This window comes from Streptomyces sp. NPDC059874, assembly GCF_042731135.1.
Lineage (GTDB): Bacteria > Actinomycetota > Actinomycetes > Streptomycetales > Streptomycetaceae > Streptomyces.
In genome coordinates this window covers 1-56029 of the sequence record NZ_JBHWJY010000045.1, presented here as the reverse complement: position 1 = coordinate 56029, position 56029 = coordinate 1, and the positions used below count along the sequence as shown (strand labels likewise).

54 protein-coding genes and 2 tRNA genes (1 of these 56 cut by a window edge) are annotated in these 56029 nt (G+C 71.4%); 45 read left to right on the top strand and 11 right to left on the bottom strand.

The genetic code is table 11. The features are described from left to right. Nucleotides 1-223: the 3' end of a TIGR02611 family protein gene (locus tag ACFV9H_RS24630; protein WP_385401865.1), read on the top strand. It extends 224 nt beyond the left edge of the window; 223 of the gene's 447 nt are visible here — the last part of the coding sequence; its start codon lies beyond the left edge, outside the window; its stop codon occupies nt 221-223. A gap of 46 nt (nt 224-269) precedes the next feature. Next, nucleotides 270-341 (top strand) — tRNA-Val (locus tag ACFV9H_RS24625). Nucleotides 342-389: 48 nt separating this feature from the next. On the opposite strand, the gene ACFV9H_RS24620 is transcribed toward ACFV9H_RS24625, so the two are convergent. Continuing rightward, entirely contained in the window at nt 390-2720 is a 2331-nt protein-coding gene (locus ACFV9H_RS24620; RefSeq protein ID WP_385401863.1) for an SCO7613 C-terminal domain-containing membrane protein, read from the bottom strand. A gap of 113 nt (nt 2721-2833) precedes the next feature. On the opposite strand from ACFV9H_RS24620, the gene ACFV9H_RS24615 reads away from it, so the two are divergent. Both ACFV9H_RS24615 and ACFV9H_RS24610 read left to right on the top strand, forming a co-directional pair. Then, the gene (locus tag ACFV9H_RS24615; protein ID WP_385401861.1) at nt 2834-3325 is read left to right on the top strand and encodes an SRPBCC family protein; all 492 of its coding nucleotides are present in this window, start codon (nt 2834-2836) and stop codon (nt 3323-3325) included. A gap of 38 nt (nt 3326-3363) precedes the next feature. After that, a tRNA-Val gene (locus tag ACFV9H_RS24610) sits at nt 3364-3435 on the top strand. A gap of 68 nt (nt 3436-3503) precedes the next feature. On the opposite strand, the gene ACFV9H_RS24605 is transcribed toward ACFV9H_RS24610, so the two are convergent. Further along, entirely contained in the window at nt 3504-4229 is a 726-nt protein-coding gene (locus ACFV9H_RS24605) for a 3'-5' exonuclease (protein ID WP_385401859.1), read from the bottom strand. A 206-nt stretch (nt 4230-4435) separates the two neighbouring features. On the opposite strand from ACFV9H_RS24605, the gene ACFV9H_RS24600 reads away from it, so the two are divergent. Together ACFV9H_RS24600 and ACFV9H_RS24595 are read left to right on the top strand one after the other, a co-directional pair. Then, nucleotides 4436-5038 (top strand): DUF4365 domain-containing protein, encoded by a 603-nt coding sequence (locus ACFV9H_RS24600; RefSeq protein WP_385401856.1) that lies wholly within the window; start codon nt 4436-4438, stop codon nt 5036-5038. Next, complete coding sequence (locus ACFV9H_RS24595) at nt 5038-6249, top strand: hypothetical protein (protein WP_385401853.1); 1212 nt, start codon at nt 5038-5040, stop codon at nt 6247-6249. Before ACFV9H_RS24600 ends, ACFV9H_RS24595 begins: the two co-directional genes overlap by 1 nt. A gap of 42 nt (nt 6250-6291) precedes the next feature. Here the strand turns inward: ACFV9H_RS24595 and ACFV9H_RS24590 are convergent, their stop codons facing one another. Then, entirely contained in the window at nt 6292-6768 is a 477-nt protein-coding gene (locus tag ACFV9H_RS24590; RefSeq protein WP_385401851.1) for a GNAT family N-acetyltransferase, read from the bottom strand. A gap of 188 nt (nt 6769-6956) precedes the next feature. Between ACFV9H_RS24590 and thrS the strand changes: the two genes are divergently transcribed. After that, nucleotides 6957-8933 (top strand): threonine--tRNA ligase, encoded by a 1977-nt coding sequence (gene thrS, locus ACFV9H_RS24585; RefSeq protein WP_385401850.1) that lies wholly within the window; start codon nt 6957-6959, stop codon nt 8931-8933. Between the two features lie 70 nt (nt 8934-9003). Further along, complete coding sequence (locus ACFV9H_RS24580) at nt 9004-9564, top strand: HIT family protein (RefSeq protein ID WP_385401848.1); 561 nt, start codon at nt 9004-9006, stop codon at nt 9562-9564. Here ACFV9H_RS24580 and ACFV9H_RS24575 read toward each other — a convergent pair whose 3' ends face one another. Then, on the bottom strand, nt 9565-9966 hold the full coding sequence (locus tag ACFV9H_RS24575) for a DUF1992 domain-containing protein (RefSeq protein ID WP_385401845.1): 402 nt from the start codon (nt 9964-9966) through the stop codon (nt 9565-9567). It lies immediately after the preceding gene. A gap of 88 nt (nt 9967-10054) precedes the next feature. On the opposite strand from ACFV9H_RS24575, the gene ACFV9H_RS24570 reads away from it, so the two are divergent. Beyond that, entirely contained in the window at nt 10055-10744 is a 690-nt protein-coding gene (locus tag ACFV9H_RS24570; RefSeq protein ID WP_385401842.1) for a DUF6882 domain-containing protein, read from the top strand. Between the two features lie 48 nt (nt 10745-10792). On the opposite strand, the gene ACFV9H_RS24565 is transcribed toward ACFV9H_RS24570, so the two are convergent. Together ACFV9H_RS24565 and ACFV9H_RS24560 are read right to left on the bottom strand one after the other, a co-directional pair. Continuing rightward, the gene (locus ACFV9H_RS24565; RefSeq protein ID WP_385401841.1) at nt 10793-12460 is read right to left on the bottom strand and encodes a hypothetical protein; all 1668 of its coding nucleotides are present in this window, start codon (nt 12458-12460) and stop codon (nt 10793-10795) included. A gap of 140 nt (nt 12461-12600) precedes the next feature. Continuing rightward, nucleotides 12601-14796: an elongation factor G-like protein EF-G2 gene (locus ACFV9H_RS24560; RefSeq protein ID WP_385401838.1), complete on the bottom strand. Its 2196-nt coding sequence runs from the start codon at nt 14794-14796 to the stop codon at nt 12601-12603. Between the two features lie 251 nt (nt 14797-15047). On the opposite strand from ACFV9H_RS24560, the gene pgsA reads away from it, so the two are divergent. Genes pgsA through ACFV9H_RS24545 form a run of 3 tightly spaced genes read left to right on the top strand, consistent with a single transcriptional unit; the run spans nt 15048 to nt 17787 of the window. Continuing rightward, complete coding sequence (pgsA, locus tag ACFV9H_RS24555; RefSeq protein ID WP_385401835.1) at nt 15048-15713, top strand: phosphatidylinositol phosphate synthase; 666 nt, start codon at nt 15048-15050, stop codon at nt 15711-15713. Beyond that, nucleotides 15713-16624, top strand: a complete 912-nt coding sequence (locus ACFV9H_RS24550; RefSeq protein WP_385401833.1) for a phosphatidylinositol mannoside acyltransferase — start codon at nt 15713-15715, stop codon at nt 16622-16624. The genes pgsA and ACFV9H_RS24550 overlap by 1 nt, the downstream gene beginning before the upstream one ends. Beyond that, a complete protein-coding gene (locus ACFV9H_RS24545; RefSeq protein ID WP_385401831.1) occupies nt 16624-17787 on the top strand; it encodes a glycosyltransferase family 4 protein in 1164 nt (387 codons plus the stop codon). Before ACFV9H_RS24550 ends, ACFV9H_RS24545 begins: the two co-directional genes overlap by 1 nt. Before the next feature lie 15 nt (nt 17788-17802). On the opposite strand, the gene ACFV9H_RS24540 is transcribed toward ACFV9H_RS24545, so the two are convergent. Continuing rightward, nucleotides 17803-18144: a hypothetical protein gene (locus tag ACFV9H_RS24540; RefSeq protein ID WP_385401829.1), complete on the bottom strand. Its 342-nt coding sequence runs from the start codon at nt 18142-18144 to the stop codon at nt 17803-17805. A gap of 66 nt (nt 18145-18210) precedes the next feature. Here ACFV9H_RS24540 and ACFV9H_RS24535 point away from each other — a divergent pair, with 66 nt between their 5' ends. From ACFV9H_RS24535 to ACFV9H_RS24480, 12 genes are all read left to right on the top strand, one after another. Beyond that, nucleotides 18211-18753, top strand: a complete 543-nt coding sequence (locus tag ACFV9H_RS24535; RefSeq protein ID WP_385401827.1) for a hypothetical protein — start codon at nt 18211-18213, stop codon at nt 18751-18753. A gap of 158 nt (nt 18754-18911) precedes the next feature. Further along, the gene (gene pdxS, locus ACFV9H_RS24530; RefSeq protein ID WP_365033999.1) at nt 18912-19829 is read left to right on the top strand and encodes a pyridoxal 5'-phosphate synthase lyase subunit PdxS; all 918 of its coding nucleotides are present in this window, start codon (nt 18912-18914) and stop codon (nt 19827-19829) included. A 7-nt stretch (nt 19830-19836) separates the two neighbouring features. After that, nucleotides 19837-20430 carry a pyridoxal 5'-phosphate synthase glutaminase subunit PdxT gene (pdxT, locus tag ACFV9H_RS24525; protein ID WP_385401825.1) on the top strand — a complete coding sequence of 198 codons (594 nt, stop codon included), beginning with the start codon at nt 19837-19839 and terminating at the stop codon, nt 20428-20430. 57 nt (nt 20431-20487) lie between these two features. After that, the gene (locus tag ACFV9H_RS24520; protein WP_069919476.1) at nt 20488-21240 is read left to right on the top strand and encodes a YebC/PmpR family DNA-binding transcriptional regulator; all 753 of its coding nucleotides are present in this window, start codon (nt 20488-20490) and stop codon (nt 21238-21240) included. 118 nt (nt 21241-21358) lie between these two features. Continuing rightward, nucleotides 21359-21895 (top strand): crossover junction endodeoxyribonuclease RuvC, encoded by a 537-nt coding sequence (ruvC, locus tag ACFV9H_RS24515; protein WP_385401822.1) that lies wholly within the window; start codon nt 21359-21361, stop codon nt 21893-21895. Further along, nucleotides 21892-22515, top strand: a complete 624-nt coding sequence (gene ruvA / locus ACFV9H_RS24510) for a Holliday junction branch migration protein RuvA (RefSeq protein WP_385401819.1) — start codon at nt 21892-21894, stop codon at nt 22513-22515. Before ruvC ends, ruvA begins: the two co-directional genes overlap by 4 nt. 282 nt (nt 22516-22797) lie before the next feature. Beyond that, complete coding sequence (gene ruvB / locus ACFV9H_RS24505; RefSeq protein WP_385401817.1) at nt 22798-23874, top strand: Holliday junction branch migration DNA helicase RuvB; 1077 nt, start codon at nt 22798-22800, stop codon at nt 23872-23874. A 165-nt stretch (nt 23875-24039) separates the two neighbouring features. Then, nucleotides 24040-24501 carry a preprotein translocase subunit YajC gene (yajC, locus tag ACFV9H_RS24500; RefSeq protein WP_385401814.1) on the top strand — a complete coding sequence of 154 codons (462 nt, stop codon included), beginning with the start codon at nt 24040-24042 and terminating at the stop codon, nt 24499-24501. Between the two features lie 156 nt (nt 24502-24657). Then, nucleotides 24658-26451, top strand: a complete 1794-nt coding sequence (gene secD, locus ACFV9H_RS24495) for a protein translocase subunit SecD (protein WP_385401811.1) — start codon at nt 24658-24660, stop codon at nt 26449-26451. A gap of 3 nt (nt 26452-26454) precedes the next feature. Further along, on the top strand, nt 26455-27510 hold the full coding sequence (secF, locus tag ACFV9H_RS24490; protein WP_385401809.1) for a protein translocase subunit SecF: 1056 nt from the start codon (nt 26455-26457) through the stop codon (nt 27508-27510). After that, nucleotides 27507-28061, top strand: a complete 555-nt coding sequence (locus ACFV9H_RS24485) for an adenine phosphoribosyltransferase (protein ID WP_385401807.1) — start codon at nt 27507-27509, stop codon at nt 28059-28061. The genes secF and ACFV9H_RS24485 overlap by 4 nt, the downstream gene beginning before the upstream one ends. 309 nt (nt 28062-28370) lie before the next feature. After that, complete coding sequence (locus ACFV9H_RS24480) at nt 28371-30794, top strand: RelA/SpoT family protein (protein ID WP_385401805.1); 2424 nt, start codon at nt 28371-28373, stop codon at nt 30792-30794. Between the two features lie 93 nt (nt 30795-30887). Here ACFV9H_RS24480 and ACFV9H_RS24475 read toward each other — a convergent pair whose 3' ends face one another. Together ACFV9H_RS24475 and ACFV9H_RS24470 are read right to left on the bottom strand one after the other, a co-directional pair. Continuing rightward, nucleotides 30888-32117 (bottom strand): DUF349 domain-containing protein, encoded by a 1230-nt coding sequence (locus tag ACFV9H_RS24475; RefSeq protein WP_385401802.1) that lies wholly within the window; start codon nt 32115-32117, stop codon nt 30888-30890. 182 nt (nt 32118-32299) lie between these two features. Continuing rightward, entirely contained in the window at nt 32300-33082 is a 783-nt protein-coding gene (locus ACFV9H_RS24470; RefSeq protein ID WP_385401800.1) for a peptidylprolyl isomerase, read from the bottom strand. A 153-nt stretch (nt 33083-33235) separates the two neighbouring features. Here ACFV9H_RS24470 and ACFV9H_RS24465 point away from each other — a divergent pair, with 153 nt between their 5' ends. From ACFV9H_RS24465 to ACFV9H_RS24445, 5 genes are all read left to right on the top strand, one after another. After that, nucleotides 33236-33967 (top strand): MBL fold metallo-hydrolase, encoded by a 732-nt coding sequence (locus ACFV9H_RS24465; RefSeq protein WP_385401797.1) that lies wholly within the window; start codon nt 33236-33238, stop codon nt 33965-33967. A 10-nt stretch (nt 33968-33977) separates the two neighbouring features. Beyond that, on the top strand, nt 33978-35237 hold the full coding sequence (hisS, locus tag ACFV9H_RS24460; RefSeq protein ID WP_385401795.1) for a histidine--tRNA ligase: 1260 nt from the start codon (nt 33978-33980) through the stop codon (nt 35235-35237). A 360-nt stretch (nt 35238-35597) separates the two neighbouring features. Continuing rightward, nucleotides 35598-36215 (top strand): vitamin K epoxide reductase family protein, encoded by a 618-nt coding sequence (locus ACFV9H_RS24455; protein ID WP_385401792.1) that lies wholly within the window; start codon nt 35598-35600, stop codon nt 36213-36215. A 32-nt stretch (nt 36216-36247) separates the two neighbouring features. After that, entirely contained in the window at nt 36248-37597 is a 1350-nt protein-coding gene (locus ACFV9H_RS24450) for a replication-associated recombination protein A (RefSeq protein ID WP_385401789.1), read from the top strand. A 219-nt stretch (nt 37598-37816) separates the two neighbouring features. After that, nucleotides 37817-38518, top strand: a complete 702-nt coding sequence (locus tag ACFV9H_RS24445) for an HNH endonuclease family protein (RefSeq protein WP_385401787.1) — start codon at nt 37817-37819, stop codon at nt 38516-38518. On the opposite strand, the gene ACFV9H_RS24440 is transcribed toward ACFV9H_RS24445, so the two are convergent. Next, entirely contained in the window at nt 38512-39204 is a 693-nt protein-coding gene (locus ACFV9H_RS24440; RefSeq protein ID WP_385401784.1) for a DUF2470 domain-containing protein, read from the bottom strand. The genes ACFV9H_RS24445 and ACFV9H_RS24440 overlap by 7 nt on opposite strands. A 286-nt stretch (nt 39205-39490) precedes the next feature. Here ACFV9H_RS24440 and rpsD point away from each other — a divergent pair, with 286 nt between their 5' ends. Further along, nucleotides 39491-40102, top strand: coding sequence for a 30S ribosomal protein S4 (gene rpsD / locus ACFV9H_RS24435; RefSeq protein WP_150520470.1), 612 nt, complete (start codon nt 39491-39493; stop codon nt 40100-40102). On the opposite strand, the gene ACFV9H_RS24430 is transcribed toward rpsD, so the two are convergent. Beyond that, nucleotides 40059-42278, bottom strand: a complete 2220-nt coding sequence (locus tag ACFV9H_RS24430; protein WP_385401782.1) for an ATP-binding protein — start codon at nt 42276-42278, stop codon at nt 40059-40061. The two genes, rpsD and ACFV9H_RS24430, sit on opposite strands and share 44 nt — an antisense overlap. 148 nt (nt 42279-42426) lie before the next feature. On the opposite strand from ACFV9H_RS24430, the gene ACFV9H_RS24425 reads away from it, so the two are divergent. From ACFV9H_RS24425 to nusB, 15 genes are all read left to right on the top strand, one after another. Then, a complete protein-coding gene (locus ACFV9H_RS24425; protein ID WP_385401780.1) occupies nt 42427-42858 on the top strand; it encodes a DUF948 domain-containing protein in 432 nt (143 codons plus the stop codon). A gap of 8 nt (nt 42859-42866) precedes the next feature. Continuing rightward, nucleotides 42867-43220: a DUF6167 family protein gene (locus tag ACFV9H_RS24420; RefSeq protein ID WP_385401777.1), complete on the top strand. Its 354-nt coding sequence runs from the start codon at nt 42867-42869 to the stop codon at nt 43218-43220. Next, entirely contained in the window at nt 43220-45889 is a 2670-nt protein-coding gene (gene alaS / locus ACFV9H_RS24415) for an alanine--tRNA ligase (RefSeq protein ID WP_385401774.1), read from the top strand. The genes ACFV9H_RS24420 and alaS overlap by 1 nt, the downstream gene beginning before the upstream one ends. Nucleotides 45890-45891: 2 nt before the next feature. After that, nucleotides 45892-46362, top strand: a complete 471-nt coding sequence (gene ruvX, locus ACFV9H_RS24410) for a Holliday junction resolvase RuvX (RefSeq protein ID WP_150256582.1) — start codon at nt 45892-45894, stop codon at nt 46360-46362. Nucleotides 46363-46440: 78 nt separating this feature from the next. Beyond that, a complete protein-coding gene (gene mltG, locus ACFV9H_RS24405; RefSeq protein WP_385401772.1) occupies nt 46441-48189 on the top strand; it encodes an endolytic transglycosylase MltG in 1749 nt (582 codons plus the stop codon). Nucleotides 48190-48195: 6 nt separating this feature from the next. Further along, on the top strand, nt 48196-49020 hold the full coding sequence (locus ACFV9H_RS24400) for a shikimate dehydrogenase (protein ID WP_385401769.1): 825 nt from the start codon (nt 48196-48198) through the stop codon (nt 49018-49020). Between the two features lie 32 nt (nt 49021-49052). After that, nucleotides 49053-49244 (top strand): hypothetical protein, encoded by a 192-nt coding sequence (locus ACFV9H_RS24395; protein ID WP_385401767.1) that lies wholly within the window; start codon nt 49053-49055, stop codon nt 49242-49244. A gap of 132 nt (nt 49245-49376) precedes the next feature. Continuing rightward, complete coding sequence (aroC, locus tag ACFV9H_RS24390; RefSeq protein WP_385401764.1) at nt 49377-50561, top strand: chorismate synthase; 1185 nt, start codon at nt 49377-49379, stop codon at nt 50559-50561. A gap of 50 nt (nt 50562-50611) precedes the next feature. Further along, nucleotides 50612-51094 (top strand): shikimate kinase, encoded by a 483-nt coding sequence (locus tag ACFV9H_RS24385; RefSeq protein ID WP_385401898.1) that lies wholly within the window; start codon nt 50612-50614, stop codon nt 51092-51094. Further along, on the top strand, nt 51091-52182 hold the full coding sequence (aroB, locus tag ACFV9H_RS24380; RefSeq protein ID WP_385401761.1) for a 3-dehydroquinate synthase: 1092 nt from the start codon (nt 51091-51093) through the stop codon (nt 52180-52182). Before ACFV9H_RS24385 ends, aroB begins: the two co-directional genes overlap by 4 nt. Further along, nucleotides 52179-52619, top strand: coding sequence for a type II 3-dehydroquinate dehydratase (aroQ, locus tag ACFV9H_RS24375; RefSeq protein ID WP_385401759.1), 441 nt, complete (start codon nt 52179-52181; stop codon nt 52617-52619). Before aroB ends, aroQ begins: the two co-directional genes overlap by 4 nt. Nucleotides 52620-52674: 55 nt before the next feature. Further along, nucleotides 52675-53544 (top strand): AAA family ATPase, encoded by an 870-nt coding sequence (locus tag ACFV9H_RS24370; RefSeq protein ID WP_385401756.1) that lies wholly within the window; start codon nt 52675-52677, stop codon nt 53542-53544. A 198-nt stretch (nt 53545-53742) separates the two neighbouring features. After that, a complete protein-coding gene (locus ACFV9H_RS24365) occupies nt 53743-54849 on the top strand; it encodes an aminopeptidase P family protein (RefSeq protein ID WP_385401754.1) in 1107 nt (368 codons plus the stop codon). A gap of 60 nt (nt 54850-54909) precedes the next feature. Then, nucleotides 54910-55476 carry an elongation factor P gene (gene efp, locus ACFV9H_RS24360; RefSeq protein WP_214940375.1) on the top strand — a complete coding sequence of 189 codons (567 nt, stop codon included), beginning with the start codon at nt 54910-54912 and terminating at the stop codon, nt 55474-55476. 2 nt (nt 55477-55478) lie between these two features. Next, nucleotides 55479-55910, top strand: a complete 432-nt coding sequence (gene nusB / locus ACFV9H_RS24355; protein WP_030157452.1) for a transcription antitermination factor NusB — start codon at nt 55479-55481, stop codon at nt 55908-55910. Nucleotides 55911-56029 lie beyond the last annotated feature (119 nt).

The window sequence follows — 56029 nt, the reverse complement described above, 5'->3', positions numbered from 1 at the left end:
CGCGGGCCTGGCGATCTGGGCCACCGAGTTCGCCTGGGCCCACCTCGTGCTGCGCTGGACCAAGCGCAAGGTCACCGAGGCCGCTCAGAAGGCGCTCGACCCGAAGGTCCGCCGCCGCAACATCATCCTGACCACCGTCGGCCTCGTCATCGCGGGCGCGCTGATCGGCTTCTACCTGTGGAAGTACGGGCTCGTCCTGCCCTGGAACATCAAGGACCAGTGATGGTCAAGGAGCACCGCTGACATGCGGTAATGTTTGCGGTGCGTCCGGGCGATTAGCTCAGTGGGAGAGCACTTCGTTCACACCGAAGGGGTCACTGGTTCGAACCCAGTATCGCCCACCCGGACCAGAGGCCCGGAGACTTTCACAGTCTCCGGGCCTCTGGCGTTCAGCCGAGTCCGGCGATCACGTCCCGCAGGCGGCGGGCGTCGCGCAGCCGCTTCTCGTACGTCGCCCCCACCGCCAGCAGCAGCAGTCCCGCCAGCGCCGGCGGCACCCAGCGCGGCAGCGCCCCCGCCACCTGCACCACGTACGGGGCCAGCTCGTGCAGCGCCACCACCGCCAGCACCGCGCCGCCCAGCAGCAGCGGGGCCTGGAGCCGGCGCCGGGCGCCCGCCAGGGTCACGGCCAGCGCGGCCACGCCCAGCAGGAGCGGGCGCACCCAGTCCGGATCACCCCAGGCCGCCAACAGGCTCGGCACCAGGGTCGCGGACAGCCCGGGGCCGTACGCCGTCCACGAAGAGGCCGAGGGGTCCTTGCGCCGCCGCAGCAGGCCCACCGCCAGGGCGGGCAGCGTCACCGGGAGGGTGTACGCCTCCGGCGCCGTGACCCCGGAATCGGCCAGCCGGACCCACGTCGCCGCCACGAACAGCGCCCCCGCCGCCCAGCCCAGTACGCGCCGCTCCGGCCGTACCGCCGCCCCCGCGCAGACCACCCCGAGCAGTGCCAGGACCAGGGCCAGTGTCCCGGCCCGGCCGGCCGACAGGGTCACCGCCAGGGCGCCGGCCGCGCCCGCCGCGATCTCCGCGGGCAGCCGGGCGCCGCCGAGCCGCGGCCCGAGCGCCGCCACCCCGGCCGGGACCGCGAGCACCGGGAGCGCCCACCACACCACCGCCAGGTCCGTGAGGGCCGCCGCGGCCACCAGCAGCCCCGTCGTGTAACCGACGGCGCACGCCGCCGCCCCGGCGCGGGCCCAGCGCGCGGCGGGCCCGTACGCCGCCGCGACCGCGCCGAGCGCGCCCAGCAGCCCCCACACCGCGAAGGTCGCCAGCCGGCCGTCCAGCGCGCCCAGGGACACGTTCGCGGCCCCGACCAGCGCGCACACGCCGGCCGCGATAGCGGTCCCGCGCGCCGGGGACCGCAGCGCGAGCAGCCCGGCCGCCGCCGTCACCGCCAGCTGCGCGGCGAACACCATCGCCACCGGGAAGCCCAGCAGCACCGGAGCCGTGAACAGCCCCGCCCAGGCGAGGACCGCCGCCACCGCCGCCGGCTCCGGCCGGGACAGCACCCGCGACAGCCACCAGGCGGCCCCCGCCGTCAGCAGCAGGCCCACCGTGACGGCCGCCCCCGCCCCGTACGGATCCGCGGCCGGGGTCGTCGCGGCCCACACCTCGTCCAGCACCCGGACCCGGCCCAGCAGCGCCGGAGCCACCGCCAACCACCCGGCCGCCGCCGTCAGGGCGCCCACCACCGCGCCGGCCCGGCCCAGCCCCCGCCGGACCTGCGCCGGGAGCCCGTGGACCCGTACGGTCGCCAGCAGGGGCAGCGCCACCAGCAGGTGCACCACCACCGACCAGGCGGGATCGAGTTCCGGTCGGGACACGCCGCCCAGGGCCACCACCGCCAGGAGCCCGCCCACCAGCGCCGCGACCCAGGCGCGCGGCTCCCGCCAGGCCACGGCCACCGCGAGGGCCGCGCCCGCCAGCAGCAGCGCCGACGGGGGCCACGCCTCCGACGCCGAGGCCGCCGACCAGGACTCGGACACCCCGATCAGCAGCGCGGCCGCGGCCGAAACGGCGGCGGGGAGCCCGGCCCACCGCAGCCGCAGCGCGAGCGCCGCGTCCAGTGCGGCCGTCGCCAGCAGCGCCCAGGCGAGCTCCAGCGGGTCCGCCTGCGCGGCCAGGGCCGCGAGCGGCAGCGGGAGCTGGGCCGCCAGAACCGCCGCCGGCAGCGGGATGCGCAGTGCGCGCAGGGCCATCCCGTACCCGGCCCAAACGGCGGCCAGCACCGCGGCCGCCCCCGCCGCGTACGCCCGGGGATCGACGTCCGGCCGGCCGACCGCGTACAGCGCGTACGCGTCCAGCACCGTCAGCAGCAGCCCCACCGCCGCGACCGACTCCGCCGTCGAGCGCAGCCCACGGCGCAGCAGCCACGCGGGCGCGGCCAACGCCGCCGCCGTCACCGCGCCGAGCACCACCGCGCGGCCGGCGATCCCGAGCGAGCCCCAGCTCACCAGCGTGAACGCCAGCGCGGCCACCGCCAGCAGGACGGCGCCGAGGGTGAGCAGCACGTTCTGCGCGCTCGGAGCGGAGGCGTCGTTCGCGGGCCCGGCCGGCGAGCCGGCCACCAGGGCGGGGGGCGCCTGCATCGGCCCGGCTGCGTGCAGCAGCCGCAGCAGCCAGTCCCTGCGGGCCAGCAAGTACTGCCGGCGGGTGTCCAGTTGAGTCAACTCGCGGTCGATGAGCGCCAGCTCTTCGGTCGGTGACAGGGGCGTGTTCATATCCGGAGTGTGGCGGCGGTCACGTGGTCAGAACATGGGTGTGCGTACTCAGATGTGCCCTGAGTACGTACGAAGCGGGCCCACGCGAACCCGACGCGCGCCACACTGGATCCATGGACCGCAGCCACCGGGACCGCTGGAACCGCTACCGATTCCGCAGTGTGTGGGACCTCGACGCCCCGCCCGCGCGGGTCTTCGCCGTACTGGAACTCCCCGGCGAGTACCCGCGGTGGTGGCCCCAGATCCGCCACGTCGAGGAGCTCGACGAGCGCAGCGGCACCGCCACCATCCGCTCGGCCCTGCCGTACTCCCTCCACGTCACCGCCACCCGGCTCCTGCACGACCCGCGGCGGGGACTCCTGGAGGTGGCCCTGCGCGGCGATCTCGACGGTTGGGCGCGGTGGACCGTACGGCCGCGCGGTCGGGCGACCGGCGCCCCGCGCACCCGGGCACTGTACGAGCAGGAGGTCGAGGTGCGGCTGCCGCTGATGCGGCTGCTCGCGCTGCCGGGGAGGCCGGTGTTCCGGCTCAACCACGCCCTGATGATGCGGGCCGGGCGACGCGGTCTTGCGGCCCGGCTGGCCCGCTCACCGGAAGCGGTTTGAACCAGCCCCAAGGCTTCTGTATTGTTCAGTGCGTTCCCGGGCGATTAGCTCAGCGGGAGAGCACTTCGTTCACACCGAAGGGGTCACTGGTTCGATCCCAGTATCGCCCACCGGGACAGGCCGGTCCGTCTTACGACGGACCGGCCTTCCGCATTTCACGGACGTGACCGCCACAGCACTAGGCCGCCGTCGACAGGTCCGGCCGCAACGGCCAGTGCGGGTCCACCGGCTCCGGCGTGCCCTGGCGCGCGAACCACGCCTGCAGGCCGCGCGCCTGTGCCGCGTGCCACACCGCCTGCAGCGTGTGCAGTTCGGCCGGGGTCAGCCGCTCCAGGCGCGCCGCGAACCGGCGGCCCACCGCCCGTACGAGCTCCAGCGAGGCCTGCGCGTCGGCCGCCGCGTCGTGGGCGCCCTCCAGCTCTATCCCGTAGTGCGCGCACAGGTCCGTCAGCGTCCGGCGGCCCTTGCGGTACCGGTCCAGATGCTTGTCCAGCACCCGGGGATCCAGCACCGTCAGCGGCCGGTTGTCCAGGTACCGGGCCAGCGAGGACGCCCGGTGCCGGCGCAACTCCCGGTCCAGCAACGTCAGATCGAACGGCGCGTTCATCACCACCACCGGGCGGCCCGCCACCTGCTGCTCCCCGAGCGCCCGGGCTATCTCCTCCACCACCGGGGCCGGCCAGCGGCCGTGGAGTTGCAGGTGCTCGTCGGTGAGGCCGTGCACTTCCGTGGCGCCCGGGGGCACCGGAATCCCGGGATTGACCAGCCAGCGCGTGGTGCGGACCCGGCCGCCCGCACACTCCTGGACGATGAGCGCGGCGGACACGATCCGGTCCTGCTCGACGTCCACCCCGGTCGTCTCGGTGTCAAATGCGGCCAGCGGGCCCTCGTACCAGCGTGTCATGGCGAACTCCTCGTCCACGGTCGGCAGATGGCGGCGCCCGGATCACGCCGTCCTTGCCCGAATCGGTGATACCCGGGCTGTTTGCCGCGTACGCCGTTTGCGGGAACCCGGGTGCGGAGACAACACCCCTGGGGGGCCGTACACATGACCGGTCATCACCCCACCCACCAGACACGGCAGAGCCCGGAAGGCATGGGGAGCCGGCCATGGCGCTCGCGCAGCCCGAACCGAGCGGGGTGCCGGCGTTGCAGATCGATCCGCGCACCGGAGAGCCGGGCGCAGCGCGGAACGGACCGCTGCGCGGCACGCTCGCCACCACCGCCTGCATGGAGACCCTTCAGGTGGGATACCTGCACGCCGTCGCCGCGGCGGCCGGTTGCTCGCTCTCGCAGCCCTTTCCCGACAACGGCATCGACTGGCACGTCAGCCACGGCGCCCCCGAACACGTCGTAGACGACGAGGTCACCATCAAGGTGCAGTTGAAGGCGACGTACCAGATACCGCCGAGGCCGGCCGGGCCCACGTTCGCCTTCACGCTCGACAACGAACACCTGGTGAAACTGGCCCGCACCCCGGTCGCCGTCCACAAGATCCTCGTCGTGATGCTCGTCCCGCGCGAGCGCGACCAGTGGCTCGCCGCCGGCCACGACCGGCTCGACCTGCGGCACTGCTGCTACTGGACCAACCTCGCGGGACACCCCGTGACCGGCCGGCGCCGGACCACCGTACGGATCCCGACCACGCGGATCTTCGACGACCGCGCGCTGTGCGAGATCATGACCCGGGTCGGGTCGGGAGGGACACCCTGATGCACTGGAACCCGCCGCACCTCGAACCGCTGCCGCCCCCGGAGTTCGCGGACCCGGCCGTGCCCGACCCCGGGGAGGTCGACCCCGCGGTGCTGGGCGCGCTCCTGCACCGGCACGGCTGGTTGCGGCGCGGCGGGGCCGCCGGACGCTACGGGCGTTGGACGCCGCCGGCCGCCGCCCACCGCGCGGGCGGCTCCGGTACGAGCCTGCTCGTACCGGAGAACAGCGCCTTCCCCGACTGCGCGGACCTGCTGGAAGAGGCGCTCACGGCGCTCTCGCGCAGCGGGCTGCCCTCGGCGCGGGAGGTGCTGTACGGGCTGAGCGTGCCCAGCGACGAGATCCGCTGGGAGCGGGAGATCCCCCAGGGACCGCAGCGCCTCCAGGGCGAGGCCGACTGGACGGCGCAGGAGCAACTGCGCTCGGCGGCCCGGCGGGTGCTGATGGCAGGCGCCCTGGCGGACAGGGCACGGGCCGGCTACTACGGGGCCCGCCACCGCGGACAGGCCGAACGGGCGCTGGACGGGGTGCTGGTGGGGCCCTCGCCGGGCGGCCGCCGACTCACCGCGTACGTCCCCGTGGACGGGGGTCGGGGCACGGTGAAGCGGTTGCACCACGCCCTGCACGCGGCCCGCGAGGCCGTGGACTACCGGCGGGCCACCGGCGGCATGGAGGCCTTCGACGCGGCGGTGGAGGCGGGGGTCAGCCGGGAGCTCGCGGACGGGCTCATCGCGCTGGTCCGGGGCTCGGAGGGAGCACGGATCACGCTCGCGTGGGCGCCCGCCGCGGGGGTCCCGGCGGGGTGCGCGGCGCGGCCCGAGCCGGTGGAGTTCTCCCCGGGCGACCTCCTGGTACTGCGGGAGGCCGCGGCCCGCTACACCCGGGACGAGCCCGCGGTCACGGTGCGGGTGGTGGGCACGGTCGTACGCATGCGGCGCTCCGCGCCGGGCGGCGGCGGGACGGTACGGCTGCGGGTCCTCGCCGGGGCGGAGGTCTCGTCGATCCGGGCGGAGCTGGACGAGGAGGCGTACCGGGTGGCGGGCCACGCGCACCTGGTGGGCCTGCCGATCAAGCTGACCGGGCGACTCCACCGCCGGGGCGGCTTCCGCCGCCTGACACACGCGGCCGGTGTGACCCCTGTCCCGCTGGACGAGGTCGAGCGCGACCGGCTGATGAAGTCCCTGGACACGACGTTCGACCCGACGGACGACTAGGGCCTGTCGTCCTTGACGGCCACGGGACGGGGGACTGCCCGCTCACTTCCGTCGTACGGATGACCCGGTGCGGGAGAAGGAGGCCATCCGCAGGCCCGGGGCGGGGGAGAAGTCCGCGCCGCGGGTGAATCCCAGGCGCTCGTAGAGGGCGACCGCGGGGGTGTTGTCCGCCCCCGTCGTCACCGTGGCGGTGCGGTCGGCCGGTACGTGGCCCAGCAGCAGCGACGCGATGCCCCGGCGGAACCAGGCCGGGTCCACGCAGAGCCGGTCGACGCACACGCTGCCGTCGGCCTCTTCCGCCCAGGCGAGGAAGCCGGCGATCTCCCCGCCCTCGCAGACGGCACCGACCCAGTTCAGCTCCTGCGCCCGCATTTCCGCGAGGCTCTCGCGCAGCGCCGGGATCCCGTCGAAGCCGATGAGCTCCGCCTCCACCGCGTACGCGGCGCGCCCGATCCGGTGCACGGCGGCCGCGGTGACATCGTCGGCGAGGTCCAGCGGGCGTATCTGCGGGCTCGGCATACGGACCACGCTACCGTCGCCGCGGCCACAGCCGGCGCGGGCCCGGGCCGGGGCTTGGGGTGGGGCGGGGCCCCTCCGGGGCGGGGAGATCCGCCCAGCCGGTAACCGTTTAGCGGCGCGGCCACTCCGCTCGGTACGATTCAGGCGCGCAGCGTTCGCTCGCGCACCCCCTGAGTCAGGAGAGACCGGTGTCAGACGTCCGTGTGATCATCCAACGCGATTCCGAGCGGGACGAGCGCGTGGTGGCCACGGGCACTACGGCGGCGGAGCTCTTCGTCGGCGAGCGCACCATCGTCGCCGCGCGTGTCGCCGGCGAGCTCAAGGACCTCAGCTACGAGGTGAAGGACGGCGAGACCGTCGAGCCGGTGGAGATCTCCTCCGAGGACGGCCTGAACATCCTTCGCCACTCGACCGCGCACGTCATGGCGCAGGCCGTGCAGGAGCTGTTCCCCGAGGCCAAGCTGGGCATCGGCCCGCCGGTTCGTGACGGCTTCTACTACGACTTCGACGTGGCCCGGCCCTTCACCCCGGAGGATCTGAAGGCCGTCGAGAAGAAGATGCAGGAGATCCAGAAGCGCGGGCAGCGGTTCGCGCGGCGCGTGGTCACCGACGAGGCGGCCCGCGAGGAGCTCGCGGACGAGCCGTACAAGCTGGAGCTCATCGGCATCAAGGGTTCGGCCTCGACCGACGACGGCGCGAACGTCGAGGTGGGCGGCGGCGAGCTGACCATCTACGACAACCTTGACGCGAAGACCGGCGAGCTGTGCTGGAAGGACCTGTGTCGCGGTCCGCACCTGCCGACCACCCGGAACATCCCGGCGTTCAAGCTGATGCGCAACGCGGCGGCCTACTGGCGCGGCAGCGAGAAGAACCCGATGCTCCAGCGCATCTACGGCACCGCGTGGCCGTCGAAGGAGGAGCTGAAGGCCCACCTCGACTTCCTCGCCGAGGCCGAGAAGCGCGACCACCGCAAGCTCGGCAACGAGCTGGACCTCTTCTCCATCCCGGACGAGATCGGCTCCGGCCTCGCCGTCTTCCACCCGCGCGGCGGCATCATCCGCCGGACCATGGAGGACTACTCGCGCCGCCGGCACGAGGAAGAGGGCTACGAGTTCGTCTACTCCCCGCACGCCACCAAGGGCGCCCTCTTCGAGAAGAGCGGTCACCTGGACTGGTACGCGGAGGGCATGTACCCCCCCATGCAGCTCGACGGTGGTACCGACTACTACCTCAAGCCCATGAACTGCCCGATGCACAACCTGATCTTCGACGCGCGCGGCCGCTCCTACCGCGAACTGCCGCTGCGCCTGTTCGAGTTCGGCACCGTGTACCGGTACGAGAAGTCGGGCGTCGTGCACGGCCTGACCCGCGCCCGGGGCTTCACCCAGGACGACGCGCACATCTACTGCACCCGTGAGCAGATGGCGGAGGAGCTCGACCGCACGCTCACCTTCGTGCTGAACCTGCTGCGCGACTACGGTCTGACCGACTTCTACCTGGAGCTGTCCACCAAGGACCCGGAGAAGTTCGTCGGTTCGGACGAGGTGTGGGAGGAGGCCACCGCCGTCCTCCAGCAGGTCGCCGAGAAGCAGGGCCTGCCCCTGACCCCCGACCCGGGCGGCGCGGCCTTCTACGGCCCGAAGATCTCCGTGCAGGCGCGCGACGCCATCGGCCGTACCTGGCAGATGTCCACCGTCCAGCTCGACTTCAACCTGCCCGAGCGCTTCAACCTCGAGTACACCGCCCCGGACGGCTCGCGCCAGCGCCCGGTCATGATCCACCGCGCGCTCTTCGGCTCGATCGAGCGGTTCTTCGCCGTGCTGCTGGAGCACTACGCGGGCGCCATGCCGCCGTGGCTGGCCCCGGTCCAGGCGGTCGGCATCCCGATCGGCGACGGGCACGTCGAGTACCTGCAGGAGTTCGCCGCGGCGGCGAAGAAGCAGGGTCTGCGGGTCGAGGTGGACGCCTCCTCCGACCGCATGCAGAAGAAGATCCGCAACCACCAGAAGCTCAAGGTCCCCTTCATGATCATCGTCGGTGACGAGGACATGGCCGCGGGCACCGTGTCCTTCCGCTACCGCGACGGTTCGCAGGAGAACGGCATCCCGAAGGACGAGGCGCTGGCCAAGCTGGCCAAGGTCGTCGCGGACCGCGTCCAGGTCTGATCCTCAGGGTGGGGCCCCCGGGAAGTGATCACTTTCCGGGGGCCTTCTCCGTCCGTACCGGCAAGGTCATATGCTTGCCGCCATGACGAGTGAGCCGGAGCAGCAGAACGGCGTTGGCACGCATGACGGGTTCCAGCGCCTGTGGACCCCGCATCGGATGGCCTACATCCAGGGCGAGAACAAGCCCACCGGCCCCGAGGCCGGCGACGGGTGTCCCTTCTGCGGGATTCCGGAGATGTCCGACGAGGACGGGCTGGTCGTCGCCCGCGGCAAGCACGTCTACGCGGTGCTCAACCTCTACCCGTACAACGGCGGCCACCTCATGGTCGTCCCGTACCGGCACGTCGCCGACTACACCGATCTGGACTCCCTGGAGACCGCCGAGCTGGCGGACCTCACCAAGCGGGCCATGGTCGCGCTGCGCAAGGCGTCCGGGGCACACGGATTCAACATCGGCATGAACCAGGGCAGCGCCGCCGGTGCCGGCATCGCCGCGCACCTGCACCAGCACATCGTGCCCCGCTGGGGCGGGGACACGAACTTCATGCCGATCGTCGGTCACACCCGCGTCCTGCCGCAGCTCCTCGCGGACACCCGGCAGATGCTCGCGGACGCCTGGCCCACGGGCTGATCAGGCGGCGCGGGCCGCGCGCCACTCCTCCAGTACACCCTCGACGTCGAACTCGGTCAGGTTCAGCGGCGGCCCCGGCGCCGGCATGCGCAGGGCCGCGGCGATCTTCTCGTTGACCTCGGTGAGGATCGCCCGGACCTGGCGCTCGGACCGGGCAGCACGGGCCGCCTCCAGCGCGTCCTCGGCCTCCTTGCGCAGCGCGAGGGCCGGCGGCAGGGCGGCGAAGCCCTCGCGGTGCATCTTGCCCTTGATCCACCACAGCTCGTCGTACGGCGCGTCGAGCGAGGCCAGCGGCTTGCCGAAGCCCGGCAGCTCCTCGAACTCGCCGCGATCGGCGGCCTCCCTGATCTGCCGGTCCACCCACGACTCGATGTCGACGCCAGGCGGTTTGCGCTCGGTCACGGTGCCCCCTCGGGGATGCGACGGCCTCGGTGGCTCCAGCCTACCCAGGCCACCCCGCCCGGCACGGGCCCGCGTAGGGTCGGTGACCATGATCACGCGATTCGGCGACGAGTTCCTGTCCGAGGCGGAGCTCCACGCGGCCTGGGGCGCCGCGCAGCTGCAGGCCCTGACCGACTTCCTGACCGAGGGGCCCTGGACGGCGGACCTGGAAGCCTGCCTGTACCGCCAGGGCGGCCTCGCGCTGCGGGTCTCGGTCCTGGGCACCTATGACTCGGACGAGCAGTCGTGGATGTGGGGCTGGGCCAACCCGGGTCTGCGCGGCACCGAAGCCGTCGCCCTGGCGGCCGCGGTGGAGCGTTACGGACGGGCCCGTGGCATAGCCGAGTTCACCGAGGAGACCCTGGACCTGTCGGGCTTCCCCGACCCGCGGATCGCGGCGGAGACCCTGGCCTTCGCCGGCATGGGCGTGGCCGAGGCCCCCGGCTACATCGGCGTCGAGGCGGGACCCGGCACGCGGGTGTACTTCCTGCCGGACGACCCGCAGGTCCCCCGGGCCCCACTGGATCCGGTCTCCCTGCCGCGGACCCTCGTCACCGGGGCCTCGCTGATCGGCCATGCCCCCCGCCGCGTCGTCACCGGGTACTTCGACCATCACGGTGTTCCGGTGCACGAGACCGGGGACCGGGTCACGGCCGAGCTGCCCGGCGGGGGCGCGGCGCGGATCGACTTCGACGCGCTCGGCCGCATCGCGGAAGTGAGCCTCACCGCGCGGCCCTGACCCGCCGGGCCGCCGGCCGTCGGCCCCGTCGCCGCCGGCCTGCTCCCGCTACGCGTCGTAGACGTCCGCCTTGCGCGGGGCCGGCTCCTGGATGAGGCCGCTCATGATCGAGGATCGGTTGGTGAAGCGGTCGGTGTCGACGCCGTTCTCTTCGAGGACCCGGAAGGTCGCGGCGTGGACCGCGCGCAGCACCGGGGCCACCGTGCGCAGGGCGTCGTCGGCCATGAAGCGGTGGCGCCACATCGAGCCGGCCCACACGTGCCGGATGCCGAAGGGCTCGGGCAGGACCAGTTTGCCGCCGAAGTAGTCCAGGAGCGGCGGGAACCAGGTCAGGGGGGCGCGGACGGCGAGGCGTACGACCTCGCCGGCGTCCACCAGCGGCTGCGGGCGCTCGACCGTCTCCCAGAAGCGGATGCTCTTGGGGACCTCTATCACGGGCGCCTTCGACTTGGTCGTGAACAGGCCGTGTACGGGCCCCAGCGCGTGCGCGGTGACGTCCACGCGCAGCGTCTTGTAGAGCACGGTGACGGTGACCAGCATGTTGATGACGAGCTGGCCGTCCCAGAGCGGGTACTGGATGCCCAGGTAGTGCCGGTTGCCGGAGCTGAACTGCTGCTCGTTGCAGATCCGGGTGATCTCGTGCGGCTTGATCAGGAAGTTGTCGATGTTCTCACCGGCGGGGCGGGCCACTTCGGCGGCGCCCTCGCCGATCGGCGTGACGATCCAGTGCTGGATCGCGGCCGTGGGGAAGCCCCCGGTGTGCAGCGGGCCGCGCTCCAGCTTGCGGAGCTCGGTGTCGATCGCCCGTATGACGTCCCAGCTGCGGAAGGGGTGGATCTCGGCGCCCTCCGTCATGGGCGTGAGCTCCTCGGCCATCTGCCAGCTGCCCCAGCGGGTGCCCATGCCGAGGATGCCCTTGGGGCCCGCGTAGAAGACCTGGTTGCTGCGGTCCTCCGCGGTCAGTTTGGCCAGCTGGTGGCGCAGGTCCTCGCGGGCCTTCTCGTCGGGGTTGCCGGGCACCGCCTCCGGGATCTTCGCGCCGACCCCGTCACCCGCCAGCAGCCCGTCCCAGCGGGCGCGCAGGTCGGCGGCGGTGGACTCGCACAGCCGGCGGGCGAGCAGCCAGCCCAGGGCCGGGGCGATCACCATGCCCCGCAGGTAGAGGCCGAGGAAGCCGGTGAGGGGCAGTCGGAACATCAGTACCGCCACCACGACGGCGATGCCGACCAGCACCGCCGTGCCCATCCAGGAGGCGCGCTTGCCCTCGCCGGCGGCCAGGGTCTTGCGGAGCTGGAAGAGCCCCAGCCACAGCAGCAGGCCCGGCAGGAACAGCACACCACAGACCAGCATGATCAGCCGGAGCTTGCGGTCGCGCTCCTTGCGGATGCGGGTGGCGGCCAGGCAGTGCTCGACGACCGTCTGCGGGTCGGCCCCGAAGGACTGGATGAGCGGCTTGCGCGTGGAGGCGAGCGTGCGGGCCTCGACGGCGCGGCAGAAGGCCTCGCCGAGGTTGGGCTCGAAGAGGGATATCTTGCCCGGTTTGACCGTGGCGGGGTGGTTCTCGCTGTTGGCGGTGAGTATCGCTGCGAGTTTGGTGTCCCCGCCGCCGTCGCGGTAGGCGGCCGAGGCCAGGGCGTTGGTCGCCGCCGTCTGCCCGCCACCGCCTTGGAGAGGAATCTGCGCTCCGGGCCTGAAGTCGAATCCGTCGTCCGCCACCGCTGCCCCCATCGCTGTGCGTTCGTGCTCTTTGGTGCGCCGACGAGCCTATCGGCGGATCTCGCCCCATGGTCATGGGACAGGGAAATGCCGCCCACCGCAAGCTGGTTGGCGGGCGGCCACTCCCGACGCTATGTCAGTCAGCTTCCCTTCTCGGCCTGTTCGCGCACCTTGTCCGCGATCTGGGGCGGCATCGGCTCGTGCCGGGCGTAGGCCCGGGCGAAGCGGCCCGTGCCGTGCGAGACGGAGCGCAGCTCCACGGCGTACCGGCCGATCTCGATCTCCGGGATCTCGGCGCGGACCCGGGTGCGCCCGGGACCCGCCTGGTCGCTGCCGACGACACGGCCGCGACGGCCCGCGAGGTCGCTCATGACCGGGCCCACGTACTCGTCCGGGACCAGGACGGCGAGCTCGGCGACCGGTTCGAGCAGGTCGATGCGGGCCTCCGCGGCGGCCTCGCGCAGGGCCAGCGCCCCGGCCGTCTGGAAGGCCGCGTCGGAGGAGTCCACCGAGTGCGCCTTGCCGTCGAGGAGGGTGATGCGCACGTCGACCAGCGGATAGCCCGCGGCGACCCCGCGCGCGGCCTGCGCGCGTACGCCCTTCTCCACGGACGGGATGAACTGGCGCGGCACCGCGCCGCCGACCACCTTGTCCACGAATTCGATGCCGCTGCCCGGCGGGAGCGGCTCGACCTCGATCTCGCAGATCGCGAACTGGCCGTGGCCGCCGGACTGTTTGACGTGCCGGCCGCGCCCGGCGGCCTTGCCGCCGAAGGTCTCGCGGAGGCTGACCTTGTGCGGTACGGCGTCGACCTGGACGCCGTACCGGGTGCGCAGCCGCTCCAGGGCGAGGTCCTGGTGGGCCTCGCCCAGGCACCACAGCACGACCTGGTGGGTGTGCGGGTTCTGCTCCAGCCGCATCGTCGGGTCCTCGGCGACCAGCCGGGCCAGGCCCTGGGAGAGCTTGTCCTCGTCGGCCTTGCTGTGCGCCTCGATGGCGAGGGGCAGCAGCGGGTCGGGCATGGCCCAGGGCTCCATCAGGAGCGGGTCGTCCTTGGCGGAGAGGGTGTCGCCGGTCTCCGCGCGGGTGAGTTTGGCCACGCAGGCCAGATCGCCGGCGATGCAGTGGTTCAGGGTGCGCTGCTGTTTGCCGAAGGGGGAGCTGAGCGCGCCGATCTTCTCGTCGACATCGTGGTCCTCGTGGCCCCGGTCGGCCAGACCGTGACCGCTGACGTGGACGGTCTCCTCGGGGCGCAGGGTGCCGGAGAAGACGCGGACGAGGGAGACGCGGCCGACGTACGGGTCGGAGGAGGTCTTGACCACCTCGGCGACCAGCGGGCCGTCCGGGTCGCAGGTGACGGCGGGGCGGGGGGAGCCGTCGGGGGTGGTGACGTTCACGGCGGGGCGTTCCGGGGGAGTGGGGAAGCCGCCGGTGATCAGTTCCAGGAGTTCCACGGTGCCCAGGCCCTGCTTGGCTCCGTCCGCGGCGGGAGCCGCCATCAGGACGGGGTGGAAGGTGCCGCGGGCGACGGCGCGCTCCAGGTCGTCCACGAGGGTCTTGAGGTCGATGTCCTCACCGCCGAGGTAGCGGTCCATGAGGCTCTCGTCCTCGCTCTCGGCGATGATCCCCTCGATGAGGCGGGACCGGGCGGCGCCGATGACGGCGAGCTCGGCCGGGTCCGGGTCGCGCTCCACGCGCGCGCCGGAGGAGTACTCGTACACGCGCTGGGAGAGCAGGCCGAGCAGGCCGGTCACGGGGGCGTGGCCATCGGCGCCCGCGGGGCCGTGCAGGGGGAGGTAGAGGGGGATGACGGCGTCGGGATCGTCGGCGCCGAAGATCTCGCCGCAGACGGTCGTCATCTGGTCGTAGTCGGAGCGGGCGGCCTCCAGGTGGGTGACGACGATGGCGCGCGGCATGCCCACGGCCTCGCACTCGTCCCAGACCATGCGGGTGGCCCCGTCCACGCCGTCGGAGGCGGAGACGACGAAAAGGGCCGCGTCCGCGGCGCGCAGACCGGCCCTGAGCTCACCGACGAAGTCGGCGTATCCGGGGGTGTCCAGGATGTTGATCTTGATTCCGCCCCATTCGACGGGGACGAGGGAGAGCTGGACGGAGCGTTGTCGGCGGTGCTCGATCTCGTCGTAGTCGGAGACGGTCCCGCCGTCTTCGACCCGGCCCGCCCGGTTGACCGCTCCGGAGGTCAGGGCGAGGGCTTCGACCAGCGTGGTCTTGCCGGATCCGCTGTGGCCGACCAGCACGACGTTCCGTACGGACGACGGCCGGTCGGCCGTCAGTGCCCTGCCGGCGGCTCCGGCTTGGTGTGATGTGGCTCCCATGATTCTCGTGCCTCCCGGTGGTGACGGTGAGGAGGTGGGTGTCCTTTGAGCTTTGCACCGCTGTCACACCGCGTCCATACGTCGTACCGCGGACGGCCCGGCAGGCGGCCCGGCAGGCGCCCGTGGCGGGAAGGAAGTCCGAAGCGGACCGAACCGGTGGGTGCGCGGCGTCCGCGGGGCGGCGTGCCGGCTACGATGGGCCAGCCGGTGGCCGTGGTGGCCGTGCGGCCCAGCGACCCTCCGGGAAGGCCATGCTGAACAAGTACGCGCGTGCATTCTTCACGCGTGTTCTCACGCCATTCGCCGCTTTTCTGCTCCGGCGGGGGGTGAGCCCGGACGCGGTGACCCTGATCGGCACCGCCGGAGTGGTGGCCGGAGCGCTGGTCTTCTTCCCCCGAGGAGAGTTCTTCTGGGGCACCATCACCATCACCCTCTTCGTCTTCTCCGACCTGGTGGACGGCAACATGGCCCGCCAGGCCGGCGTCTCCAGCCGCTGGGGCGCCTTCCTCGACTCCACCCTCGACCGGGTGGCGGACGCGGCGATCTTCGGCGGGCTCGCGCTCTGGTACGCGGGCACCGGGAACGACAACGCCCTGTGCGCGGTGGCGATCTTCTGCCTGGCCAGCGGCCAGGTGGTCTCGTACACGAAGGCCCGCGGCGAGTCGATCGGGCTGCCGGTGGCCGTCAACGGGCTCATCGAACGGGCCGAGCGCCTCGTGATCTCGCTGGTCGCGGCCGGCCTGTCCGGGCTGCAGACCTTCGGCGCGCCCTCCTGGATCGGCGTGCTGCTGCCGATCGCGCTGTGGATCGTCGCGGTGGGCTCGCTGGTCACGCTGATCCAGCGGGTGGTCACCGTACGGCGCGAGTCGGCCGAGGCGGACGCGGCGGCCACGGCTCCCGAGGGCGGTGCCGCCTGATGGGCAAGGCACAGGACAAGCTGGTCGACGGTCTCTACGGGCTCGGCTGGGCCGGGGTGAAGAAGCTCCCCGAACCGGCCGCCGTGGCCCTCGGCCGCCGCATCGCCGACTACGCGTGGAAGCGCCGCGGCAAGAGCGTGCTGCGCCTGGAGTCGAACCTGGCCCGGGTGGTGCCGGACGCCACGCCCGAGCGGCTGCGCGAACTCTCGCAGGCCGGAATGCGCTCGTACATGCGGTACTGGATGGAGTCCTTCCGACTGCCGACGATGGACCCGAAGCGGTTCGGCGAGGACGTCCAGCTCAAGGACGACCACATCCTGCGCGAGGCCATCGCCTCCGGGCGGGGAGTCATCGCCGCCCTCCCGCACCTGGCCAACTGGGACCTCGCCGGGGCCTGGGTCACCGGGCACGTCGGCGTCCCCTTCACCACGGTCGCCGAACGCCTCAAGCCCGAGAGCCTCTACGACCGCTTCGTGGCCTACCGCGAGAGCCTGGGCATGGAGGTGCTGCCGCACAACGGCGGCGCCGCCTTCGGCACCCTCGCCCGCCGGCTCCGCTCCGGCGGCCTGATCTGTCTGGTCGCCGACCGGGACCTGTCGGCCTCCGGGGTCGAGGTGGACTTCTTCGGTTCGACCGCGCGCATGCCGGCCGGGCCGGCGCTGCTCGCGCAGCAGACGGGGGCCGTACTGCTCCCGGTGACCCTGTACTACGGGGACTCGCCGAAGATGTACGGCCGCATCCACCCCGAGGTGGAAGTGCCGAAAACGGGTACCCGGGTCGAGAAGACCGCCGCCATGACCCAGGCGCTGGCGGACGCCTTCGCGTGGGGGATCGGCGAGCACCCGGAGGACTGGCACATGCTGCAGCGGCTTTGGCTGGACGATCTGACCGACCAGGGGGAGCGCCCGTAGTGAAGATCGGCATCGTGTGCCCGTACTCGTGGGACGTGCCGGGCGGCGTCCAGTTCCACATCCGGGACCTGGCGGAGCACCTGATCCGCCTCGGCCACGAGGTGTCGGTCCTGGCCCCGGCCGACGACGAGACGCCCCTGCCGCCGTACGTGATCTCGGCCGGCCGGGCCGTCCCCGTCCCGTACAACGGCTCCGTCGCCCGCCTCAACTTCGGGTTCCTCTCCGCCGCGCGGGTACGCCGCTGGCTGCACGACGGCACCTTCGACGTGATCCACATCCACGAGCCGGCCTCGCCCTCGCTGGGACTGCTGTCCTGCTGGGCGGCGCAGGGGCCGATCGTGGCCACCTTCCACACCTCGAACCCGCGCTCGCGGGCCATGATCGCGGCGTACCCGATCCTCCAGCCGGCGCTGGAGAAGATCAGCGCGCGGATCGCGGTGAGCGAGTACGCGCGGCGCACCTTGGTCGAGCACCTGGGCGGGGACGCGGTGGTCATCCCCAACGGCGTCGACGTGGACTTCTTCGCGAAGGCGGACCCCAACCCCGCCTGGTCCGGCCAGACCCTGGGCTTCATCGGCCGCATCGACGAACCCCGCAAGGGCCTGCCCGTCCTGATGGCGGCCTTCCCGAAGATCGTGGAGGCCTGCCCGGACGTACGCCTCCTCGTCGCGGGCCGCGGAGACGAGGAGGAAGCGGTGGCCTCCCTCCCCGCCGACCTCCGCTCCCGCGTCGAATTCCTCGGCATGGTCTCGGACGAGGACAAGGCGCGGCTGCTGCGCAGCGTCGACGTGTACGTCGCCCCGAACACCGGCGGCGAGAGCTTCGGCATCATCCTGGTCGAGGCCCTCTCGGCGGGCGCGGCGGTCCTGGCCTCCGACCTGGACGCCTTCGCGCAGGTCCTGGACCAGGGCGGCGCGGGCGACCTCTTCACCAACGAGAACGCGGACGCCCTCGCGGCGGGCGCCATCGCCCTCCTCCGCGACCCGGCCCGTCGCGCGGAACTCAGCGCCCGGGGCTCGGCCCACGTCCGCCGCTTCGACTGGTCCACGGTCGGAGCGGACATCCTGGCGGTCTACGAAACGGTCACGGACGGCGCGGCGGCGGTGGCCACCGACGAACGCGTCCCGCTGCGCACCCGGCTGGGCCTGTCGCGGGACGCCTAGCCCGGCCCGGGTGGCTCACCAGCCGGCGGAGACGACCCGGTCGGGCCGGCCGCCGGGGGCGACGGTCACTTCGAAGACCTCGCCACCCGTGGTGGTCATGCGGCTCCGGTCCGGGGCCGTCCACACGGCCTCGCGCAGCTCGTCGTCGTTGTCCGTGGCGTCGCCGTTGAAGCAGCCGACGGCCCAGCGGCGCTCCAGGGGCCAGTCCCGCTGGTGGACGTACACGTTCCAGAGGGGGTCGCTCATGGCCGCGCCCTCCTCGACCACCAGCCGCCGGTCGTCCCGGCCGGGGGCCGCCACGCGTCGCGTCGCCTCCTGCCCGCCGCCCAGGTTGGCCAGAACGGTGGCGAAGAACATGACGGGGACACCGAGGACGAGGGCCGATGGGCGCCGGAGGACTACGGAGCGGTAGTGTCGCCGCCCGTGATCGAAACCCTTGTCTGGATTGCCCTCGCTCTCGGAGTCGTCGGGGTTTACCTCAGTTGGACCGCCGGGCGGCTCGACCGGTTGCACTCGCGGATGGACGCCGCTCGGGCCGCGCTCGACGCGCAGCTCGTGCGGCGGGCGTCCGTCGTGTTGGAGGTGGCCACCTCCGGAGTGCTCGACCCCGCGTCCTCCCTGGTGCTGTACGAGGCCGCGCACGCGGCGCGGCAGGCCGAGGAGGAACACCGGGAGGTCGCCGAGAGCGAGCTCAGCCAGGCCCTGCGGGCGGTGTTCGGCGACGCCGCGCAGGTCGAGGTGCTCAAGGCGGCCCCGGGCGGGGCGGAGGCCACCGAGGAGCTGGCGGCGGCCGTGCGGCGGGTGCCGATGGCGCGCCGGTTCCACAACGACGCCGTACGGGCCGCACGGGCCCTGCGCAGGCACCGCAAGGTGCGCTGGTTCCGGCTGGCCGGGCACGCTCCGTTCCCGCTCGCTTTCGAAATGGACGACGAGCCGCCGGTCGATCTCGCCGACCGGCCGGCGTAGCGGCAGCGCGGTGGCGGCGACAGGCCGCAATGGACCGCAATGGACCAGTCGAGGAGCCACCTGCTCCATATTGGCCCTTGCAGTGGACTGGTCCGCCGGGGTTTCCTCTGCCAGTAGTACCCGTCCCTTTTCGAGTTCCCTTCGAGTGAGGTCATTCCGTGAGCACGCTTCCCACCACCCCCCAGTCCGCTGAGTCGGCCATCGGCACCTCGCGCGTCAAGCGCGGCATGGCCGAGCAGCTCAAGGGCGGCGTGATCATGGACGTGGTCAACGCCGAGCAGGCGAAGATCGCCGAGGACGCCGGCGCCGTGGCCGTCATGGCCCTGGAGCGGGTCCCCGCCGACATCCGCAAGGACGGCGGCGTCGCGCGCATGTCGGACCCGAACATGATCGAAGAGATCATCGAGGCCGTCTCGATCCCCGTCATGGCCAAGTCCCGCATCGGCCACTTCGTCGAGGCCCAGGTCCTGCAGTCCCTCGGCGTCGACTACATCGACGAGTCCGAGGTCCTGACCCCGGCCGACGAGGTCAACCACTCCGACAAGTGGGCGTTCACCACCCCCTTCGTCTGTGGCGCCACCAACCTGGGCGAGGCCCTGCGCCGCATCGCCGAGGGCGCGGCCATGATCCGCTCCAAGGGCGAGGCCGGCACCGGCAACGTCGTCGAGGCCGTCCGTCACCTGCGCCAGATCAAGAACGAGATCGCCAAGCTGCGCGGCTTCGACAACAACGAGCTGTACGCCGCCGCCAAGGAGCTGCGCGCCCCGTACGAGCTCGTCAAGGAAGTCGCCGAGCTCGGCAAGCTCCCGGTCGTGCTGTTCTCCGCCGGTGGCGTCGCCACCCCGGCCGACGCCGCCCTGATGCGCCAGCTCGGCGCCGAGGGTGTCTTCGTCGGCTCCGGCATCTTCAAGTCGGGCGACCCGGCCAAGCGCGCCGCCGCCATCGTGAAGGCCACCACCTTCTACGACGACCCGAAGATCATCGCGGACGCCTCCCGCAACCTGGGCGAGGCCATGGTCGGCATCAACTGCGACACGCTGCCCGAGGCCGAGCGCTACGCCAACCGCGGCTGGTAATCACCTCATGACGAACGTACCCGTGATCGGTGTCCTGGCCCTCCAGGGCGACGTACGGGAGCACCTGATCGCCCTGGCCGCGGCTGACGCCGTGGCCAGGCCGGTCCGGCGCCCCGAGGAGCTCGCCGAGGTCGACGCCCTGGTGATCCCCGGTGGCGAGTCCACGACCATGTCGAAGCTCGCCGTGCTGTTCGGCATGCTGGAGCCGCTGCGCGAGCGCGTGGCAGCCGGCATGCCCGTGTACGGCACCTGCGCCGGCATGATCATGCTCGCGGACAAGCTCCTGGACGGCCGTGAGGACCAGGAGACCCTGGGCGGCATCGACATGATCGTCCGCCGTAACGCCTTCGGACGTCAGAACGAGTCCTTCGAGGCGAAGATCGACTTCGCGGGCATAGCGGGCGGCCCCGTCGAGGGCGTCTTCATCCGCGCCCCCTGGGTCGAGTCCGTCGGCGCCTCCGTCGAGGTGCTCGCCACCTACGACGGCCACACGGTCGCCGTGCGCCAGGGCAACGTCCTGGCGACCTCGTTCCACCCCGAGCTGACCGGCGACGACCGTGTTCACGCGTACTTCGTCGACATGGTGCGCGCGGGGCTGTGACGAGCTCCCGGTAGGATCGGAGACGAACACTGTTGGTTACGCGAAGGAGACAGGCGGATGTCCGGCCACTCTAAATGGGCTACGACGAAGCACAAGAAGGCCGTGATCGATGCCAAGCGCGGCAAGCTCTTCGCGAAGCTGATCAAGAACATCGAGGTCGCGGCCCGTATGGGCGGTGCCGACATCGACGGCAACCCGACGCTCTTCGACGCCATTCAGAAGGCCAAGAAGAGCTCGGTCCCGAACAAGAACATCGACTCCGCGGTCAAGCGCGGCGGTGGTCTCGAGGCCGGCGGCGCCGACTACGAGACGATCATGTACGAAGGCTACGGTCCGAACGGTGTCGCGGTGCTCATCGAGTGCCTCACCGACAACCGCAACCGCGCCGCCTCCGACGTGCGCGTGGCCATGACCCGCAACGGCGGCTCCATGGCCGACCCGGGCTCGGTCTCGTACCTGTTCAACCGCAAGGGCGTCGTCGTGCTGCCCAAGGGTGAGCTGTCCGAGGACGACGTCCTGGAGTCGGTGCTCGAGGCCGGAGCCGAAGAGGTCAACGACATCGGTGAGTCCTTCGAGGTCATCAGCGAGGCCACCGACCTGGTCGCGGTCCGCACCGCGCTCCAGGACGCCGGCATCGACTACGACTCGGCCGAGGCCAGCTTCGTCCCGTCGATGCAGGTCGAGCTGGACGAAGAGGGCGCGCGCAAGATCTTCAAGCTGATCGACGCGCTGGAGGACAGCGACGACGTCCAGAACGTCTTCGCCAACTTCGACGTCTCGGACGAGGTCATGGAGAAGGTCGACGCCTAAAGCTTCACGCGTCTTCGCGGCGGGCCGACAGGACACACCCTGTCGGCCCGCCGCTTTGTCAGTGGTGCCCGATAGCCTGCACCGGACGGACAGGTGATCGAAGAGCAGGGGTGGGCGAGTGCGCGTACTCGGTGTTGACCCGGGGCTGACGCGGTGCGGTGTCGGCGTCGTCGAGGGTGTCGCCGGTCGTCCCCTGACCATGCTCGGGGTGGGGGTCGTACGGACGCCCGCGGACGCCGAGTTGGGCCACCGGCTCGTCGCCATCGAGCAGGGCATCGAGGAATGGCTCGATACACACCGCCCCGAAGTCGTCGCCGTGGAGCGGGTGTTCAGCCAGCACAACGTCTCCACCGTGATGGGCACCGCCCAGGCCAGCGCCGTTGCCATGCTCTGCGCTGCCCGCCGCGGCATACCGGTCGCCCTGCACACCCCCAGCGAGGTCAAGGCCGCCGTCACCGGCAGCGGCCGCGCCGACAAGGCCCAGGTCGGCGCGATGGTCACCCGGCTGCTGAGACTGGCCGCGCCGCCCAAGCCCGCCGACGCCGCCGACGCGCTCGCCCTCGCGATCTGTCACATCTGGCGGGCCCCCGCCCAGAACCGCCTCCAGCAGGCGGTCGCCCTGCACGCCTCTGGCTCGAAAGGCCGTACCCGATGATCGCCTTCGTCAGCGGCCCCGTCGCCGCGCTCGCCCCCACCCTGGCCGTGATCGAGGTCGGGGGAGTGGGCATGGCCGTGCAGTGCACGCCGAACACCATCGCCGGCCTGCGGATGGGGGAGCAGGCGAAGCTCGCGACCTCCCTGGTCGTACGGGAGGACTCGCTCACCCTGTACGGCTTCGCCGACGACGACGAGCGGCAGGTCTTCGAGCTCCTGCAGACCGCGAGCGGAGTCGGGCCGCGGCTGGCGCAGGCGATGCTGGGCGTGCACAGCCCGGACGCGCTGCGGCTGGCCGTCTCGACGGGGGACGAGAAGGCGTTGGTGGCGGTGCCGGGGATCGGGAAGAAGGGCGCGCAGAAGCTGCTGCTGGAGCTGAAGGGCAAGCTGGGCACGGCCTCCGGGGTCGTCGGTGCCCAGCGGGTGCCCGCGGCCGGGCCGGCGCCCTGGACGGAACAGCTGGCCGCGGCCCTGATCGGCCTCGGCTATGCCTCCCGCGAGGCGGACGAGGCCGTCTCCGCGGTGACCCCGCAGGCCGAAGCCGCCATCGCCGCAGGCGGCTCAGCCCCCGTTCCGCAGCTCCTCCGGGCCGCCCTCCAGTCCCTGAACCGGGCGCGCTGACCGTAGTGCCGCTGCGCGGGGCCGTCCCCTACCCGCCCTTCCACCGTTCCCCGGGGCTCCGCCCCGGGACCCCCACGCCTCAAGCGCCGGCGGGGCTGGATACAGGCCGCTGCGGGCAATTTCAGCCCGTCCGGCGTTTGAGGACCGGGGTCCGGGGCGGAGCCCCGGGGAACGGTGGAAGGGCGGGGCGGGGAGCAGCTCCGCGCAGCGGCCCACGCGCAGCCTCAGCCGAGGACCGGCCCCCGCACAGACCCGCACAGACGCAGAAGGCAGACTGACACCGTGAACTGGGACGACGAGACAAACGCAGACGCCGACAGCGAGCGACTCATCGCGCCCTCGGCCGACGGGGAGGACACCGCCGTCGAGGCGGCGCTGCGGCCCAAGGACCTCGGGGAGTTCGTCGGGCAGGAGAAGGTCCGCCAGCAGCTGGACCTCGTCCTCAAGGCCGCCCGGCAGCGCGGAGCGACCGCCGACCACGTCCTGCTCTCCGGCGCGCCCGGCCTCGGCAAGACCACCCTGTCGATGATCATCGCGGCGGAGATGGGCGCGCCCATCCGGATCACCTCCGGCCCCGCCATCCAGCACGCCGGCGACCTCGCCGCGATCCTCTCCTCCCTCCAGGAGGGCGAGGTCCTCTTCCTCGACGAGATCCACCGCATGTCCCGGCCCGCCGAGGAGATGCTCTACATGGCCATGGAGGACTTCCGGGTCGACGTGATCGTCGGCAAGGGGCCGGGGGCCACCGCCATCCCGCTGGAGCTGCCGCCCTTCACCCTGGTCGGGGCGACCACCCGGGCCGGCCTGCTGCCGCCGCCCCTGCGGGACCGCTTCGGGTTCACCGGGCACATGGAGTTCTACGCTCCCGAGGAGCTGGAACGCGTCATCCACCGATCCGCCCGCCTCCTCGACGTCGAGATCGACACCGCCGGCGCCGCCGAGATCGCCGGCCGCTCCCGAGGCACCCCCCGCATCGCGAACCGCCTGCTGCGCCGCGTCCGGGACTACGCCCAGGTGAGGGCCGACGGGGTGATCACCCGAGAGGTGGCCGGCACCGCCCTGCAGGTGTACGAGGTGGACGCGCGCGGGCTGGACCGGCTGGACCGGGCCGTGCTGGAGGCGCTGCTCAAGCTGTTCGGCGGCGGTCCCGTCGGGCTGTCCACCCTCGCCGTGGCCGTCGGCGAGGAGCGGGAGACCGTGGAGGAGGTGGCCGAGCCCTTCCTCGTACGGGAAGGCCTGCTCGCGCGGACCCCCCGCGGACGCGTCGCGACGCCCGCCGCATGGGCCCACCTGGGGCTTGTCCCACCTCAGCACCGTGGGAGTGGATCAAGCGGACAACAGGGCTTGTTCGGGGCCTGACGGCGCGGAGGTTGGCACCCGCAGGAACTGCGGTGCCATGCTGGGCGTTGTTCCATCGGTGCGGACTCGCCTAGACTCCGCCGATGCCGACCCTTCGGGTCGGCGTGCCCACCCCCGTAGAAAAGGCCGCCGTCCGCGTGCGGTCGTGCGAAGGAACTCCGTCCCGTGAATCTCGTGACACTCCTCCCGTTCATCGTGCTCATCGGGGCGATGATCCTGATGACCCGCTCCGCCAAGAAGAAGCAGCAGGCGGCCGCGCAGATGCGCGACCAGATGACGCCCGGTACCGGGGTCCGCACCATCGGCGGCATGTACGCCACGGTGAAGGAGATCGGCGACGACACCGTCACCCTTGAGGTGGCTCCCGGTGTCCACGCGATCTACGCGAAGAACGCCATCGGCGCCGTTCTGGAGGACGCGGAGTACAACCGCATCGTCCACGGCATCGGCGACGATCTGACGACGGACTCGCCGGTCGTCCCGGACGACGCTTCTTCCCTCACCGAGGGCCCGGCCGCGGCCGAGACCGAGGACGAGGCTCCCAAGCTCGACCTCGGCAAGAAGGACGAGCCCAAGAAGGACGAGCCCAAGGACGGCAAGGCCGACGGCGAGGCCGACGCGAAGTAGCGGCGCGGCCGGGGACCGCGAGGGCGCCTGACCGGCGGCCTTCGCGGTCCCGGTCAGTGACACACTTCTGCGGGGGGCAGGGGTCCCCACCACACATTTCGTGGCCGTCCGCGCGCTGACCCGGCGCGGGGCGGTTGGACAGGGAGAAACGACAAGGTGGCAGCACCGAAGAAGGGCCGGCGGCCCACGGGGGCTCAGGGGAGGCCGGGGCGCGCCCTGGCGATCATCCTGATCGCGATGGTGGCGCTCACCGCGGGGATGTTCGTCTCCAAGCAGACGACTCCCCGGCTCGGCATCGACCTCGCGGGCGGCACGAGCATCACGCTCAAGGCCAAGAGCGAGCCCGGCAAGCCGGACGCCATCAACGAGACCAACATGAACACGGCGGTCGGCATCATCGAGCGCCGCGTCAACGGTCTCGGCGTCTCGGAGGCCGAGGTCCAGACGCAGGGCCGCGACCACATCATCGTGAACATCCCCAAGGGGATGAACGAGAAGCAGGCCCGCGAGCAGGTCGGTACCACCGCCCAGCTCTACTTCCGCCCGGTCCTCGCCTTCTCGGACGGCGCTCCCGTCGCTCCCGAGGGCACGCAGAGCCCGAGCCCCTCCGCGAGCGGTTCCGGCGCCCCGAAGGCCGAGGGCAGCAAGTCCCCGTCGGCCACCCCGTCGTCCAGCGCCACTTCCCAGGGCCGTGCGCTCAGCGAGGCCCTCAAGGCCCCCGCCGCCCCCACTCCCTCGCCCTCGGCGAGCGAGTCGAAGAAGGCAGACGACAACAAGGCCACGCCGTCCGCGACGCCGCCGGCGACCCCGTCCGCGACGCCTTCGGGTGACGCGGCCGCAGCCGACCTCCAGGCCAAGTTCGCCGCGCTCGACTGCAATGACGAGAAGCAGCGCGCCGCCGTCGGCCAAGGCGTCAAGCCCGAGGACCCGACGCTGGCCTGCGGCAAGCGCGGCGACATCTGGGGCAAGTGGGTCCTGGGCCCGGCCCAGGTCGACGGCCAGGACGTGAAGGACGCCAAGGGAGTCGTCGACCCCCAGCGCGGCATGTGGATCGTCACCATGCAGTTCACCGACAAGGGCGCCGACAAGTTCGCCAAGATCACCGGTGAGCTCGCGACCAAGCAGGCCCCGCAGAACCAGTTCGCCATCGTGCTCGACAACCAGGTCATCTCCGACCCGTGGGTGGGCCAGGCGCTGACCGGCGGCAACGCCGAGATCTCCGGCGGCTTCACCCAGCAGTCCGCTCAGGACCTGGGCAACATGCTCTCGTACGGCGCCCTGCCGCTCTCCTTCAGCGAGGACAGCGTCACCACCGTCACCGCCGCCCTCGGCGGCGAGCAGCTGCGCGCCGGCCTGATCGCCGGTGCGATCGGCCTGCTCCTCGTGGTGATCTACCTGCTGGTGTACTACCGGGGCCTGGCGTTCGTCGCGATCGTCAGCCTCCTGGTCTCCGCGATCCTCACCTACACGATCATGGCGCTGCTCGGTAAGGGCATCGGCTTCGCGCTGAACCTGCCGGCCGTCTGCGGTGCGATCGTGGCGATCGGTATCACGGCGGACTCGTTCATCGTGTACTTCGAGCGCATCCGCGACGAGATCCGCGAGGGCCGCACGCTGCGTCCGGCCGTCGAGCGCGCCTGGCCGCGCGCCCGGCGCACCATCCTGGTCTCCGACTTCGTGTCGTTCCTCGCGGCCGCGGTGCTGTTCATCGTCACCGTCGGCAAGGTGCAGGGCTTCGCCTTCACCCTGGGTCTGACCACCCTGCTCGACGTGGTCGTGGTGTTCCTCTTCACCAAGCCGATCATGACGCTGCTGGCGCGCACGAAGTTCTTCGCCAGCGGTCACCCGTGGTCCGGCCTCGACCCGAAGCGGCTCGGCGCCAAGCCGCCGCTGCGCCGGTCCCGCCGCACCGACTCCGCACCCGTCCCCGTCGACGCAAAGGAGGCGTGAGAGATGTCGAAGCTGGGAGATCTCGGCGCCAAGCTGTACCGCGGTGAGGTCGGCTACGACTTCGTCGGCAAGCGCTTTCTCTGGTACGGCGTTTCCATCCTGATCACCATCACGGCGATCGTGGCCCTGGCCGTTCAGGGCCTCAACATGGGCATCGAGTTCAAGGGCGGTGCCGTCTTCACCACCCCGAAGACGGCCGTCTCCGTCGCCAAGGCGACGGAGGCCGCGGAGAAGGCCTCGGGCCACGACGCGATCGTCCAGGAACTCGGCACCGGCGGCCTGCGCATCCAGATCTCCGGTCTGGACACCGACGCCGCGACCGACGTGAAGAAGGAACTCGCGACCGACCTCAAGGTCAACGAGGCGGACATCAACGCGGACCTGGTCGGCCCCAGCTGGGGTGAGCAGATCGCCAACAAGGCCTGGACGGGCCTCGGGATCTTCATGGTCCTCGTGGTGATCTACCTGGCCATCGCGTTCGAGTGGCGGATGGCGGTCGCGGCGCTGATCGCGCTGATCCACGACCTCACCATCACCGTCGGCGTCTACGCGCTCGTCGGCTTCGAGGTCACGCCGGGTACCGTCATCGGTCTGCTCACGATCCTCGGTTACTCCCTCTACGACACCGTCGTCGTCTTCGACGGTCTCAAGGAGGGCTCGAAGGACATCACCAAGCAGACCCGCTACACGTACAGCGAGATCGCCAACCGCAGCATCAACGGCACCCTGGTCCGCTCGATCAACACCACGGTCGTCGCGCTGCTCCCGGTCGGCGCCCTGCTGTTCATCGGCGGCGGCTTCCTGGGCGCCGGCATGCTGAACGACATCTCACTGTCGCTGTTCGTCGGCCTCGCGGCCGGCGCCTACTCGTCGATCTTCATCGCGACCCCGCTGGTCGTGGACCTGAAGGAGCGCGAGCCGGCGATGAAGGCCCTGAAGAAGCGGGTGCTCGCGAAGCGGGCGTCCGCGTCGGCCAAGGGCGAGTCCGCGGACGAGGGCTACGAGTCCGAGGACGAGCCGCAGGTCGTGGCGCAGGGCCGGTCTGGGCGGCGCCGGTGACCGCGACGCTGTCCGAGGGCGTACGGGAGCTGCTGCTCAGCCGGATCAAGGACGTACCGGACTACCCGAAGCCGGGCGTGATGTTCAAGGACATCACCCCGCTGCTGGCGGACCCGGAGGCGTTCGCCGCGCTGACGGACGCGCTGGTGGAGCTGGCCGCGCGGTGCGGGGCGACGAAGATCGTCGGCCTGGAGGCGCGGGGGTTCATCCTGGCGGCTCCGGTGGCGGTCCAGGCCGGGATCGGCTTCGTGCCGGTGCGCAAGGCCGGGAAGCTGCCGGGGGCGACGCTGGCGCAGTCCTACGAGCTGGAGTACGGGACGGCGGAGATCGAGGTCCACGCGGAGGATCTGTCGGCGGGTGACCGGGTCATGGTCATCGACGACGTCCTGGCCACCGGTGGCACCGCGGAGGCGTCCCTCTCGCTGATCCGGCGGGCCGGGGCCGAGGTTGCGGGCGTGGCGGTCCTGATGGAGCTGTCGTTCCTTCCGGGGCGGGCCAAGCTGGCCGGTTCCCTGGCGGGGGCTCCGCTGGATGCGTTGATCGTGGTCTGACCTTTCGCTTGCCGAGCGGCGGGTATCCGGGTTCCCCCGGGTGCCCGCCGCTTTCGTGTGCGGCACCGCTGCCGGGGGCTCTGCCCCCGGACCCCCGCGCCTCAAACGCCGGCGAGGCTGGATCTGGCCGGCGTCAGTCTGCGAGTGCGCGCAGCCGTGCGCCCGGCGTGGGGAGGGTCTGGGGCGGAGCCCCAGAAGCGCGGCCGCCCGAGCGTTCGAGGCGTGGGCTCGGCGAACGGTGGGGCGGAACCCTCGCTACGATGGGTTATCCGGACCGGACACGGGCACCGGATCCGCTGAGGAGCGCTCTTGCCAGACGAGGTCCAGCCACTCTCCGCCGCGCAGCCCGACCCGCAGGCCGAGCAGGCCACGGCGGCCGCCGCCACGCCCCCGCCGGCTCCGCCGGTCAAGCCCGTGCCGGCGAAGTCGGCCGGGTCCTCCAACCGGGTGCGCGCCCGGCTCGCCCGGCTGGGCGTGCAGCGCTCGAACCCGTACAACCCGGTGCTGGAGCCCCTGCTCCGCATAGTCCGCAGCAACGACCCGAAGATCGAGACGTCGACGCTGCGGCAGCTCGAACAGGCCTACCAGGTCGCCGAGCGCTGGCACCGCGGCCAGAAGCGCAAGAGCGGCGACCCGTACATCACGCACCCGCTCGCGGTGACCACCATCCTCGCCGAGCTCGGCATGGACCCCGCCACCCTGATGGCCGGTCTGCTGCACGACACCGTCGAGGACACCGAGTACGGACTCGAAGACCTGCGCCGCGACTTCGGCGACGCCGTGGCCCTGCTCGTCGACGGCGTCACCAAGCTCGACCGCGTCAAGTTCGGCGAGGCCGCCCAGGCCGAGACCGTGCGCAAGATGGTCGTGGCCATGGCCAAGGACCCGCGCGTCCTGGTCATCAAGCTCGCCGACCGGCTCCACAACATGCGCACCATGCGCTACCTCAAGCGGGAGAAGCAGGAGAAGAAGGCCCGCGAGACCCTTGAGATCTATGCCCCGCTGGCGCACCGCCTGGGCATGAACACCATCAAGTGGGAGCTCGAGGACCTCGCCTTCGCGATCCTCTACCCGAAGATGTACGACGAGATCGTCCGGCTCGTCGCCGAGCGGGCGCCCAAGCGGGACGAGTACCTCGCCGTCGTCACGGACGAGGTGATGGTCGACCTCAGGGCCGCCCGGATCAAGGCCACCGTCACCGGCAGACCCAAGCACTACTACAGCGTCTACCAGAAGATGATCGTCCGCGGCCGCGACTTCGCGGAGATCTACGACCTGGTGGGCATCCGGGTGCTGGTGGACACCGTCCGGGACTGCTACGCCGCCCTCGGCACGGTGCACGCGCGATGGAACCCGGTCCCCGGCCGGTTCAAGGACTACATCGCGATGCCCAAGTTCAACATGTACCAGTCGCTGCACACGACGGTCATCGGGCCCAGCGGCAAGCCCGTCGAGCTCCAGATCCGCACCTTCGACATGCACCGCCGCGCCGAGTACGGCATCGCCGCGCACTGGAAGTACAAGCAGCAGACCGTCGCCGGTACGTCGAAGGTACGGACCGACGTGCCCCAGGCCGCCAAGGGCAGCGCGGGCCAGGACACGGTCAACGACATGGCCTGGCTGCGGCAGCTCCTCGACTGGCAGAAGGAGACCGAGGACCCGGGCGAGTTCCTCGACTCGCTGCGCTTCGACCTCTCCCGCAACGAGGTCTTCGTCTTCACGCCGAAGGGCGACGTCATAGCGCTGCCCGCCGGCGCGACGCCCGTGGACTTCGCGTACGCCGTCCACACCGAGGTCGGCCACCGGACCATAGGGGCCCGGGTCAACGGCCGCCTGGTCCCCCTGGAGTCCACCCTCGACAACGGCGACCTCGTCGAGGTCTTCACCTCCAAGGCCGAGGGCGCCGGACCGTCCCGCGACTGGCTGGGCTTCGTCAAGTCCCCGCGGGCCCGCAACAAGATCCGCGCCTGGTTCTCCAAGGAACGCCGCGACGAGGCCATCGAGCACGGCAAGGACGCCATCGCGCGGGCCATGCGCAAGCAGAACCTGCCGATCCAGCGCATCCTCACCGGCGACTCGCTCGTCACGCTCGCACACGAGATGCGCTACCCCGACATCTCCTCCCTGTACGCGGCCATCGGCGAGGGCCACGTGGCCGCGCAGGGCGTCGTCCAGAAGCTGGTGGCGGCCCTCGGTGGCGAGGAGGCGGCCAACGAGGACATCGAGGAGTCGATCCCGCCGGCCCGCGCCCGCGCCAAGCGGCGCAGCAACGCCGACCCCGGTGTGGTCGTCAAGGGAGTCGACGACGTGTGGGTCAAGCTGGCCCGCTGCTGCACCCCGGTACCGGGCGACCCCATCATCGGGTTCGTCACCCGAGGCAGCGGCGTATCGGTTCACCGCGCGGACTGCGTCAACGTCGACTCGCTCTCCCAGCAGCCCGAACGGATGCTGGAGGTCGAGTGGGCCCCCACCCAGTCCTCGGTCTTCCTCGTGGCCATCCAGGTCGAGGCGCTGGACCGCTCCCGGCTGTTGTCGGACGTCACCCGCGTCCTGTCGGACCAGCACGTCAACATCCTTTCGGCGGCCGTCCAGACCTCCCGCGACCGGGTGGCCACCTCGCGCTTCACCTTCGAGATGGGCGACCCCAAGCACCTGGGCCACGTCCTGAAGGCCGTCCGGGGCGTGGAGGGCGTCTACGACGTCTACCGCGTGACCTCGGCCCGTAGGCCGTAGCCAGGCCGTGGCCCCGGCCGCGGACGCGGACGTACGAGGGCCCCGGTACGGAATCCGTACCGGGGCCCTCGTACGTGCCGGGGAGCCGGGGGACTAGCCGCCGAACTCCTCAAGGCCCTTCAGCGCCTGGTCCAGCAGGGCCTGACGGCCCTCCAGCTCACGCGCCAGCTTGTCGGCCTTCGCGTTGTTGCCGGCCGCGCGGGCCGCGTCGATCTGGGTGCGGAGCTTGTCGACCGCCGCCTGGAGCTGACCCGTCAGACCGGCCGCACGGGCCCGCGCCTCCGGGTTCGTACGACGCCACTCGCCCTCCTCGGCCTCCTGGATCGCCCGCTCCACCGCGTGCATCCGCCCCTCGACCTTCGGCCGGGCGTCCCGCGGCACGTGGCCGATGGCCTCCCAGCGCTCGTTGAGGGTGCGGAACGCGGCACGGGCCGCCTTCAGGTCCGTGATCGGGACGAGCTTCTCCGCCTCTTCGGCCAGCTCCTCCTTCAGCTTCAGGTTCTCGGTCTGCTCGGCGTCACGCTCGGCGAAGACCTCGCCGCGGGCCGCGAAGAACACGTCCTGCGCACCGCGGAAACGGTTCCACAGGTCGTCCTCGGCCTCGCGCTGCGCCCGGCCCGCCGCCTTCCAGTCCGCCATCAGCTCGCGGTAGCGGGCGGCCGTCGGACCCCAGTCGGTCGACTTCGACAGCGACTCGGCCTCCGCGACCAGCTTCTCCTTCACCTTGCGGGCGTCCTCACGCTGCGCGTCCAGCGAGGCGAAGTGCGCCTTGCGGCGCTTGGAGAAGGCCGAGCGGGCGTGCGAGAAGCGGTGCCACAGCTCGTCGTCCGACTTGCGGTCCAGCCGCGGCAGACCCTTCCAGATGTCCACCAGGGCACGCAGCCGCTCGCCGGCGCTGCGCCACTGGTCGCTCTGCGCCAGCTGCTCGGCCTCGACGACCAGCGCGTCCTTGGCCGCGCGGGCCTCGTCCGTCTGCTTGGCCTTCTGGACCTTGCGCTCCTCGCGCCGCGACTCCACGGTCGCGACCAGCTTGTCCAGCCGTACGCGCAGGGCGTCGAGGTCGCCCACGGCGTGGTGCTCGTCGACCTGCGTCCGCAGGTGGTCGATCGCCGTCTGCGCGTCCTTGGCGGACAGATCAGTGGTCCGCACCCGCTTTTCGAGGAGGCCGATCTCGACCACCAGGCCCTCGTACTTGCGCTCGAAATAGGCCAGGGCCTCCTCAGGGGTGCCCGCCTGCCACGAGCCGACGACCTTCTCGCCGTCGGAAGTACGCACGTACACGGTGCCCGTCTCGTCGACTCGGCCCCACGGGTCGCTGCTCACAGCGCCTCCTCCACCTGATGCCTGTGAGGGTTCACCCCCGGGCATCGTCCACAGTTTCCTGGGGCGGGCAGCGCCCGCCCTGCACAACGCCAACATAGGCGACCGCCGGGCCGGCTGTCCGCATCCCGCACGACGGAATCTCGGCGTGCGGGGGAAGCCGGCCGGGCCGGTGCCGCGTTCCGTCAGTTCTGGGTGACGGTGCCCTTCTCGATCTTCACCTCGTTCTTCGGCGCCCCGTCCTGGCCGCCGTCGGCGGTGCCGGCCTTGGCGATGTCCTCCAGGACCTTCATGCCGGCCGCGTCGATCTTGCCGAAGGGCGTGTACGAGGGCGGCAGCGGGCTGTCCTTGTAGACCAGGAAGAACTGGCTGCCGCCCGAGCCGGGCTTGCCGGTGTTGGCCATGGCCACCGTGCCCGCCGGGTAGACGACCTTGCCCTGGTCGTTCGGCCGGCCCAGCGCGTCCAGGTTCTCGTCCGGGATGTTGTAGCCGGGGCCGCCCATGCCGGTGCCCTCGGGGTCACCGCACTGGAGCACGAAGATCCCGCCCGAGGTCAGGCGGTGGCACTTCGTGTTGTCGAAGTAGCCCTTGTCGGCGAGCGACTTGAAGGAGTTCACGGTCTGCGGGGTCTTCGCCGCGTGCATCGTGAAGTTGACGTCGCCCGCGCTGGTCTTGAGGGCGAAGGTGTACTTCGCCTTCTGATCGATGGCCATCTCGGGAGACGGGGACTGCTTGGGCGTCGGCGAGGCCGACGGATTCGCCGACGGGTCCGCCGCCTGGTCCTTCTTGTCCTTGTCGAAGACGCCGCCCACGATGAGGCCGACCAGCGTCGCGACGACCACGGCCACCGCCGCGCCGATCACCGCCATCCGCCGGCGCGCCTTCTGCCGGGCCTCGGCCCGGCGCTTCTGCTGGCGCTCGTACTTCTCCCTGGCGAGCTGTCGCCGCCGCTGATCGCTCGTGACCACCGGGTCGTCTCCTTGTGCGTCTCTGGTACCGCTGTCCGGGCTGGGCTAGCCCGTACCGTATATGGGTTGGCTGTGTAATGAAGGGCGCCGGTAGGCTCTGAGCAGCAGCATTCCGATCTGCAAGCTCCCGCCGGACGACGATTGAGGACGAACGTGCTGATTGCCGGGTTCCCTGCCGGGGCCTGGGGGACCAACTGTTACGTGGTCGCCCCCGCCGCCGGTGAGGAGTGCGTCATCATCGACCCCGGCCACCAGGCCACCCAGGGTGTCGAGGAGACGCTGAAGAAGCATCGGCTCAAGCCCGTCGCGGTCGTACTGACCCATGGCCACATCGATCATGTGGCCTCGGTCGTCCCGGTGTGCGGAGCACACGACGTACCGGCCTGGATCCACCCCGAGGACCGCTACATGATGAGCGACCCGGAGAAGGCCCTAGGCCGCTCCATCGGGATGCCGCTCATGGGCGAGCTGACCGTGGGGGAGCCGGACGACGTCCGCGAACTGACGGACGGCGCCGGCCTGAAGCTGGCCGGCATGGACTTCTCCGTGGCGCACGCGCCGGGGCATACCAAGGGGTCGGTGACCTTCCGGATGCCCGAGCTGGCCGCCACTCCTCAAAATCAGGGGATTCCGCCGGTCTTCTTCTCGGGTGACCTGCTCTTCGCCGGCTCCATCGGACGCACCGACCTGCCCGGCGGCTCCCACGCCGAGATGCTCGAATCGCTGGCCCGTGTGTGCCTGCCGCTCGACGACTCGACCGTGGTGCTGTCCGGCCACGGTCCCCAGACCACCATCGGCCGCGAGCGCGTGACCAACCCGTACCTGCGGGAGGTCGCCGCCGGCCTGGCAGCGGATCCTACGGCCGCTCCACGACGAGGAATGTGACGAGAATTTCGTGGCTACTTTCAAGGCCCCCAAGGGCACGTACGACCTGATCCCGCCGGTCTCCGTGAAGTACCTGGCGGTACGCGAGGCCATCGCGGCCCCGCTCCGGAATTCCGGCTACGGCTACATCGAGACTCCCGGCTTTGAAGACGTGGGCCTCTTCGCCCGAGGCGTGGGCGAGTCCACCGACATCGTCTCCAAGGAGATGTACGCCTTCGAGACCAAGGGCGGGGCGCAGCTGGCCCTGCGCCCCGAGGGCACGGCCTCGGTGCTCCGCGCGGCACTGGAGGCGAGCCTGCACAAGAAGGGCAACCTGCCGGTCAAGCTCTGGTACTCGGGCTCGTACTACCGCTACGAGCAGCCGCAAGCGGGCCGCTACCGCCACTTCTCGCAGGTCGGCGCCGAGGCGATCGGCGCCGAGGACCCGGCGCTGGACGCCGAGCTGATCATCCTGGCCGACCAGGCGTACCGCTCGCTGGGCCTGCGCAACTTCCGGATCCTGCTGAACTCGCTGGGCGACAAGGAGTGCCGCCCGGTGTACCGGGAAGCGCTTCAGGCTTTCCTCGGTGGTCTCGACCTCGATGAGGAGACCGTCCGTCGGGCCGAGATCAACCCGCTGCGCGTCCTCGACGACAAGCGGAGCGACGTACAGAAGCAGTTGGTCGGCGCTCCGATGCTGCGGGACTACCTGTGTGACGCGTGCAAGGCGTACCACGAGCAGGTCCGGGCGCTGGTGACCGCGGCCGGGGTCGCCTTCGAAGACGACGAGAAGCTGGTGCGCGGGCTGGACTACTACACGCGGACCACCTTCGAGTTCGTCCACGACGGCCTGGGCTCGCAGTCCGCGGTGGGCGGCGGCGGCCGATACGACGGCCTGTCCGAGATGATCGGCGGACCGGCGCTGCCCTCGGTGGGCTGGGCGCTGGGTGTGGACCGTACGGTGCTCGCGCTCCAGGCCGAGGGCGTCGAGCTGGACATCCCGGCGTCGACGTCGGTGTTCGCGGTCGCCCTGGGTGAGGCGAAGCCGATCCTGTTCGGGCTGGTGACGCAGCTGCGCAAGGCGGGCATCGCGGCGGACATGTCGTACGGAGGCAAGGGCCTCAAGGGCGCGATGAAGGACGCGAACCGCAGCGGGGCGCGCTTCGCGATCGTCGCGGGCGACCGCGACCTCGCCGAGGGCGTCGTCCAGCTCAAGGACATGGAGTCCGGCGAGCAGACGGCCGTGCCGGTCGCCGAGCTGGTCGCAACCGTCCAGGCCCGCCTGGCCTGACGTTCGCCGTCGGTGGGGTGGGGCGCGGGTGCCGCCGCGCGGGGCTTTCGGGCTCCGCCCGGACCCGCGCCCCAACCACCGGCGGGGCTCAGCCGTCGCGGTGGTTCTTCCACTTGAAGGTCAGCAGGCTCGCCCTGCCGGATCGTCAGGTCCAGTCCGTCGACCGCGGTGACCTCGCCGTACTGCTTGCGAAGCCCCCGTACTTCCACCGCGTTCCGTGTCATGTCTCAAATGGTGTGGCGGAATTCTCCGTGCCGGTCCCCCCGTGCGTACTCCTTATGTCCGTCGAACGGTGGACCCCGGGCCCGGTACGGCACAATGGCCGGTGCTTGTCGACCTTGTAGATGTGGAGCGGGCGGTATGACGACACGAGGTACGGACGCGGGCACCGCCCCGAGGACGACCGTCGGCGGCAGTCGGGCGCTCGCCCTGCTGCTGGTGATCACGGGCGCCGCGGGTCTGCTCGCCGCCTGGGTGATCACGATCGACAAGTTCAAGCTGCTCGAAGACCCGAACTTCACCCCGGGCTGCAGCCTGAACCCGATCGTCTCCTGCGGCAACATCATGAAGAGCGACCAGGCGGCCGTCTTCGGCTTCCCGAACCCGATGCTCGGACTGGTCTCCTACGGGATCGTGATCTGCGTCGGCATGAGCCTGCTGGCCGGGGCCCGGTTCAGCCGCTGGTACTGGCTGACGCTGAACGCGGGCACCCTCTTCGGCGTCGTCTTCTGCGCCTGGCTGACCTACCAGTCGCTCTACAACATCAACTCGCTCTGCCTGTGGTGCTGCCTGGCGTGGGTCGCGACGATCTTCATGTTCTGGTACGTCACCGCCCACAACGTGCGCGAGGGGATGCTGCCGGCTCCCGGCTGGCTGAAGGGCTTCTTCGACGAGTTCGCGTGGGTGCCGCCCGTCCTGCACGTCGGGATCATCGGGATGCTGATCCTCACCCGCTGGTGGGACTTCTGGACCACGTAAAGAGTGTCGGTGGGCTCGCATAGGCTTCCTGTGTGGAACCAGACCTCTTCACCGCCGCTGCCGAAGAACGCCAGGAGAAGGACCCGACGAGTTCTCCGCTCGCCGTCCGCATGCGCCCGCGCACCCTGGACGAGGTCGTCGGCCAGCAGCACCTGCTGAAGCCCGGCTCCCCGCTGCGCCGGCTGGTGGGCGAGGGCGCCGGCGGACCGGCCGGTGCCTCGTCGGTGATCCTCTGGGGGCCGCCCGGCATCGGGAAGACCACCCTCGCGTACGTGGTCAGCCAGGCGACGCAGAAGCGCTTCGTGGAGCTGTCCGCGATCACGGCGGGCGTGAAGGAGGTCCGCGCCGTCATCGAGGGCGCGAAGCGCGCGGCCGGCGGTTACGGCAAGGAGACCGTCCTCTTCCTCGACGAGATCCACCGCTTCAGCAAGGCCCAGCAGGACTCGCTCCTCCCCGCGGTGGAGAACCGCTGGGTGACGCTCATCGCCGCGACCACGGAGAACCCGTACTTCTCGATCATCTCCCCGCTGCTGTCGCGCTCCCTCCTGCTGACCCTCGAACCCCTGACGGACGAGGACCTGAGCGCGCTGATGCGGCGGGCGCTGGAGGAGGAGCGGGGGCTCGGCGGATCGGTGACCCTGCCGGCGGACGCCGAGGCCCACCTGCTGCGGATCGCCGGCGGCGACGCGCGGAGGGCGCTGACCGCGCTGGAGGCGGGGGCCGGGTCGGCGATCGCCAAGGGCGAGGCCGAGATCACCCTGCAGACGGTGGAAGAGGCCGTCGACCGGGCCGCGGTCAGGTACGACCGGGACGGAGACCAGCACTACGACGTGGCGAGCGCGTTGATCAAGTCGATCCGCGGCTCGGACGTGGACGCTGCGCTGCACTACCTGGCACGGATGATCGAAGCCGGGGAGGACCCGCGGTTCATCGCGCGGCGCCTGATGATCTCGGCGAGCGAGGACATCGGGCTCGCGGACCCGACGGCCCTGCCGCTCGCGGTGGCCGCGGCCCAGGCGGTGGCGCTGATCGGCTTCCCGGAGGCCGCGCTGACGCTGTCGCACGCCACCATCGCGCTGGCGCTGGCCCCGAAGTCGAACACCGCCACGACCGCGATCGGGGCGGCGCTGGCGGATGTACGCGCGGGGCTCGCGGGCTCGGTCCCCCCGCACCTGCGGGACGGGCACTACAAGGGCGCGGCGAAGCTGGGGCACGCGCAGGGGTACGTGTACCCGCACGACGTGCCGGGCGGTATCGCCGCGCAGCAGTACGCGCCGGACGAGGTCGCGGGCAAGCGGTACTACGAGCCGACGCGGTACGGAGCCGAGGCCCGCTACGCGGACGTGGTGGAAAAGGTCCGGGAGCGGCTGCGCGGCGCGTAACCCTGGCGGGGCTGCGGGGCTGGATGTGGCCGGTGCCGCCTGCCCGTGCGGCTCAAAGATCCGGGGCTCCGCCCCGTACCCCGCGCCTCAAACGCCGGCGGGGCTGGATTTTGCCGGCGATGGAGGCGGGAACGGTGGTAGGGCGGGTAGGGGAAGGCTCCGCGCAGCGGCACTCGTGTCGGCGGCCCCGATCGAGGGGCGGAGCCTAGGCTCCCCGGCATGGGACGCCGGACACCGCTCATCGCCGCCGCGGCGGCACTCCTGCTCGGCGGGTGTCACCACGACGGCCCGACGAGGGGCACGGCGCCGTTGGTCGGGCAGGAGCCGCTCGCCAGTGCCGGGTTTCCGCCGACCACCGCCACCGCCCAGGCCCAGCTGGCCAAGCTCAAGGTCGAGTGGGGCCAGAACTGGGAGACGTACAAGCGGGAGAACTTCGGCACGTACTGGTCGGACGAGACCGACGCCGTCGGTGGGCGCAACGGGTGTGACACCCGCGACGACGTGCTGCGGAGGGACCTGCGCGAGTTGCGCGAGGGGGACCGCAACCCCTGCGTGGTGCTCTCCGGGGTGCTGCACGATCCGTACACCGGCAAGGAGCTCCCGTACACCTACCGGCGCGCGTCGCAGATCCAGACCGACCACGTCGTCGCGCTCGGCGCGGCCTGGCGGGGCGGCGCGTACGGATGGACCCCGCAGCGCAGGCTGGAGTACGCCAACGACCTCGACGCGCTGCTCGCCGTCGACAAGCAGACCAACTACGACAAGAGCAGCAAGACCGCCGACAAGTGGAAGCCGCCGCGGCGGGAGTACTGGTGCGAGTACGGGCGGCGCTACACCGGCATCAAGGCCAAGTACGGGCTGTCGGTGACCCCGCCCGAGAAGCTCGCGCTGCAGGAGCTGCTGGCCGCCTGCCCTCAGTGAGCGGCCGCGGCGAAGAGCGCGTGCATCGCCCGGCGCAGGCCGCAGACGTCCGCCACCGGCTCCGGGAAGTCGAAGCGGGCGTCGAAGGAGCCGGCGGGGCCGCCCGTGAAGCGGACGCGCAGGCCCAGCCGGTCCAGGGCGAGCGGGACCGCCTTCATGCCCTCGGCCTCGCGCGGACCCAGCAGCCCGGACAGTCCGCCGACCCGGTCGCCGTGGGCGGCGTGCAGGTGCTGGAGCAGTTCCGTCTCGTGGTCGCAGAGGGGGTCGGGATCGGCGGCGGCCAGGTCGTCCGGGTCCACGCGCTCGGCGCCCCACAGGTCGTCCACCGAGATCTCGCCGACCTCCAGCCGCAGCAGCATCCACGCCGGCCGCCCGCCGCCCTGGAGAAGAACAGATGGCGGGTCGAGGGACTCGCTCATGCCGAGGAGTTCGCCCACCGGATGCCGCTCGGCCAGCAGCGCGGCGCAGGCCGCGCGGTCGTCTCCGCGCACCGGCGTCAGCCACCCGGCCAGCCAGGCGCGACCTCGGATACGATGTGGCACGGACACCGGCGCCACATCCGTGATCTCGATCACGGCGGTGAGGTCGTCGTCCTGGGCGTGAGCGGCTGCCCTGGCAGCCGCGGATTCCCCGGAAACAAGGAGAATCACGTCCCCGTCCGGGGTGACGGTCCGTGCGGCCGGCATCCCTGTCCCGAACTCCTCGGAACCGTGCGTGTCACGAGCACCGATCAGGGTGAGGGATACTGAGGCGTTGGACTCTACGAGGGTTCGTACGCGTTCGGCTCCGGTGAGCTGCCGAACGCCTTCCCTGGGACGCGGCTGACCTTGCTTATCGTCGGCGCAAGCGGATTCTGTTTCGTCTGAATCCGAACTGCGCCGCGCACTGGGCAGGGGGATCCCATGTGGTCGAGACATTACGTCCTCCTCGCTAAGGTAAGCCTCACCTAACTTACATGGAGGTAGGTTCCACGTGAACCAGAAGCGACCCAAGGTCAAGAAGTCGCGTGCCCTCGGCATTGCGCTGACCCCGAAGGCCGTCAAGTACTTCGAGGCCCGCCCCTACCCGCCGGGCGAGCACGGCCGTGGCCGCAAGCAGAACTCGGACTACAAGGTTCGTCTGCTCGAGAAGCAGCGTCTGCGCGCTCAGTACGACATCTCTGAGCGTCAGATGGCCCGCGCGTACGACCGCGCCAAGAAGGCCGAAGGCAAGACGGGCGAGGCGCTTGTCGTCGAGCTCGAGCGTCGCCTCGACGCCCTGGTTCTGCGTTCGGGCATCGCCCGCACCATCTACCAGGCCCGCCAGATGGTCGTTCACGGCCACATCGAGGTCAACGGTGGCAAGGTCGACAAGCCGTCGTTCCGTGTCCGCCCGGACGACGTCGTGACCGTGCGCGAGCGCAGCCGCGAGAAGGTTCCGTTCCAGGTTGCCCGTGAGGGTGGCTACGCAGGCGAGGGCGAGACCCCCCGTTACCTGCAGGTCAACCTGAAGGCCCTGGCCTTCCGCCTGGACCGCGACCCGAACCGCAAGGAAATCCCGGTCATCTGCGACGAGCAGCTCGTCGTCGAGTACTACGCCCGCTGATGTCGGCGTAGCCCTCACAGGCTGGTGGAAACCCGCCGTCCCCTTCGGGGGGCGGCGGGTTTTCCGTTTCGTGCGCCTCCTCCCGGCGCAGCGCGCGCCCCACCAGTGCCTCGCGGCTCAGCTCCCGCCCCTCGGCGGCGTACGCCGCGTAGCGCTCGGCGCCCAGCAGCTCGCCCGCCCGTTCCCGGCACATCAGCCGCGGCGCGTTGAAGTAGCCGGAGCCGAAGAGCTGGAGCCCCACCCCGCCCCACAGCGGCTCCGCCGCGCCCTGGAGCACCGCGGCCTCCGCCGGATCGCCCTCCGCGACCGTGACCAGGGCCAGCAGCTCCAGTGCGAGCACCAGCCCGACCAGGTCGTGGAAGGCGTGGTTGATCTCCACGCACTCGCTCAGCAGCCGCCGCGCCTCCCGCGCGGCGCCCGCGTCAAGGGCCGCGTAGGCGAGCACGTACAGGGCGTACGCCTTCGTCCAGCGCTCCCCGCGTTCCTCGCAGATCTCCCGGACCTCCTCGCACAGCGACAGCGCGCCCGCCGGCTCCCCCCGGAAGGCCAGCACCATGCCCAGTTCCACCTGGCACATCAGCACGTTGCTGTTCAGCTCCCCGGCGTCCCGGTAGCGCTGCAACGCCGAGCCCAGCAGCTCCCCGGCCCGCTCCATGTCGTCCGAGACCAGCGCCAGGCAGCCCAGCCGGTGCACCGCGTAGGCCGCCGCGAGGGGGTTGCCGCTGCGCGCGGCCCCGTCCCGGCACTCGTACAGGGCGCTCATCGAGGCCACCGCGTCCCCCTGGAGGGCGGCCACGTAGCCCAGCACCCACAGCGCCTTCAGCCGAGAGGGCTCGTACGCCGACATCGCGGACATCGCCGTCGCCGCCCGGCCCGCCGCCTCCAGGGCCCGGTCCAGCCAGTGCCGGCCCTCGGTCAGCCGCCCGCAGCCCGCCCAGTAGAACCAGAGGGTGCCCGCCAGGTACTGGCCCAGGTGCGCCTCGTCCGGCTCGTCCAGGCAGCACTCCAGGGCGAGCCGCAGGTTCGGCAGCTCCGTGTCCACGAGCGCGGCGATCTCCTCCTGGCGGGGACTGAACCAGTCCGTCTCGCACCAGGTCGCCAGGCCCACGTACCAGTCCCGGTGCCGCCGCCGCAGCCGCCCGGCGTCACCCTGCGACTCCAGCCAGCCCGCCCCGTACACGCGTACGGTCTCCAGCATCCGGTAGCGGACCCCGGCCGGGGTCTCCTCCCTCACCAGCAGGGACTGGGCGAGCAGCTCCCCGACCAGGTCCAGCACGCTCTCCACCGGCAGGTCGGGGCCCGCGCACACGTACTCGGCCGCGTCGAGGTCGAACTCCCCGGCGAAGACCGACAGCCGCGCCCACAGCAGCCGCTCCGCCGCCGTGCACAGCTCGTGGCTCCAGCCGATGGTCGTGCGCAGCGCCCGGTGCCGGGGGAGCACCCCGCGCGCGCCGCCGGTCAGCAGCGCGAACCGGTCCTCCAGTCGGGCCAGGACCTGGGCGGCCGAGAGCGCGCGCAGTCGGGCCGCCGCCAGCTCCAGGGCGAGCGGGATGCCGTCCAGGCGGGCGCAGAGTTCGGCCAGCGCGGCCCGGTTCGCGTCGGACACCCGGAAGGCGGGGTCCGCGGCCGTCGCGCGGGCGGTGAGCAGGGCCAGCGACTCGGCCCCGGCCAGCGGGGCCAGCGGGAAGGCGCGCTCCCCGTCCAGGGCCAGCGGGCGCCGGCCGGCGGCGAGCACGCGCAGGCCGGGGGAGTGGCGCAGCAGCTCCCGTACCAGCTCCGCGGTCTCGTCGACCAGTTGCTCGAAGCCGTCGAGGACCAGCAGCAGCCGCCGCTCGGCCAGGTGCTCGGCCAGCACCGTCCGGGGATGCCGGGTGGTGTGGTCGGTGAGCCCGAGCGCCTCGGACAGGGCGATCTCCAGCAGCGCGGGATCCCGTACGGTCGCCAGCTCGGCGAGCCAGATCCCGTCGCAGTAGCGTTCCTGCGAGGCCGCCCCGTCCTGCTCGGCCGACGCCCGGGCCGCGGCCAGAACCAGCCGGGACTTGCCCACCCCGCCCACCCCGGTCACGGTCACGAGCCGGGACGACTCCAGAAGCCGCCCGAGCTCCGCGAGTTCGGCAGCCCGGCCGATGAACTCGCCCAGCTCCAAGGGAAGATTGCCCCGCCTCGTGTGTCGCATGGGACACGGAGCGTACTGGTCCGGATGCGCTGCGTACAAAGCGATCACGGCAGTACCGGAATTCGGGTACTGGCGGGGATCTCTGGCGCGATAGGGTCGGAGGGCGAATCTTTTTGCAGTTCAAGTTCAGACGAGAGTGCGGTGTGACGTGTCCGGTGGAGAGGTGGCCGGGATCCTCGTGGCCGTCTTCTGGGCCATCCTGGTCTCTTTCCTCGCCGTGGTTCTGGTGAGGCTGGCCCAGGTGCTCAAGGCGACCACCAAGCTGGTGGCCGAGGTGACCGACCAGGCCGTCCCGCTGCTGGCAGACGCCTCCACCACCGTCCGCTCCGCGCGCACCCAGCTCGACCGGGTGGACGCGATCGCGAGCGACGTCCAGGAGGTCACCTCCAACGCGTCCGCGCTGTCCTCCACCGTGGCCACCGCCTTCGGCGGGCCCCTGGTCAAGGTCGCGGCCTTCGGATACGGCGTCCGCAAGGCGCTGGGCAAGACCCCGCAGGACGCGCCGCAGAAGACGTCCCGACGTAACGTGATCGTTGGCCGTACGGTGCCGGCGGCACGCCGCCGGAAGCAGAAGGGCTGAGACCTCCGATGTTCCGCCGAGCCTTCTGGTTCACCGCCGGCGCGGCCGCCGGCGTGTGGGCCACCACCAAGGTCAACCGCAAGCTGAAGAAGCTGACGCCGGAGAGCCTCGCCGCCCAGGCCGCCGACAAGGCAGTGGAGGCGGGGCACCGCCTCAAGGACTTCGCCCTCGACGTCAAGGCGGGAATGACGCAGCGCGAGGACGAGCTGAACGACGCACTGGGGCTGCACAGCGACCCCGACCGGCCCGACAACGTCACCGCCCTGCCCGGGCCCCGGCGACGGCGGGCCATCGAGAACGACAAGACCAACCACCGATCGGGCCGCTCGACGGTCACGTACAACCGGAATGAGGACCACTGATGGAGTCGGCTGAAATCCGCCGCCGCTGGCTGAGCTTCTTCGAGGAGCGCGGTCACGCCGTTGTCCCTTCGGCGTCGCTCATCGCGGACGACCCGACTCTGCTGCTGGTCAACGCGGGCATGGTCCCCTTCAAGCCGTACTTCCTCGGCGAGACCAAGCCCCCGGCCCCGCGCGCCACCAGCGTGCAGAAGTGCGTCCGTACGCCGGACATCGAAGAGGTCGGCAAGACCACCCGCCACGGCACGTTCTTCCAGATGTGCGGCAACTTCTCCTTCGGCGACTACTTCAAGGAAGGCGCCATCAAGTACGCCTGGGAGCTGCTCACCAGCTCCGTGGCGGATGGCGGCTACGGCCTGGAGCCGGAGAAGCTCTGGATCACCGTCTACCTCGACGACGACGAGGCCGAGACGATCTGGCGCGACGTGATCGGCGTCCCCGCCGAGCGCATCCAGCGCCTGGGCAAGAAGGACAACTTCTGGTCCATGGGCGTCCCGGGTCCCTGTGGCCCGTGCTCCGAGATCAACTACGACCGAGGCCCGGAGTTCGGCGTCGAGGGCGGCCCGGCCGTCAACGACGAGCGCTACGTGGAGATCTGGAACCTGGTCTTCATGCAGTACGAGCGCGGCGCCGGCGACGGGAAGGAAGACTTCCCGATCCTCGGTGACCTGCCGTCGAAGAACATCGACACCGGTCTCGGCCTCGAGCGCCTCGCGATGATCCTGCAGGGCGTGCAGAACATGTACGAGACCGACACCCTGCGCGTGGTCATGGACAAGGCCACCGAGCTGACCGGCGTGCAGTACGGCGCCGCCAAGGACACGGACGTGTCGATGCGCGTGGTCGCCGACCACATCCGCACCTCCGTCATGCTCATCGGCGACGGCGTCACCCCCGGCAACGAGGGCCGCGGTTACGTGCTGCGCCGCATCATGCGCCGCGCCATCCGCAACATGCGCCTGATGGGCGCCACCGGCCCGGTCGTCCAGGACCTCGTGGACGTCGTGATCAACACGATGGGCCAGCAGTACCCGGAGCTCGTCACCGACCGCAAGCGCATCGAGACCGTCGCGCTCGCCGAAGAGGCCGCCTTCCTCAAGGCCCTCAAGGGCGGCACGAACATCCTCGACACCGCCGTGACCGAGACCAAGGCCGCCGGCGGCAAGGTCCTCTCCGGCGACAAGGCGTTCCTGCTCCACGACACCTGGGGCTTCCCGATCGACCTCACCCTGGAGATGGCCTCCGAGCAGGGCCTCTCCGTGGACGAGGCCGGCTTCCGCCGCCTGATGCAGGAGCAGCGCGACCGCGCCAAGGCCGACGCCAAGGCCAAGAAGACCGGGCACGCCGACGTCTCGTCGTACCGCGAGATCGCCGACACCGCCGGCGCCACCGAGTTCACCGGCTACGCCACCAACCAGGGCGAGTCCACCATCGTCGGCCTGCTGGTCAACGGTGTCTCCGCGCCCGCCGCCTCCGAGGGCGACGAGGTCGAGGTCGTCCTCGACCGCACCCCGTTCTACGCCGAGGGCGGCGGCCAGCTCGCCGACCAGGGCCGCATCAAGCTCGACACCGGTGCGATCATCAACGTCCGCGACGTCCAGCAGCCGGTCCCCGGTGTCTCCGTGCATAAGGGCTCCGTGCAGGTCGGCGAGGTGACGGTGGGCGCCTCCGCGTACGCCGCCATCGACGGCAAGCGCCGCCTGGCCATCGCCCGCGCCCACTCGGCCACGCACCTGACCCACCAGGCGCTGCGCGACGCCCTCGGCCCGACGGCCGCCCAGGCCGGCTCCGAGAACTCGCCCGGCCGCTTCCGCTTCGACTTCGGCTCCCCGAACGCCGTCCCCGGCTCGGTCCTCACCGACGTCGAGCAGAAGATCAACGACGTGCTCTCCCGCGAGCTCGCCGTGACCGCCGAGATCATGAGCATCGACGAGGCGAAGAAGCAGGGCGCCATCGCCGAATTCGGCGAGAAGTACGGCGAGCAGGTCCGCGTCGTCACCATCGGCGACTTCTCCAAGGAGCTGTGCGGCGGCACGCACGTCGGCAACACCTCCCAGCTCGGCCTGGTGAAGCTGCTCGGCGAGTCCTCCATCGGCTCCGGCGTGCGCCGCGTCGAGGCCCTCGTCGGCGTGGACGCGTACAACTTCCTCGCCAAGGAGCACACGGTCGTCGCCCAGCTCCAGGAGCTGGTCAAGGGCCGTCCGGAGGAGCTGCCGGAGAAGATCGCCGCCATGCTCGGCAAGCTGAAGGACGCCGAGAAGGAGATCGAGAAGTTCCGCGCGGAGAAGGTCCTCCAGGCCGCCGCCGGTCTTGCCCAGAACGCCCAGGACATCAAGGGCGTCGCCCTCGTCGTGGGCACGGTGCCGGACGGTACCGGCGCCGACGACCTGCGCAAGCTGGTCCTCGACGTCCGCGGCCGCATCCCGGGCGACCGCCCGGCCGTCGTCGCGCTGTTCACCACGGCGAACGACCGCCCGCTGACCGTGATCGCCACCAACGAGGCCGCCCGCGAGCGCGGTCTCAAGGCCGGTGACCTGGTGCGTACGGCCGCCAAGACCCTCGGTGGCGGCGGTGGCGGCAAGCCGGACGTGGCCCAGGGCGGTGGCCAGAACCCGGCCGCCGTGCCCGAGGCCATCGCCGCGGTCGAGCGCCTCGTCGTAGAGACGGCCTGACGATGACTCTGCGCCGCGGCCGCCGGCTCGCCATCGACGTCGGGGACGCCCGGATCGGGGTCGCCTCGTGCGACCCCGACGGGGTGCTCGCCACGCCGGTGGAAACCGTCCCGGGCCGGGACATCCCCTTCGCCCACCGGCGGCTGCGGCAGCTCGTCGAGGAGTACGAGCCCCTCGAAGTCGTGGTCGGCCTCCCCCGCTCGCTCAGCGGGCGGGAGGGGCCGGCCGCGGCCAAGGTGCGGGCCTTCGCGAACGAACTCGCGAAGGGCATCAAGCCCGTGACGGTCCGTCTGGTGGACGAACGGATGACCACGGTCACCGCCGCCCAGGGGCTGCGGGCCTCGGGGAAGAACGCGAAGAAGGGCCGGTCGGTCATCGACCAGGCAGCCGCTGTGGTGATCCTTCAGAACGCTCTTGAGACCGAACGGGTATCAGGTAATCCGCCTGGTGAGTGCGTCGAAGTGGTTGTCTGATCGCGGTACGGTAACGTTCCGCGCGATGAGACGGCGTTCGAACAGCCGTCGCCTTCGTCTCGCGGCTCTAGGGGACCGATGACTGAGTATGGCCGGGGCCACGGCTCCGAACCGTGGCATCCCGAGGATCCCCTGTACGGGGACCAGGGGTGGACCGGGCACCAGACCCAGCAGGGACAGGTGCCCTACGGCGACGCGCAGCAGCAGTACGCGCAGGACCCGCAGTACCAGCAGCCGTACCCGGAGCAGGGCCAGCACCAGCAGTACCCACAGCACCAGCAGTACGCGCAAACCCAGCAGTACCCGCAGACCCCGCAGTACCCCGGGCAGCAGCAAGAGGGCTACGACCCGCAGTACGCGCAGCAGATGCAGCACCCGCAGCAGATGCAGCACCCGCAGCAGGTCCAGCCCCAGCCCCAGCAGCCCGTGTACGACGCCCAGGGCTGGGACACCGGTCAGCACCAGTACGTGGCCACCGCCCCGGCCGACCCGTACGCCGGCGTGGACCCGTACGCCCCGCAGTCCGCGGACGGCTACCCGGGCGAGAGCCCCGACCTGTACACCACGGACGAGGCCTACCCGCCGCCGCAGCCCCCGGGCCGGCGCCACCTGGAGCGGCAACTCCCCGAGCAGCAGGACGAGGAGCCCGACTCCTTCTTCGCCGGCGGAGGTGACGGCGAGGACGGGGACGGCGACGAGCCCGGCCGCCGCGGCGGCCGCTCCAAGGGCGGCAAGCCCAAGAAGCGCAGCGGCGTCGCCTGCCTGATCTCCTCCCTGGTCATCGTGGGCGTGCTCGGCGGTGGCGGCTACTACGGCTACTCGTACCTCAAGGTGAGGTTCGGCGCGACCGAGGACTTCACGGGCGAGGGCACGAGCGAGATCGTCGATGTGGAGATCCCCAAGGGCGCGGGCCTGGGCCAGATGGGCCGCATCCTCAAGGAAGCCGGCGTGGTCGCCAGCGCTCAGGCCTTCGTCGACGCGGCGACCGCCAATCCCAAGGGCAAGTCCATCCAGCCGGGCCTCTACCCGATGCAGAAGAAGATGTCGGGTGCGGCCGCCGTCGCGCTGATGATCGACCCCAGCAAGCTGAACGTCATCACCGTCACCGAGGGCATGCGCAACACCAAGGTGTACGAGGCGATCGACAAGAAGCTGGGCAAGCCGGCGGGCACCACCAAGGACATCGCCCTGCGCGACGCCAAGAACCTCGGACTGCCGGCCTGGGCCGGCAACAACCCGAAGCTCATGGACCCGCTCGAGGGCTTCCTGTACCCGATGCGCTACGACCTGAGCAAGGACAGCACCCCCGAGTCGCTGCTCAAGCAGATGGTCGCGACCGCGACCGCCAAGTACTCGGAGCTGGGCATCGAGGGCAAGGCCAAGGAACTGGGTCTGGAGAACCCGCTCCAGGTGGTCACGGTCGCCAGCCTCGTCAACGCCGAGGGCAAGAACCACGAAGACTTCCGGAAGATGTCCGAGGTCGTCTACAACCGCATGAAGAAGACGAACGACGTCACGAACCAGAAGATCGAGTTCGACTCGACGTACAACTACGCCAAGAACCAGAGCGAGATCAACTTCAACCTCAAGGAAGCCCAGGCGTTCAACAACCCCTACAACACGCACTTCATCAAGGGACTGCCCGTCGGCCCGATCGGGAACCCGGGCATGGACGCCCTGACCGCTACGCTCAACCCGGATCATGGTGGCTGGATGTTCTTCGTGTCGGTCGACGGCAACACGACGACCTTCACCAAGACCTACGACGAGCACCTCAAGCTCGTCGCCGAGTTCCAGGAACGGCAGAAGCAGAAGAACGGCGGATAGCAGGACATGTCACGCATAAGGGCCGCGGTGTTGGGTTCGCCCATTGAGCACTCCCTCTCACCGGTGCTGCACCGCGCCGCCTACCAGGAGCTCGGCCTCGACGACTGGTCGTACGACCGATTCGAGATCGACGAGGCCGCGCTCCCCGGGTTCGTCGCCGGACTCGGCCCCGAGTGGGCCGGACTGTCGCTGACCATGCCGCTGAAGCGGGCGATCATCCCGCTGCTGGACGGGATCAGCGACACGGCCGCCTCCGTCGAGGCGGTCAACACGGTCGTCCTCACCGCGGACGGCCGCCGCCTCGGAGACAACACCGACATCCCCGGCATCGTCGCCGCGCTCCACGAGCGCGGCATCGAGAAGGTGCCGTCCGCCGCCGTCCTCGGCGCCGGCGCCACCGCGTCCTCGGCGCTCGCAGCCCTCTCGCGGATCTGCACCGGCGAGGTCACCGCCTACGTCCGCTCGCGCGCCCGGGCCGACGAGATGCTCGGGTGGGGCGAGCGGCTCGGCGTCGCCGTCCGCACGGCCGATTGGTCCGAGGCCGCCGAGGCGCTGTCGGCGCCACTGGTGATCGCGACCACACCGGCCGGTACGACGGATGCCCTGGCCGCCTCCGTGCCGAACGGGGCGGGCACCCTCTTCGACGTCCTGTACGACCCCTGGCCGACCGCCCTCGCGGCGGCCTGGGACCGCCGCGGCGGCAAGGTCGTCGGCGGGCTGGACCTGCTGGTCCACCAGGCCGTGCTCCAGGTCGAGCAGATGACGGGCCGCACCCCCGGCCCGCTCGCCGCCATGCGGGCCGCGGGAGAGCGGGCGTTGGCCGCCCGTTAGGCTTCCCCCGGGTATTCGATCATGGGGGCGGCATGGAACAGACGGGTGCCGAGCACGTGCTCGCGGCGAAGTGGGACCTTCCCTTCGTGGTCGGCGGCATGCTCAGGGTCGCGTTCTTCAACCTGCCCGACTGGGTCAAGGTGATCGTCTTCGGAATCGTCGGTTCCGTCGCCGTGTGGACGGCGATCACCTGGCTCCGCGGGCGCGGCGCACGGGCCACCTGACGGACAAGGCGTCCGATTGCTGGACCGGGGCCCGCCATACCCCCTCGGACATGGGAGGATCGGGTACGGCGGGTCCGGGCCGCGCACCCGTTCGCGCCGTCGCTTTAGCAGGCGCGAGCATGAGGAGCATCGTTGAGCAGGTTGCGTTGGCTGACCGCCGGAGAGTCTCACGGACCGGCACTGGTTGCGACGCTGGAGGGCCTTCCCGCCGGCGTCCCGGTCACCACCGAGCTGGTGGCCGACCACCTGGCCCGGCGCCGGCTCGGTTACGGGCGCGGCGCCCGCATGAAGTTCGAGCAGGACGAGATCACCTTCATCGGCGGCGTCCGGCACGGGCTGTCGCTGGGTTCCCCCGTCGCGGTCATGGTGGGCAACAGCGAGTGGCCCAAGTGGGAGACCGTCATGTCGGCCGACCCGGTCGACCCCTCGCTGCTCAAGGACACCGGCCGCAACGCGCCGCTGACCCGTCCGCGGCCCGGTCACGCCGACCTCGCGGGCATGCAGAAGTACGGCTTCGACGAGGCCCGGCCGATCCTGGAGCGCGCCAGCGCCCGTGAGACCGCCGCCCGTGTCGCCCTCGGCGCGATCGCCCGCTCCTTCATCAAGGAGGTCGCGGGCATCGAGATCGTCTCACACGTGGTCGAACTGGCCGCGGCCAAGGCCCCGTACGGGGTCTACCCGACCCCCGCGGACGTGGAGAAGCTCGACGCCGACCCGGTGCGCTGCCTCGACGCCGACGCGAGCAAGGCGATGGTCGCCGAGATCGACCAGGCCCACAAGGACGGCGACACCCTCGGTGGCGTGGTCGAGGTGCTGGCGTACGGGGTCCCGGTCGGACTCGGCTCGCACGTCCACTGGGACCGTCGCCTCGACGCCCGCCTCGCCGCCGCCCTCATGGGCATCCAGGCCATCAAGGGGGTCGAGGTCGGCGACGGCTTCGAGCTCGCGCGCGTGCCCGGCTCGAAGGCGCACGACGAGATCGTCTCCACCCCCGAGGGCCTCAAGCGCACCTCCGGCCGCTCCGGCGGCACCGAGGGCGGTCTGACCACCGGCGAGCTGCTGCGCGTACGTGCCGCGATGAAGCCCATCGCGACCGTGCCGCGCGCGCTCGCCACCGTGGACGTGGCCACCGGTGAGGCGACGGTGGCCCACCACCAGCGCTCCGACGTGTGTGCCGTCCCGGCCGCCGGCATCGTCGCCGAGGCGATGGTCGCCCTGGTGCTGGCCGACGCGGTCGTCGAGAAGTTCGGTGGCGACTCGGTCCCCGAGACCCGCCGCAACGTCCAGTCGTACCTCGACAACCTGCAGATCCGGTGACGGGCGGACCGAACGGACCCGCCGGCCCCGTCGTCGTCCTCGTCGGCCCGATGGGTTCCGGCAAGTCCACGGTCGGCGGCCTGCTCGCCGACCGGCTCGGCGTCCCCTACCGGGACACCGACGCGGACATCGTCGCCGCGCAGGGCCGCGAGATCTCCGACATCTTCGTCGACGAGGGCGAGCCGTACTTCCGTGAGCTGGAGCGGCAGGCGGTCGCCGCCGCCGTCGCCGAGCACACCGGAGTCCTCGCCCTCGGCGGCGGGGCGATCCTCGACGAGGGCACCCGCGGGCTGCTGGCCGGCCTGCCCGTGGTCTACCTGTCGATGGACGTCGAGGAAGCCGTACGGCGCGTGGGCCTCGGTGCCGCGCGCCCGCTGCTCGCCGTCAACCCGCGCCGCCAGTGGCGCGAGCTGATGGACGCCCGGCGCCCCCTGTACACCGAAGTCGCGCGCGTCGTGGTGGCCACCGACGACCGCACCCCCGAAGAGGTCGCCCAGGCGGTCCTCGACGCTCTGGAGTTGAAGGACGTATGACGGACCAGGTGACGCGGATCCAGGTCGGCGCGAGCGCCGGCCACGACGCGTACGAGGTGCTGGTCGGGCACCAGCTGCTCGGCGAGCTCGGCACCCTGATCGGTACGAAGGCCCAGCGGGTCGCCGTGATCCACCCCGAGGCGCTGGCCTCGACCGGTGAGGCACTGCGCGACGACCTCGCCGAGCAGGGCTACGAGGCGGTCGCCATCCAGGTGCCGAACGCCGAGGAGGCCAAGACCGCCGAGGTGGCCGCGTACTGCTGGAAGGCGCTCGGCCAGTCCGGGTTCACCCGCACCGACGTCATCGTCGGCGTCGGCGGGGGAGCCACCACCGACCTCGCGGGCTTCGTCGCGGCCACCTGGCTGCGCGGGGTGCGCTGGATCGCCGTACCGACCACGGTCCTCGCGATGGTCGACGCGGCCGTCGGCGGCAAGACCGGCATCAACACCGCCGAGGGCAAGAACCTGGTGGGCTCCTTCCACCCGCCGGCCGGTGTGCTGTGCGACCTGGCGGCGCTGGACTCGCTGCCGGTCAACGACTACGTCAGCGGCCTCGCCGAGATCATCAAGGCCGGATTCATCTCCGACCCCAAGATCCTCGAACTGATCGAGGAGGACCCGCAGGCGGCCCGTACGCCGGCCGGCCCGCACACCGCCGAGCTCATCGTGCGCTCGATCCAGGTCAAGGCAGACGTGGTCTCCAGCGACCTCAAGGAGTCGGGGCTGCGCGAGATCCTCAACTACGGCCACACGCTCGCGCACGCCATCGAGAAGAACGAGCGCTACAAGTGGCGGCACGGCGCGGCCGTGTCCGTCGGCATGGTCTTCGCGGCCGAACTGGGTCGGCTCGCGGGCCGCCTCGACGACGCGACGGCCGACCGGCACAAGGCGGTCCTCGCCTCGGTCGGCCTGCCGCTGACCTACCGCGGCGACCAGTGGCCCAAGCTGCTCCAGACCATGCAGGTCGACAAGAAGTCCCGCGGCAACCTGCTGCGCTTCATCGTCCTCGACGGGCTGGGCAAGCCGACCGTCCTGGAGGGCCCCGACCCGGCGCACCTGATCGCGGCCTACGGCGAGGTGTCTGCGTGAGCCGCCGGGTGTTCGTCCTGAACGGGCCGAACCTCGGCCGGCTCGGCTCGCGCGAGCCCGACGTGTACGGTGCAACCTCGTACCAAGGGCTGGTGGAGAGCTGCCGGTCGTTGGGCGAGGAGCTCGGCTTCGACGTCGAGGTCCGCGAGACCAACGACGAGGGCCAGATCGTACGGTGGCTCCACGAGGCGGCGGACGGCAAGATCCCGGTCGTGATCAATCCGGGTGCCTTCACGCACTACTCGTACGCCATGCGGGACGCGGCCGCGCAGCGGACCGCACCGCTGATCGAGGTGCACATCTCGAACCCGTACGCCCGTGAGGAGTTCCGGCACACCTCGGTCATCGCGGCCGTGGCCACGGGTACGGTGGCGGGCTTCGGCATCGGGTCGTACCGGCTGGCGCTCCGGGCCCTGGCGGACGAAGTCTCGCTCTGACGGTGCTGGTGGGCGGCGCGGCCCTGCGGGTCATATAACGTTCTCGCATCAGTCGATGGACGAGACGGAGTGGCAGCGGATGCACCAGGCAATGGGGGGCGGCGCGGGCTGGGGCGGCCAGCCGGGGCACCATCCGGCGACGCCCCCGCAGCCGCCGATATCTCCGGCGCACCATCCGGCTGCGCCCCCGCAGCCGCCCGTCCCTCCGGGGCACGGCTGGCCGGGGTCGCCCCCGGCCCAGCCGGGTCCGCAGCCGGGTCCGCACCCGCCCCTGCCGCAGTCGGGCCCGCCCGGGCATCCGCTGCATCCGGCGCACGCGGTGCATCCGGTGCCCGAGGCGACCGGGCACATCCCGCTGCCGCCCGCCGTGGCGGGCACCGGCGGGGCCGTCCTGGCCGTGCTGCTGATCGGCCCGGCCGGGGCGGGCAAGACCACCGTCGCCCGGCACTGGGCGAGCACCCGGCCCGTGCCGACCGCCCACGTCAGCCTGGACGACGTCCGCGAGTGGGTGTGCTCGGGCTTCGCGGACCCGCAGGCGGGCTGGAACGAGCACTCCGAGGCCCAGTACCGCCTCGCACGCCGCACCTGCGGCTTCGCCGCCCGCAACTACCTGGCCAACGGGATCTCCTGCATCCTCGACGACGCCGTCTTCCCCGACCGGCCCGTGGTCGGCCTCGGCGGCTGGAAGCGGCACGTCGGCCCGGCACTGCTGCCGGTGGTGCTGCTGCCCGGCCTGGAGATCGTCCTGGAACGCAACGCGGCCCGCTCCGGCAACCGGCGGCTCTCCGACGAGGAGGTCGCCCGGATCCACGGGCGGATGGCGGGCTGGTACGGCTCCGGCCTGCCGATCATCGACAACTCGCACCTGAACGTCGAGGGCACCGCGCGTGCGCTGGACGAGGCGTTGGCGCGGGCGCTGGCGTAGCCGTTGTCCGCGGGTGCGGCGCCGTTGTCGGGGGCGCTGGATTTCGGCCGGCGCGGGCTGAGTTGCCCGCAGGGCAATTTCAGCCTCGCCGGCGTTTGAGGCGCGGGGTCCGGGGCGGAGCCCCGGGAGCGGGGTGGGCCCGCACGTCCGGACGCGCTCACCAGGCCGTACGCGCGAGGCACTCGTAGGCTCGAAGACATGTCAGACGTGTACGCCGCCCGCCGCGGCACGCTTCGCGACCGCTGCGCCGCCGCGGGGAACGCCGCCGCGCTGATCACGCGTCCGGCGAACGTCCGCTACCTCTCCGGAGGGTCCCCACAGGGCGCCGTCCTGCTCGTCGGGCCCTCGGAGGACGTGTTGTTCTGCGCGGCCCCGCCCACCGGCGAGGCCGACGAGGGCCGGCTCGACGAGCGGCTCAGGCTCTCCGTCCTGACGGGCCCCGGCGGGGACCCCGCCGTCGCGGCCGCCGACATGGCCGCGGCCGTCCGCGCGGACTCGCTCGCCGTGGAGGAACACCACCTCACCGTCGGACGCCACCGCGCCCTGCGCTCCGTGGCGCCCAAACTGCGCCTCGCCGACCTCGGGACCGCCGTGGAGCAGCAGCGCCTCGTCAAGGACGAGGAGGAGATCGCCTGCCTGCGGATCGCCGCCGAGATCGCCGACCAGGCCCTCGGCGAGCTGCTCGAATCCATCCTGGTCGGCCGCACCGAACGCCACCTCGCCCTGGAGCTGGAGCGGCGCCTCGTCGACCACGGCGCCGACGGACCGGCCTTCCCGACCTCCGTGGGCACCGGGCCGCACTCGGGCCGCTCCCGGCACCGGCCCTCCGACCGCAGGGTCGAGGAGGGCGACTTCCTCTCCGTCTGCCTCGGCGCCAACTACCGCGGCTACCGGTGCGAGATCGGCCGGACCTTCGTGATCGGCACCACCCCCGCCGACTGGCAGATCGAGCTGTACGACCTCGTTTTCAGCGCCCAGCGGGCCGGGCGTGAAGCCCTGCTGCCCGGGGCCGCGTACCGGGACGTGGACCACGCGGCGCGCTCCGTACTGGACTCCGCGGGCCATGGGGAAGCCCTCGCTCCGTGGACCGGACACGGCGTCGGCCTCGAAATCGACGAGGACCCGCAGCTTGCACCTACGGCAATGGGTAAACTGGACGCTTGCGTGCCGGTCACCGTCGAACCGGGGGTTCACCTCCCGGGCCGGGGAGGTGTCCGGATCGATGACACGCTCGTCGTACGCCCCGAGGCGGACGGCGGTCCCGAGCTACTCACCATTACGACCAAGGAGCTGCTCGCGCTCTAGCCCGCACCGTCGGGCCCGTGCGCGCATCCGTGGTCTTCCAGTGCAGGAGATTCCGCAACCGTGGCTTCCACGAACGACCTCAAGAACGGCATGGTGCTCAAGCTCGACGGTGACCAGCTCTGGTCCGTCGTCGAGTTCCAGCACGTCAAGCCCGGCAAGGGCCCGGCCTTCGTGCGCACCAAGCTCAAGCACGTGCTCTCCGGCAAGGTCGTCGACAAGACGTTCAACGCCGGCACGAAGGTCGAGACGGCCACCATCGACCGCCGTGACATGCAGTTCTCGTACATGGACGGCGAGTACTTCGTCTTCATGGACATGAGCACCTACGACCAGCTGATGGTCGACAAGAAGGCTGTCGGCGACGCCGCCAACTTCCTGATCGAGGGCTTCACCGCCTCCGTGGCGCAGCACGAGGGCGAGGTGCTCTACGTCGAGCTCCCGGCCGCCGTCGAGCTCGTCATCGAGCACACCGACCCGGGCGTCCAGGGTGACCGCTCCACCGGTGGCACCAAGCCGGCGACGCTGGAGACCGGTCACGAGATCCAGGTCCCGCTCTTCGTCACCACCGGCGAGAAGATCAAGGTCGACACCCGCACCAGCGCCTACCTCGGCCGGGTGAACAGCTAACCGTGGCTGCCCGGAGCAACGCGCGCAAGCGCGCTTTCCAGATCCTGTTCGAGGCCGACCAGCGCGGGGTGCCCGTGCGCGAGGTCCTCGCGGACTGGATCCGCCACGCCCGGTCGGACGACCGGCAGCCGCCGGTCAGCGCCTTCACGATGGATCTCGTCGAGGGTTACGCCGACAAGGTGAACCGCATCGACGACCTGATCGTCACCTACGCCGTGGACTGGGAACTCGACCGGATGCCGGTCGCGGACCGGAACATCCTGCGGCTCGGTGCCTACGAGCTGATCTGGGTGGACGACACCCCGGACGCCGTGGCCATCGACGAGGCCGTCCAGCTGGCCAAGGAATTCTCGACGGACGAGTCACCCTCGTTCGTGAACGGGCTGCTGGCCCGGTTCAAGGACCTGAAGCCGAGCCTGCGCCGAGGCGAGTAGCCTCCGGCGGGTTCGTCGAAGCGGAGGGGGGCCCCCCGGTGGGGGGGGGCCCCCCCCCGGTGGGGGTTTGGCCAGGGGGGGGGGGGGGGGTTTAAAAAAAAAACCGACGCGCCGCCCCC

Excerpts from the sequence above, each read along its gene's own strand:
- ACFV9H_RS24620 (WP_385401863.1), bottom strand. The coding sequence starts at position 2,720 with ATGAACACGCCCCTGTCACCGACCGAAGAGCTGGCGCTCATCGACCGC.
- ACFV9H_RS24615 (WP_385401861.1), top strand. The coding sequence starts at position 2,834 with ATGGACCGCAGCCACCGGGACCGCTGGAACCGCTACCGATTCCGCAGT.
- ACFV9H_RS24605 (WP_385401859.1), bottom strand. The coding sequence starts at position 4,229 with ATGACACGCTGGTACGAGGGCCCGCTGGCCGCATTTGACACCGAGACG.
- ACFV9H_RS24600 (WP_385401856.1), top strand. The coding sequence starts at position 4,436 with ATGGCGCTCGCGCAGCCCGAACCGAGCGGGGTGCCGGCGTTGCAGATC.
- ACFV9H_RS24595 (WP_385401853.1), top strand. The coding sequence starts at position 5,038 with ATGCACTGGAACCCGCCGCACCTCGAACCGCTGCCGCCCCCGGAGTTC.
- ACFV9H_RS24590 (WP_385401851.1), bottom strand. The coding sequence starts at position 6,768 with ATGCCGAGCCCGCAGATACGCCCGCTGGACCTCGCCGACGATGTCACC.
- ACFV9H_RS24580 (WP_385401848.1), top strand. The coding sequence starts at position 9,004 with ATGCTTGCCGCCATGACGAGTGAGCCGGAGCAGCAGAACGGCGTTGGC.
- ACFV9H_RS24570 (WP_385401842.1), top strand. The coding sequence starts at position 10,055 with ATGATCACGCGATTCGGCGACGAGTTCCTGTCCGAGGCGGAGCTCCAC.
- ACFV9H_RS24560 (WP_385401838.1), bottom strand. The coding sequence starts at position 14,796 with ATGGGAGCCACATCACACCAAGCCGGAGCCGCCGGCAGGGCACTGACG.
- pgsA (WP_385401835.1), top strand. The coding sequence starts at position 15,048 with ATGCTGAACAAGTACGCGCGTGCATTCTTCACGCGTGTTCTCACGCCA.
- ACFV9H_RS24550 (WP_385401833.1), top strand. The coding sequence starts at position 15,713 with ATGGGCAAGGCACAGGACAAGCTGGTCGACGGTCTCTACGGGCTCGGC.
- ACFV9H_RS24540 (WP_385401829.1), bottom strand. The coding sequence starts at position 18,144 with ATGTTCTTCGCCACCGTTCTGGCCAACCTGGGCGGCGGGCAGGAGGCG.
- pdxT (WP_385401825.1), top strand. The coding sequence starts at position 19,837 with ATGACGAACGTACCCGTGATCGGTGTCCTGGCCCTCCAGGGCGACGTA.
- ACFV9H_RS24520 (WP_069919476.1), top strand. The coding sequence starts at position 20,488 with ATGTCCGGCCACTCTAAATGGGCTACGACGAAGCACAAGAAGGCCGTG.
- ruvA (WP_385401819.1), top strand. The coding sequence starts at position 21,892 with ATGATCGCCTTCGTCAGCGGCCCCGTCGCCGCGCTCGCCCCCACCCTG.
- secF (WP_385401809.1), top strand. The coding sequence starts at position 26,455 with ATGTCGAAGCTGGGAGATCTCGGCGCCAAGCTGTACCGCGGTGAGGTC.
- ACFV9H_RS24455 (WP_385401792.1), top strand. The coding sequence starts at position 35,598 with ATGACGACACGAGGTACGGACGCGGGCACCGCCCCGAGGACGACCGTC.
- ACFV9H_RS24445 (WP_385401787.1), top strand. The coding sequence starts at position 37,817 with ATGGGACGCCGGACACCGCTCATCGCCGCCGCGGCGGCACTCCTGCTC.
- ACFV9H_RS24440 (WP_385401784.1), bottom strand. The coding sequence starts at position 39,204 with ATGCCGGCCGCACGGACCGTCACCCCGGACGGGGACGTGATTCTCCTT.
- ACFV9H_RS24430 (WP_385401782.1), bottom strand. The coding sequence starts at position 42,278 with ATGCGACACACGAGGCGGGGCAATCTTCCCTTGGAGCTGGGCGAGTTC.
- ACFV9H_RS24420 (WP_385401777.1), top strand. The coding sequence starts at position 42,867 with ATGTTCCGCCGAGCCTTCTGGTTCACCGCCGGCGCGGCCGCCGGCGTG.
- alaS (WP_385401774.1), top strand. The coding sequence starts at position 43,220 with ATGGAGTCGGCTGAAATCCGCCGCCGCTGGCTGAGCTTCTTCGAGGAG.
- ruvX (WP_150256582.1), top strand. The coding sequence starts at position 45,892 with ATGACTCTGCGCCGCGGCCGCCGGCTCGCCATCGACGTCGGGGACGCC.
- mltG (WP_385401772.1), top strand. The coding sequence starts at position 46,441 with ATGACTGAGTATGGCCGGGGCCACGGCTCCGAACCGTGGCATCCCGAG.
- ACFV9H_RS24400 (WP_385401769.1), top strand. The coding sequence starts at position 48,196 with ATGTCACGCATAAGGGCCGCGGTGTTGGGTTCGCCCATTGAGCACTCC.
- ACFV9H_RS24395 (WP_385401767.1), top strand. The coding sequence starts at position 49,053 with ATGGAACAGACGGGTGCCGAGCACGTGCTCGCGGCGAAGTGGGACCTT.
- ACFV9H_RS24385 (WP_385401898.1), top strand. The coding sequence starts at position 50,612 with ATGGGTTCCGGCAAGTCCACGGTCGGCGGCCTGCTCGCCGACCGGCTC.
- aroB (WP_385401761.1), top strand. The coding sequence starts at position 51,091 with ATGACGGACCAGGTGACGCGGATCCAGGTCGGCGCGAGCGCCGGCCAC.
- ACFV9H_RS24370 (WP_385401756.1), top strand. The coding sequence starts at position 52,675 with ATGGACGAGACGGAGTGGCAGCGGATGCACCAGGCAATGGGGGGCGGC.
- ACFV9H_RS24365 (WP_385401754.1), top strand. The coding sequence starts at position 53,743 with ATGTCAGACGTGTACGCCGCCCGCCGCGGCACGCTTCGCGACCGCTGC.